51 protein-coding genes and 2 pseudogenes (2 of these 53 only partly in view) are annotated in these 57671 nt (G+C 46.1%); 32 read left to right on the forward strand and 21 right to left on the reverse strand.

Annotated features, from left to right (window positions below; translation table 11 throughout):
- The 6 genes from JMN17_RS15030 to JMN17_RS15055 all read left to right on the forward strand — a co-directional run.
- Window positions 1–1744, forward strand: the 3' portion of a protein-coding gene (locus tag JMN17_RS15030; protein WP_087993608.1) for a bifunctional homocysteine S-methyltransferase/methylenetetrahydrofolate reductase. 95 nt of this gene lie to the left of the window's left edge; 1744 of the gene's 1839 nt are visible here — the last part of the coding sequence; its start codon lies beyond the left edge, outside the window; it ends in the stop codon at window positions 1742–1744.
- 84 nt (window positions 1745–1828) lie between these two features.
- The gene (locus JMN17_RS15035; protein WP_087993609.1) at window positions 1829–2278 is read left to right on the forward strand and encodes a GNAT family N-acetyltransferase; all 450 of its coding nucleotides are present in this window, start codon (window positions 1829–1831) and stop codon (window positions 2276–2278) included.
- A 5-nt stretch (window positions 2279–2283) separates the two neighbouring features.
- Window positions 2284–3141 carry a GNAT family N-acetyltransferase gene (locus JMN17_RS15040; protein WP_202328460.1) on the forward strand — a complete coding sequence of 286 codons (858 nt, stop codon included), beginning with the start codon at window positions 2284–2286 and terminating at the stop codon, window positions 3139–3141.
- Window positions 3142–3251: 110 nt separating this feature from the next.
- Window positions 3252–4520 (forward strand): MFS transporter, encoded by a 1269-nt coding sequence (locus JMN17_RS15045; RefSeq protein ID WP_087993611.1) that lies wholly within the window; start codon window positions 3252–3254, stop codon window positions 4518–4520.
- A gap of 8 nt (window positions 4521–4528) precedes the next feature.
- Complete coding sequence (locus tag JMN17_RS15050) at window positions 4529–5644, forward strand: mandelate racemase/muconate lactonizing enzyme family protein (RefSeq protein ID WP_087993612.1); 1116 nt, start codon at window positions 4529–4531, stop codon at window positions 5642–5644.
- A 95-nt stretch (window positions 5645–5739) separates the two neighbouring features.
- Window positions 5740–6369, forward strand: a complete 630-nt coding sequence (locus JMN17_RS15055) for a YitT family protein (protein ID WP_087993613.1) — start codon at window positions 5740–5742, stop codon at window positions 6367–6369.
- A 43-nt stretch (window positions 6370–6412) separates the two neighbouring features.
- Here the strand turns inward: JMN17_RS15055 and JMN17_RS15060 are convergent, their stop codons facing one another.
- Both JMN17_RS15060 and JMN17_RS15065 read right to left on the reverse strand, forming a co-directional pair.
- On the reverse strand, window positions 6413–7171 hold the full coding sequence (locus JMN17_RS15060; protein WP_087993614.1) for a phosphosulfolactate synthase: 759 nt from the start codon (window positions 7169–7171) through the stop codon (window positions 6413–6415).
- Window positions 7168–7854, reverse strand: a complete 687-nt coding sequence (locus JMN17_RS15065) for a 2-phosphosulfolactate phosphatase (protein ID WP_087993615.1) — start codon at window positions 7852–7854, stop codon at window positions 7168–7170. The genes JMN17_RS15060 and JMN17_RS15065 overlap by 4 nt, the downstream gene beginning before the upstream one ends.
- Before the next feature lie 187 nt (window positions 7855–8041).
- On the opposite strand from JMN17_RS15065, the gene JMN17_RS15070 reads away from it, so the two are divergent.
- From JMN17_RS15070 to cysC, 3 genes are all read left to right on the forward strand, one after another.
- Window positions 8042–8755 (forward strand): phosphoadenylyl-sulfate reductase, encoded by a 714-nt coding sequence (locus tag JMN17_RS15070; RefSeq protein WP_202328461.1) that lies wholly within the window; start codon window positions 8042–8044, stop codon window positions 8753–8755.
- 103 nt (window positions 8756–8858) lie between these two features.
- A complete protein-coding gene (gene sat / locus JMN17_RS15075; protein WP_202328462.1) occupies window positions 8859–10028 on the forward strand; it encodes a sulfate adenylyltransferase in 1170 nt (389 codons plus the stop codon).
- Window positions 10025–10624, forward strand: coding sequence for an adenylyl-sulfate kinase (gene cysC, locus JMN17_RS15080; protein WP_087993618.1), 600 nt, complete (start codon window positions 10025–10027; stop codon window positions 10622–10624). The genes sat and cysC overlap by 4 nt, the downstream gene beginning before the upstream one ends.
- Window positions 10625–10651: 27 nt before the next feature.
- Here the strand turns inward: cysC and JMN17_RS15085 are convergent, their stop codons facing one another.
- Window positions 10652–11458 carry an alpha/beta fold hydrolase gene (locus JMN17_RS15085; protein WP_202328463.1) on the reverse strand — a complete coding sequence of 269 codons (807 nt, stop codon included), beginning with the start codon at window positions 11456–11458 and terminating at the stop codon, window positions 10652–10654.
- A gap of 204 nt (window positions 11459–11662) precedes the next feature.
- On the opposite strand from JMN17_RS15085, the gene JMN17_RS15090 reads away from it, so the two are divergent.
- The gene (locus JMN17_RS15090) at window positions 11663–12301 is read left to right on the forward strand and encodes a pentapeptide repeat-containing protein (RefSeq protein WP_202328464.1); all 639 of its coding nucleotides are present in this window, start codon (window positions 11663–11665) and stop codon (window positions 12299–12301) included.
- Between the two features lie 6 nt (window positions 12302–12307).
- On the opposite strand, the gene JMN17_RS15095 is transcribed toward JMN17_RS15090, so the two are convergent.
- Entirely contained in the window at window positions 12308–13759 is a 1452-nt protein-coding gene (locus tag JMN17_RS15095) for an aminotransferase-like domain-containing protein (protein WP_202328465.1), read from the reverse strand.
- 82 nt (window positions 13760–13841) lie between these two features.
- On the opposite strand from JMN17_RS15095, the pseudogene JMN17_RS15100 reads away from it, so the two are divergent.
- Together JMN17_RS15100 and JMN17_RS15105 are read left to right on the forward strand one after the other, a co-directional pair.
- A pseudogene (locus tag JMN17_RS15100) lies at window positions 13842–14491 on the forward strand (LysE/ArgO family amino acid transporter).
- A gap of 49 nt (window positions 14492–14540) precedes the next feature.
- Window positions 14541–15050, forward strand: a complete 510-nt coding sequence (locus JMN17_RS15105; RefSeq protein WP_087993623.1) for a DinB family protein — start codon at window positions 14541–14543, stop codon at window positions 15048–15050.
- A gap of 47 nt (window positions 15051–15097) precedes the next feature.
- On the opposite strand, the gene JMN17_RS15110 is transcribed toward JMN17_RS15105, so the two are convergent.
- The 3 genes from JMN17_RS15110 to JMN17_RS15120 all read right to left on the reverse strand — a co-directional run bounded on the left by JMN17_RS15110 (window position 15098) and on the right by JMN17_RS15120 (window position 18227).
- Entirely contained in the window at window positions 15098–16126 is a 1029-nt protein-coding gene (locus JMN17_RS15110) for a Gfo/Idh/MocA family oxidoreductase (protein ID WP_202328467.1), read from the reverse strand.
- A 206-nt stretch (window positions 16127–16332) separates the two neighbouring features.
- Window positions 16333–17346 (reverse strand): LacI family DNA-binding transcriptional regulator, encoded by a 1014-nt coding sequence (locus JMN17_RS15115; protein WP_202328468.1) that lies wholly within the window; start codon window positions 17344–17346, stop codon window positions 16333–16335.
- 17 nt (window positions 17347–17363) lie between these two features.
- Window positions 17364–18227: an AraC family transcriptional regulator gene (locus tag JMN17_RS15120; RefSeq protein ID WP_202328469.1), complete on the reverse strand. Its 864-nt coding sequence runs from the start codon at window positions 18225–18227 to the stop codon at window positions 17364–17366.
- A 123-nt stretch (window positions 18228–18350) separates the two neighbouring features.
- Here JMN17_RS15120 and JMN17_RS15125 point away from each other — a divergent pair, with 123 nt between their 5' ends.
- Window positions 18351–19718 (forward strand): MATE family efflux transporter, encoded by a 1368-nt coding sequence (locus JMN17_RS15125; protein WP_087993628.1) that lies wholly within the window; start codon window positions 18351–18353, stop codon window positions 19716–19718.
- A gap of 32 nt (window positions 19719–19750) precedes the next feature.
- Here the strand turns inward: JMN17_RS15125 and JMN17_RS15130 are convergent.
- Window positions 19751–20562, reverse strand: a pseudogene (locus JMN17_RS15130) (phytoene/squalene synthase family protein).
- 207 nt (window positions 20563–20769) lie between these two features.
- Here JMN17_RS15130 and JMN17_RS15135 point away from each other — a divergent pair.
- Entirely contained in the window at window positions 20770–21237 is a 468-nt protein-coding gene (locus JMN17_RS15135) for a DinB family protein (RefSeq protein ID WP_087993630.1), read from the forward strand.
- Between the two features lie 137 nt (window positions 21238–21374).
- Here the strand turns inward: JMN17_RS15135 and asnB are convergent, their stop codons facing one another.
- Complete coding sequence (gene asnB / locus JMN17_RS15140; protein ID WP_087993631.1) at window positions 21375–23219, reverse strand: asparagine synthase (glutamine-hydrolyzing); 1845 nt, start codon at window positions 23217–23219, stop codon at window positions 21375–21377.
- A gap of 169 nt (window positions 23220–23388) precedes the next feature.
- Here asnB and JMN17_RS15145 point away from each other — a divergent pair, with 169 nt between their 5' ends.
- The gene (locus JMN17_RS15145) at window positions 23389–23946 is read left to right on the forward strand and encodes a DUF2777 domain-containing protein (protein WP_202328471.1); all 558 of its coding nucleotides are present in this window, start codon (window positions 23389–23391) and stop codon (window positions 23944–23946) included.
- A gap of 31 nt (window positions 23947–23977) precedes the next feature.
- Here the strand turns inward: JMN17_RS15145 and JMN17_RS15150 are convergent, their stop codons facing one another.
- The 3 genes from JMN17_RS15150 to JMN17_RS15160 form a co-directional block, all read right to left on the reverse strand.
- Window positions 23978–26659, reverse strand: coding sequence for a S8 family peptidase (locus JMN17_RS15150; RefSeq protein WP_202328472.1), 2682 nt, complete (start codon window positions 26657–26659; stop codon window positions 23978–23980).
- Between the two features lie 169 nt (window positions 26660–26828).
- On the reverse strand, window positions 26829–27185 hold the full coding sequence (locus JMN17_RS15155) for a YisL family protein (protein ID WP_087993634.1): 357 nt from the start codon (window positions 27183–27185) through the stop codon (window positions 26829–26831).
- A 115-nt stretch (window positions 27186–27300) separates the two neighbouring features.
- Window positions 27301–28206 (reverse strand): fumarylacetoacetate hydrolase family protein, encoded by a 906-nt coding sequence (locus JMN17_RS15160; protein ID WP_087993635.1) that lies wholly within the window; start codon window positions 28204–28206, stop codon window positions 27301–27303.
- A gap of 154 nt (window positions 28207–28360) precedes the next feature.
- Here JMN17_RS15160 and JMN17_RS15165 point away from each other — a divergent pair, with 154 nt between their 5' ends.
- The 8 genes from JMN17_RS15165 (at window position 28361) to JMN17_RS15200 (ending at window position 31950) form a co-directional block, all read left to right on the forward strand.
- Window positions 28361–29284 (forward strand): CotH kinase family protein, encoded by a 924-nt coding sequence (locus JMN17_RS15165; protein WP_202328473.1) that lies wholly within the window; start codon window positions 28361–28363, stop codon window positions 29282–29284.
- A 143-nt stretch (window positions 29285–29427) separates the two neighbouring features.
- Entirely contained in the window at window positions 29428–29598 is a 171-nt protein-coding gene (locus JMN17_RS15170; RefSeq protein WP_087993637.1) for an aspartyl-phosphate phosphatase Spo0E family protein, read from the forward strand.
- A gap of 418 nt (window positions 29599–30016) precedes the next feature.
- Entirely contained in the window at window positions 30017–30238 is a 222-nt protein-coding gene (locus JMN17_RS15175; RefSeq protein WP_087993638.1) for a spore germination protein, read from the forward strand.
- 13 nt (window positions 30239–30251) lie between these two features.
- Window positions 30252–30485 carry a spore germination protein GerPB gene (locus JMN17_RS15180; RefSeq protein WP_141113432.1) on the forward strand — a complete coding sequence of 78 codons (234 nt, stop codon included), beginning with the start codon at window positions 30252–30254 and terminating at the stop codon, window positions 30483–30485.
- A gap of 23 nt (window positions 30486–30508) precedes the next feature.
- Complete coding sequence (locus tag JMN17_RS15185) at window positions 30509–31126, forward strand: spore germination protein GerPC (RefSeq protein ID WP_087993640.1); 618 nt, start codon at window positions 30509–30511, stop codon at window positions 31124–31126.
- Window positions 31123–31299, forward strand: a complete 177-nt coding sequence (locus tag JMN17_RS15190; protein ID WP_087993641.1) for a spore gernimation protein GerPD — start codon at window positions 31123–31125, stop codon at window positions 31297–31299. The genes JMN17_RS15185 and JMN17_RS15190 overlap by 4 nt, the downstream gene beginning before the upstream one ends.
- Complete coding sequence (locus tag JMN17_RS15195) at window positions 31299–31682, forward strand: spore germination protein GerPE (protein WP_202328474.1); 384 nt, start codon at window positions 31299–31301, stop codon at window positions 31680–31682. Before JMN17_RS15190 ends, JMN17_RS15195 begins: the two co-directional genes overlap by 1 nt.
- A 49-nt stretch (window positions 31683–31731) precedes the next feature.
- Window positions 31732–31950 (forward strand): spore germination protein, encoded by a 219-nt coding sequence (locus tag JMN17_RS15200; RefSeq protein WP_010333667.1) that lies wholly within the window; start codon window positions 31732–31734, stop codon window positions 31948–31950.
- Between the two features lie 36 nt (window positions 31951–31986).
- Here JMN17_RS15200 and hlpB read toward each other — a convergent pair whose 3' ends face one another.
- The 5 genes from hlpB to addB form a co-directional block, all read right to left on the reverse strand.
- Window positions 31987–32283, reverse strand: a complete 297-nt coding sequence (gene hlpB, locus JMN17_RS15205) for an HNH nuclease-like protein HlpB (RefSeq protein WP_148964229.1) — start codon at window positions 32281–32283, stop codon at window positions 31987–31989.
- 16 nt (window positions 32284–32299) lie between these two features.
- Window positions 32300–35692, reverse strand: a complete 3393-nt coding sequence (gene sbcC / locus JMN17_RS15210; RefSeq protein WP_202328475.1) for an exonuclease subunit SbcC — start codon at window positions 35690–35692, stop codon at window positions 32300–32302.
- Complete coding sequence (sbcD, locus tag JMN17_RS15215; RefSeq protein WP_087993645.1) at window positions 35689–36864, reverse strand: exonuclease subunit SbcD; 1176 nt, start codon at window positions 36862–36864, stop codon at window positions 35689–35691. Before sbcD ends, sbcC begins: the two co-directional genes overlap by 4 nt.
- Window positions 36865–36937: 73 nt before the next feature.
- Window positions 36938–40642, reverse strand: a complete 3705-nt coding sequence (gene addA / locus JMN17_RS15220) for a helicase-exonuclease AddAB subunit AddA (protein WP_087993646.1) — start codon at window positions 40640–40642, stop codon at window positions 36938–36940.
- Complete coding sequence (addB, locus tag JMN17_RS15225) at window positions 40629–44129, reverse strand: helicase-exonuclease AddAB subunit AddB (protein ID WP_202328476.1); 3501 nt, start codon at window positions 44127–44129, stop codon at window positions 40629–40631. The genes addA and addB overlap by 14 nt, the downstream gene beginning before the upstream one ends.
- A 184-nt stretch (window positions 44130–44313) precedes the next feature.
- Between addB and JMN17_RS15230 the strand changes: the two genes are divergently transcribed.
- The gene (locus JMN17_RS15230) at window positions 44314–44778 is read left to right on the forward strand and encodes a ferritin family protein (RefSeq protein WP_202328477.1); all 465 of its coding nucleotides are present in this window, start codon (window positions 44314–44316) and stop codon (window positions 44776–44778) included.
- Window positions 44779–44966: 188 nt separating this feature from the next.
- Here JMN17_RS15230 and JMN17_RS15235 read toward each other — a convergent pair whose 3' ends face one another.
- Window positions 44967–46694, reverse strand: a complete 1728-nt coding sequence (locus JMN17_RS15235) for an SgrR family transcriptional regulator (RefSeq protein ID WP_202328478.1) — start codon at window positions 46692–46694, stop codon at window positions 44967–44969.
- A gap of 113 nt (window positions 46695–46807) precedes the next feature.
- On the opposite strand from JMN17_RS15235, the gene JMN17_RS15240 reads away from it, so the two are divergent.
- Both JMN17_RS15240 and JMN17_RS15245 read left to right on the forward strand, forming a co-directional pair.
- A complete protein-coding gene (locus JMN17_RS15240; RefSeq protein WP_087993649.1) occupies window positions 46808–48010 on the forward strand; it encodes an MDR family MFS transporter in 1203 nt (400 codons plus the stop codon).
- Between the two features lie 107 nt (window positions 48011–48117).
- On the forward strand, window positions 48118–49272 hold the full coding sequence (locus JMN17_RS15245) for an AbrB family transcriptional regulator (RefSeq protein WP_087993650.1): 1155 nt from the start codon (window positions 48118–48120) through the stop codon (window positions 49270–49272).
- Window positions 49273–49852: 580 nt separating this feature from the next.
- Here JMN17_RS15245 and ntdR read toward each other — a convergent pair.
- Window positions 49853–50842 carry an NTD biosynthesis operon transcriptional regulator NtdR gene (gene ntdR, locus JMN17_RS15250; protein ID WP_202328479.1) on the reverse strand — a complete coding sequence of 330 codons (990 nt, stop codon included), beginning with the start codon at window positions 50840–50842 and terminating at the stop codon, window positions 49853–49855.
- A gap of 105 nt (window positions 50843–50947) precedes the next feature.
- Here ntdR and JMN17_RS15255 point away from each other — a divergent pair, with 105 nt between their 5' ends.
- The 6 genes from JMN17_RS15255 to JMN17_RS15280 all read left to right on the forward strand — a co-directional run bounded on the left by JMN17_RS15255 (window position 50948) and on the right by JMN17_RS15280 (window position 56294).
- Complete coding sequence (locus JMN17_RS15255) at window positions 50948–52273, forward strand: DegT/DnrJ/EryC1/StrS family aminotransferase (RefSeq protein ID WP_202328480.1); 1326 nt, start codon at window positions 50948–50950, stop codon at window positions 52271–52273.
- Window positions 52245–53093, forward strand: coding sequence for an HAD-IIB family hydrolase (locus JMN17_RS15260; protein ID WP_087991294.1), 849 nt, complete (start codon window positions 52245–52247; stop codon window positions 53091–53093). The genes JMN17_RS15255 and JMN17_RS15260 overlap by 29 nt, the downstream gene beginning before the upstream one ends.
- Window positions 53094–53106: 13 nt before the next feature.
- Entirely contained in the window at window positions 53107–54150 is a 1044-nt protein-coding gene (ntdC, locus tag JMN17_RS15265) for a glucose-6-phosphate 3-dehydrogenase NdtC (RefSeq protein WP_087991293.1), read from the forward strand.
- A gap of 82 nt (window positions 54151–54232) precedes the next feature.
- Window positions 54233–55438, forward strand: a complete 1206-nt coding sequence (glcP, locus tag JMN17_RS15270) for a glucose/mannose transporter GlcP (RefSeq protein ID WP_087991292.1) — start codon at window positions 54233–54235, stop codon at window positions 55436–55438.
- A 445-nt stretch (window positions 55439–55883) separates the two neighbouring features.
- Window positions 55884–56081, forward strand: coding sequence for a hypothetical protein (locus tag JMN17_RS15275; RefSeq protein ID WP_087991291.1), 198 nt, complete (start codon window positions 55884–55886; stop codon window positions 56079–56081).
- Window positions 56082–56096: 15 nt separating this feature from the next.
- Window positions 56097–56294, forward strand: coding sequence for a hypothetical protein (locus tag JMN17_RS15280; protein WP_087991290.1), 198 nt, complete (start codon window positions 56097–56099; stop codon window positions 56292–56294).
- A 220-nt stretch (window positions 56295–56514) separates the two neighbouring features.
- Here the strand turns inward: JMN17_RS15280 and JMN17_RS15285 are convergent, their stop codons facing one another.
- Both JMN17_RS15285 and JMN17_RS15290 read right to left on the reverse strand, forming a co-directional pair.
- Complete coding sequence (locus JMN17_RS15285) at window positions 56515–57042, reverse strand: MarR family transcriptional regulator (RefSeq protein WP_087991289.1); 528 nt, start codon at window positions 57040–57042, stop codon at window positions 56515–56517.
- Between the two features lie 76 nt (window positions 57043–57118).
- Window positions 57119–57671, reverse strand: partial view of a monooxygenase gene (locus tag JMN17_RS15290; protein ID WP_202328536.1) — the 3' portion only. 947 nt of this gene lie beyond the right edge of the window; 553 of the gene's 1500 nt are visible here — the last part of the coding sequence; the start codon falls outside the window, past its right edge; the stop codon is at window positions 57119–57121.

Consider the following 57671-nt stretch of genomic DNA (forward strand, 5'->3'; position numbering starts at 1 on the left):
GGAGCTCAACATTTCGAAGCCGGAGGAAATTCAGCGCATACATAAAGCGTACGTTGAGGCGGGAGCCGACATCATTCAAACGAATACGTACGGGGCCAATTATATTAAATTATCGAGACACGGGCTTGAGGATGACATTAAAAAGATGAATCAAGAGGCAGTAAGAATCGCGCGGGCTTCAGCAGGAGATGCGTACGTCCTCGGGACGATGGGCGGCATCCGCACATTTAATAAAAACGCGTACAGCCTTGACGAAATCAAACGCAGTTTTCGCGAGCAGCTGTACCTGCTGCTGCATGAAGAGCCGGATGGCTTGCTGTTAGAAACGTATTATGATTTGGAAGAAGCCCGTGAAGTGCTGAAAATCGCGCGCAAAGAGACTGGGCTTCCGATTATGCTCAATGTCTCTATGCATGAGCAAGGCGTACTGCAGGACGGAACTCCTCTTTCTGAAGCATTGCGATCGATTGCGGATCTCGGGGCTGATATCGTCGGCATTAACTGCCGGCTCGGCCCTTATCATATGATTGAAGCGCTCAGCGAAGTGCCGATTTTTGATGACGTGTTCTTATCAGTTTATCCGAACAGCAGTCTTCCTTCGCTTGAAGAGGGACGGCTCGTCTATGAAACTGACGACACGTATTTTCAAAACAGCGCGTCAGAATTCCGCAAGCAAGGCGCGCGGATTATCGGCGGCTGCTGCGGCACCACGCCGAATCATATCCGCGCGATGGCGGAAGCGGTTGGCGGGCTTGCTCCGATTACGGAAAAAGAAGTCAAAACCCGGGCGAAAGAATTTATCTCTGTTCAGCATGAGCGGACAGAGCCCGGCCTGAATGAGATCGCGGCGGAAAAACGCTCCATCATCGTAGAGCTGGATCCGCCGAAAAAATTGAGTTTTGACAAGTTTTTGTCCGCCGCTGCTGAATTAAAAGAAGCGGGAATCGACGCCCTGACGCTCGCTGATAATTCCTTGGCGACTCCGCGGATCAGCAATGTTGCCTGCGGCGCCCTTGTGAAGCAGCAGCTCGATATGCGCTCCCTTGTCCATATTACGTGCCGTGACCGAAACATTATTGGCTTGCAGTCACATTTAATGGGCCTTGATACGTTAGGGCTGAATGACGTGCTGGCCATTACAGGCGACCCTTCTAAAATCGGGGATTTCCCGGGGGCGACGTCTGTTTATGATTTAACATCCTTTGATTTAATCAGGCTGATCAAACAGTTCAATGAAGGGCTGTCCCTGTCTGGAAAACCACTTGGCAAGAAAACGAATTTCTCAGTCGCCGCCGCATTTAATCCTAATGTCCGCCATCTGGATAAAGCGGTAAAACGGCTGGAGAAAAAAATAGATTGCGGCGCCGATTATTTTGTTTCACAGCCTGTCTATTCCGAGCAGCAGCTTGTCGATATCCATAACGAAACAAAGCATCTGAAGACGCCCATCTATATCGGCATTATGCCGCTCACAAGCAGCCGGAATGCTGAATTCATCCACAATGAAATTCCCGGGATTAAGCTGTCAGACTCCATTCGCGAAAAAATGGCTCTTGCAGGTGAGGATAAAGAGAAGCAAAAAGCGGAAGGTCTCGCAATTGCACGCTCCCTGCTGGATGCGGCATGCGAGCTGTTTAACGGCATCTACTTGATTACGCCTTTTCTCAGATCTGACTTAACCGCTGAGCTCACCTCGTATATACAGCAAAAAGACGAACAACGCCAAAATATTTATTTGCGTTAAATATGGCTGCCTGAGTCAATCAGGCAGTCTTTTCTAATCGGATTCATGTTACGATATAGAAAACTTTTTAAGAGGAGGAACATCATGCTTGAAGTTAAAACCATTTCCGCGGAAGATACATACGACATCCGGCAGCGCATCCTGCGTCCCCATCAATCCATCGAACAATGCAAATATGAACAGGACCGTGCGGAAGGCGCTTTTCATCTCGGTGTATTTTTTGAAGGAACGCTCATCAGCATCGCTTCTTTTTCCCCTCAACATCAGCCATTATTAACAGCCACCTCCGCATACCAGCTGAGAGGCATGGCGACGCTTGAAGGATATCGCGAACAAAAAGCCGGCAGCGCGCTGATCAAACACGCGGAGGAGAAACTGGCCGAGAGAGGCGTACAGGCGGTCTGGTGCAATGCAAGATACCATGTCAAAGGCTACTACGCAAAGCTTGGCTGGAAGGAACTTGGCGAACCATTTGAAGTTCCCGGCATTGGCACACATATCGTCATGTACAAAAAACTCGGAACAAGCAGGTGAACTGTGTGAAGGTAATGGAAGAGCTGATTGAGCTTCATGAAGAACATATTCCCGGCCTATTGCGGCTTTGCAGGCAAGCCGGGTGGCCGGATTATGGCGAACAAGAGCTGAAAATGCTTTTCCAACAAGGACGCTTTTTCGGTTATCAAAATGTCCGCGGAGACATCATCTCCTGTATCGGCTTGTTTTTGTTTGGCCGTCTTGCTTCTATCGGACTCGTCATCGTGGATAAGGAATACAAACGGCTCGGTCTCGGGCGCCGGATGGTAAACGCGTGTATCAGCCAAACGGATGAAAGCACCACCATCAGGCTTTGCGCCACAAAAGAAGGTTTGCCGCTTTATGAAAAGGCAGGTTTTCATACGGCGGGTTCAGTCCGAAAGTACAGCTGTCACAGTTTTCAACCGATTGAAAAGCAAGATCACCTTGATGCAGAACTGGCATCCTTTAGAGAACAAGATTTTCAAGAATTAGCCGCTGCCGACCTGGCAGCCTTTGGCGGAGATCGATCAAACCTTATGCAGCAGCTTATTTCCATTTCAAAGGAATGTATTATCGCCAGAAACAACAAGGGTCAGCTGATTGGCTACGGCCTTTCTGTACAGACACCTGCCAATCTGAAATTCGGCCCCCTCATCGCCCCATCGTCAGACGTTGCTGCAAGATTAATCAACAGGCTGGCCGACGGCAAACAAGGGCCAATGCGCATCGATATACCGGCTGAACACACGACTCTGCATGACAGACTGGAAGCGATGGGCTTTCACTTAGACGATGAGCCCCCGCTCATGCTTTACCCAAATAAGACACTGCCCGCTAGAAACGGACAATTATTCGCCTTGATCTCACAAGGGTTCGGCTAACCCTCTTTTTCCCGAACAGGTATTTTCTGTTCGGTTTTTTGCTGTCTGAACGTTGAATAAATGAAGCTATCAGGGACATTCTAAGCAGAAGAAAAGGAGTGTGCTCTGAGATGGAATCATCAAAACAAAATAACGGAATGACGATTGTTGCAATCGGTTCAATCCCTTTAATATTAACACTTGGAAACTCAATGCTTATTCCGATTTTGCCAAAAATGCAATCTGAACTTCATTTATCTCAATTTCAGGTCAGTCTCGTAATCACAGTATTTTCCTTGATTGCGGCGTTTGCCATTCCGATTGTCGGTTATCTCGCCGACCGATTCTCAAGGAAAATCATTATTATCCCTTGCTTATTTCTGTATGGTGCCGGCGGCCTGTTAGCCGGTTTTGCCGCAGGTTTTTTTGACAATGCATACCCTTGGGTCATGGCAGGACGGGCGCTGCAGGGAATCGGAGCAGCCGGAACGGGCCCGATTGCCATGGCGCTGACGGGTGATCTGTTTAAAGGCGCCCAAGAAAGCAAGGTGCTCGGCCTCGTTGAAGCCTCAAACGGCATGGGAAAAGTGCTTTCGCCAATCATTGGATCGCTTATCGCTTTGCTTGTTTGGTATGGCGCGTTTTTTGCCTTCCCGGTGTTTTGTATCATTTCGATCGTGCTGACTTGGATTTTTATTAAAGAAAAGAAAAAGGAAAAAGAACCGCCCCCGATCGGAAAATATGCGAAAGGCCTGTTAAGTGTTTTTAAACATGAAGGCAGATGGCTGTTTACCGCTTATTTAGCGGGTGCGACTTGTTTGTTTACCTTATTCGGGATTCTCTTCTACCTATCTGATGTCCTCGAAAAAACATACGATACCGATGGCGTCAAAAAAGGCTTGATTTTGGCGATTCCGCTTTTGGTCATGTGTGTGACGTCCTATACAACCGGAAGCAAGATCGGGAAAAAGCAATCGTTAATGAAAAAGCTGATCGTTCTCGGATTGGCCTTTATGACTGTTTCTTATGCGTCATTGTCTTTCATTGAGAATCTTGTGTTTTTTATCAGCGTCCTTGTGCTGAGCAGTATAGGCTCAGGCCTTGTCCTTCCTTGCGTGAACAGCTTTATTACCGGGGCTGTCGGTAAAGAAAGAAGGGGATTTGTGACCTCGCTGTACGGATCGGTTCGTTTCTTAGGGGTTGCCATCGGGCCTCCGATTTTCGGCCGCCTGATGCAATGGTCCAGACCCGGCATGTTTTTAAGCATTGCCGGATTGACGCTTGTTGTCGGCATTCTCGTGATTTTGCTCATCCATGTGAATCAAGACAAAGAAGAAACAAAAGAAAAAGAAGATCCTAAAATGTCTGGCAATCGGCTTCAGCCAGCTGAGGAAAGGTAGTATCCAGTTTGAAAATCGAACGGATTGAGACCTTTCCGCTTTTGCATCGATTAGAAGAGCCATACGGAGACGCAAACGGATTGAAGCGCTATCGAACTTGCTATCTCATCAGAATTGTCACCGAAAGCGGGATTGACGGCTGGGGAGAGTGTGTTGATTGGCTCCCGGCTCTCCATATCGGTTTTACCAAACGGATCATTCCCTATCTTTTAGGGAAACAGGCCGGCAGCCGCCTGCCATTAGTGCGCACGATTCAAAAATGGCATCAGCGGGCGGCCTCCGCCGTAAGCATGGCGCTGACAGAAATTGCGGCCAAAGCTGCGGATTGTTCGGTTTGCGAACTATGGGGCGGGCGGTACAGAGAAGAGATCCCTGTATATGCCTCTTTTCAATCGTATTCAGAACACTCGCAATGGATCAGCCGATCCGTTGCCCGAGTAGAAATCCAGTTAAAAAAGGGCTTTAAGCAAATCAAAGTCAAAATTGGCGGGACTGCGTTCGAGGAAGATGTACGGCACATTAACGCACTGCAGCATACGGCCGGCAGCTCCATTACGATGATCCTGGACGCAAACCAAAGCTACGACGCCGCGACCGCTTTCAAATGGGAACGCTATTTTCATGAGTGGATGAACATCGGCTGGTTCGAGGAGCCTTTGCCCTTTGATCACCCGCAGGATTACGCGTTGCTGCGCAGCCGTTTATCTGTTCCTGTTGCCGGAGGAGAAAATATGAAAGGCGCGGCCCAATTTGCGCCCCTTCTTTCCCAGCGGTGCTTGGATATCATTCAGCCCGATGTCATGCATGTTAACGGAATTGATGAATTCCGGGACTCCCTCCAGCTCGCGCGTTATTTCGGCGTCAGAGCATCCGCACATGCATATGATGGATCGCTCTCACGCCTATATGCTTTATTTGCACAAGCGTGTCTGGCTCCATGGTCTAAAATGGAAAACGATCAAATTGAACCGATTGAGTGGGACGTCATGGAGAATCCTTTTACAGATCTCATCGGCCTTCAGCCTTCAAAAGGACTGGTCCACATCCCGAAAGGCAAAGGCATTGGCTCAGAAATCAATATGGACATCGTCAATCGCTACAAGTGGGACGGCTCAGTCTATTAAGCTGGGCCATTTCTTTATTTGCAGACATAAATCATGGACAGCCTCATAAAATGGAAACAGCGGACAAGTCTTTTCATAAAGGAGCAAACGACTTAATGGCTGAACTGCTGATGAAAGCAAAACTCACGTTTATGATTGTCGCAGGCGGCGTATTACAGGGACTCGGCATGTCCTTGTTTTTATTTCCGCATGATATTCCGACAGGCGGGGCAGCAGGTATCGCGGTGCTATTGCATTATCTGTTTCAAATTCCTCATGGCTTTTCAGTATGGGCCGTGAATGTGTCGATGCTTTTTACCGCTTTAAAATGGCTGGAGATGAGAACATTCACCGGCACCCTCGCCTCGATTACCGTCACCTCTGTCTCGGTATTGATCTTTGATGTGGTTTTACCGGATATCACATCAAACCTGTGGCTTGATCTGGCAAGCGGCGCTGTGTTATTGGGACTCGGCATCGGACTTTTATACAAATATAAAATTTCAAACGGAGGATTCGGAGCCCTTGCCCTGATGATTTCCATCTACCGCGGCGGGAATCCCGGAACGATCCTGCTCTTCATGAATTGCATCATTTTTATGGTTACTGCGTCTATTATTGACTGGGGCATCGTCATTCAAGCTTTGATATGCCAAGTCATATCGACAAGAGTCATCGACTTCATCTATAACATCCGTCTGACTTCACTCCCCTATCTCACGCCTATGTACCGCCATAAAAAATAATAGGCAGAGGCTCTCTCACGACGAGAGCCCCGCAGCCGCCGTTTTACAAATAAAAGGTATCGGATCTTAACCCTAAACGCAGCGTCTCCAACGCGATTGCATCTTGAAATGGGATATTGGCCAGATTCACATTCGACCCGATCCTATGGATAAACCCATGCTGGAGCGTTTTGTTCGGCGCTTCAAAAATCAGCCGGGTCATATCAATATCTGAGGAAATGATGTCATCGACAATTTGAAACCTAACATCGCCGCTTCTCGAGCAGATTCCTCCTGTCCCGCTTTCCCTGGCCTCCGTCATCACTTTTTCCGCGCCCGCTTCCATATCCTCAACGATATACTCAAGCCATTCCTCAGAGCTTTGCCGGCTTGATAATTCCGCATCCTTACTGCCCACTTCGCTGAACACATGAAATTCATCGGAAAAATCGGCAATATAAGCCGCTTTCTCTTTATTTGTCATGGGGAGCGTACCGTTTGAAATCTCAATATATTCACAGCCGAAATAGGTGCAGTACCGATGAAATTCATTCACTTTTTTCTGGCTTACATACTTCTCAAACAGTGTGCCGCCAAAGAAAAATTTAATGTCATGCTCTTTCAGCGTGCTGATTTTCCCTTCAAGATCTTTCGTAAGTAATGATGTGCCCCAGCCGAATTTCACAAAATCAATATAGTCGGACGCCGCGGCTATTACATCTTTGAAAAAATGCAAAGGATAGCCGTTATCGATTAAAATGGTCTGCCCGGTTTCTCTCGGCTTGCTTGTTCTCACTGGCAATTCTAGTGAAAAATCATTCATATTATGACCCTCTCTATCGTTGGAACTTCGCTTTCTTGTTTCACTTTCATGACGAAATCGCCTGTCAATTCTTTTGTACAGTATACGATGTCTTCCGAATCAAACAATGGCTGGCGGCAGTCAAAAAATTTCTCCGCAACAGATGAGCGTTTTATTCTTTCAATCGCCTCCGCAGCCGTTGCCTCATTTGTCTCTTCAATGATGCCCTTTATATACTGCGCACACGCCATGTCGTCATCACCTGACGGATGGGAAGCGACAATGTTCATGACACAATCCTTTGCCGCGAGCGTTTTCACATGCTCTGCAGTTGTTCTGGCGTTTGAAAATCCGGTCACGAACAGATGCTTGGCGTTCAGCGCCCCTAACGCCGCTGTGACGCCGTTTGTTGTCTTCTGGATCAGGCGCTTATCCGCCATATCCTGCTCCGCCATGCGTTTTGGTGAATTATCCAAATCAAACCCGCTGATACCGACCCCCTTTTCTTCTCCCGTCAATACGTAATCCGGATAGGTGTCTTTCAGCGCAAAGGCTTCGTCAGCTGTCCGGACCAATAAAATTTCTTTCGCCCCGCCGATAAACGCATAATGGGCGACTGTAAAGGCTCTGATGACATCAATGACGATATTAATATCCGCCGGGGCAAGCGAATGATGATGCCCCTGATAAATGGTAATCGGCATAACACCTCTCCTTGGGCATAAAACCATTTTGCTTAAAAGCATATTCAGCTGGTCTCTTAATGGTTCCGCCCCTCATTTTAGGCGGACGCCGCACCTAAAAACCTGAACCTTTATGCAAAAAATGAATAGTCTGCCTATAACTCGATCAATAGATTAAAAACAGACAGATGCAAACGGGGGGAAAACGTTGAACGAACAAATCATCACATATGATACATGGAACGACACGCAGGCCAAACAGATAACGGGTCAATTGATCGATGAGCTCGATGTGCTGAAATGGGCTTACCGAACATACGGGGATAAGATTGTGTACGCGTGCAGCTTTGGCGCAGAAGGGATGGTGCTTCTCGATTTATTATCAAAAATCAACAAAAACGCGCACATCATCTTTTTGGATACAGGGCTGCATTTTCAAGAAACATATGAGCTGATCGAGACCGTCAAAGAGCGATATCCGAGCTTGAGAATCCAGCTACTCCAACCCGAGCTGAGCTTAAAAGAACAGGAGACGCAATACGGCGAAGAACTGTGGCAGCATAACCCTAACCTATGCTGCCAATTGAGAAAAATCGAGCCGCTGAAAAAGCACCTGTCCGGCATGACAGCTTGGATTTCAGGGCTGCGCCGGGAGCAGTCGCCTTCAAGAAAGCATATTCAATACGTGAATCTGGATCAGAAGTTTGAGCTCATTAAAATTTGCCCGCTCATCCACTGGACATGGGGTGACGTTTGGACGTACATCCGCCTGCACAATTTACCTTATAACAAACTGCACGATCAACATTACCCGAGCATAGGCTGTGAAATGTGTACATTGCCTTCCTCGGACCCGAACGATGAGAGGGCCGGAAGATGGGCCGGACGGGAGAAAACAGAATGCGGCCTGCATCAAGAATAATGGCCGGCATGTCCTTGTTGAAAGAATGTTGAACGCTGCTTTAAAGCTTTGAGCAAGCGCAGAAAAGAGAACAAAGGAAACGTAAAAATGGAGGTTGAACACGTTGAATGGAAACGAGCCCCATGGAGGGGTGTTAATCAACCGCTGCGATCCCGCATGCCATTTTGAAGGGTGCACGTGCGAAGCGGAGCTGGATCAGCTTGCACTGAGCGACCTGGAGCTTATCGCGATCGGCGGCTACAGCCCGTTAACTGGTTTTTTGGGAGAAAAAGATTATCATTCTGTTGTGAAAGAGATGAGGCTGGCAAACGGCTTACCGTGGAGCCTGCCGATTACGCTCCCTGTCGGAGAAGAAACAGCAAAACAGTTGTCTGCCGGAGATCGCGTCAAGCTTGTGAAAGACGGCGTTGCCTACGGCATGATCACAGTCATTGATATATACCAGCCTGATAAAACACAAGAAGCACTGTCTGTTTTTAAAACAAGCGATCCTGCCCACCCAGGCGTAAAAAAACTGCTGGAGCGTCCGGATTACTATATCGGAGGGCCTATCACGGTGAGCCGCCTACCCGACAAAACCTTCGAACAGTTTTACGCAGCGCCTGCAGAAACAAGAGCGGCCTTTAAAAACCTCGGCTGGCACACAATAGTCGGTTTTCAAACCAGAAATCCTGTTCACAGAGCGCATGAATACATTCAAAAAACAGCGTTAGAAACGGTCGACGGTCTGCTGCTTCATCCGCTCGTCGGAGAAACGAAGTCAGACGATATCCCAAGCGATATCAGAATGGAAAGTTATCAGGTATTGCTTGATCACTATTATCCAAAGGATCGCGTCATGTTATCGGTCTTCCCTGCCGCCATGCGGTATGCAGGTCCGCGGGAAGCGGTTTTCCACGCGCTCGTCCGCAAAAATTACGGCTGCACCCATTTTATTGTAGGCCGTGATCACGCGGGTGTCGGCAGCTATTACGGAACGTACGACGCACAAACTATTTTTCAATCATTCACAGAGGAGGAACTGGGCATCAAGCCCCTGTTTTTCGAGCACAGCTTTTACTGCCGGAAATGCGGAAACATGGCCACCTCGAAAACATGTCCGCATAGCCAAAGAGACCACATCCACTTATCAGGCACAAAAGTAAGAGAGCTTCTCCGCCAAGGAAAAAAACCGCCTAAAGAATTCAGCCGGCCTGAGGTCGCAAACGTGCTGATCAAGGGTCTACACCAACAGCCCGTTGCCATCCAGCAAAACAGCGGGGGATTGCAATGACGCATAATCCGAACATCATTTGGCACCCCGCTGCAATCTCAAAGTTTGACAGACAGTCCTTAAACGGACACAAAAGCTGCGCCCTCTGGTTTACCGGGCTGTCCGGCTCAGGAAAATCAGTGCTGGCCAATGCCGTTGATGAAAAGCTGTACCGTATGGGCATTCAGAGCTATGTGCTTGACGGCGATAATATCCGCCACGGCTTAAACAAAGATCTTGGTTTTCAGACTGAAGACAGGATTGAAAACATCCGCCGGATCGGAGAAGTGGCGAAGCTGTTTGTCGACAGCGGGCAAATGATTTTAACGGCTTTTATTTCTCCATTCAGAGAGGACCGGGACATGGTCAGAGCGCTATTCCCTGAAGGAGAGTTCTTCGAAATTTATGTGAAGTGCCCGCTGCATGTTTGTGAACAGCGCGATCCGAAGGGACTTTATCAAAAAGCGCGAAACGGAGAGATCAAACATTTTACCGGAATCGATTCTCCGTATGAAGAGCCGCTTTCACCGGATTTGATCATTGAGTCAGACCAGACATCTATTTCCGATGGAGCTGATCTGATCATTACAGAACTGCAAAATAAAGGCATCATATGAAAAACCCGATCAATATCGGGTTTTTTCTCATGATTTGGCAAACTGCGCAATCAAACTGTTGATCTTCTCTTTTTCCTCATAAAAAGCTCCGTGCCCGCTTTTTGCAAATGGAACCCATTCAGACTGCTTGATGCCGCGCTTCAATTCTTTTGCAAAATCAAACGGCGCAATTTGATCCTTTCTCCCGTGCAGGATCAGCGCAGGCACCTTGATTGACGCAAGATCCTTTCTGAGATCCTCGTCTCTTAATGCAATGCCTGAGTAGATCGTCCCATAGGAGGAAGCCTCCAGCATCAAATTGAGAAACCACTGTCTGAGCTCTGGCGACACTTTTTTCTCAAAAAACCGTGTCCCTAAATCAGCAAGTGTTTTGGGCCGATCCATTTTGAATTGTTCGATCATATCGTCAATATCCTGCTTCCTCATTCCGTACGGATAACCCGGGCGTTTTGTAAATGCGGGGGCCGCTGCCGACAATAAAATCAGCTTACCAATATCGGCTCCGTCATGCCTTGCCATATAACGGATTGCAATTGCGCCGCCCATCGAAAAACCGGCAAGAATCGCGTTCTCAAGCTGCAGTGTATAAATGACAGCTTTGACATCATCGGCCATCGTGTCATAATCGTAGCCTTCCCATGGGCGGTCAGATTGCCCATATCCCCGTAAATCAACGCCGATAAAACGGAATCCTCTTTTCGGAAGCTCATTCATTTGATATTCAAACATCTTATGATTCAACGGCCACCCGTGCAAAAAGATGATCGGCCTTCCATGCCCGATATCCTCTACAAACAGTGTCACATGCTCCTCGGTTTTGATGTAATGCCCCATTCCGCACTCCTCCTGTTCCCTTTTCTTTCCCGGTCTGTAAACGCCTTGACGTACAGGAAGCTTTCCATTTATGCTTACAAAACAAGCGGGCTGCCATACCAAGAAAAGGCTCTTCATGATTCACTATATGTAGCAATTCCCGTAACGATCTATTAAATTGATCCCGGAGGCTTCTGGTTTTCGGGCAGCAAAGGATGTCATCGCATGAATAAAATAGTGATTCAAAAACCTCACATACCGGAAAACCTGCAAACCGCAGATTTCCATAAAACCGCGGTGCAGGATGATGTAATCAGCATGCGCTTGTTTGAAGATTGTACAATCTGCGGCGAAGATATTGAAAAACTTTGTGTGGAAAAAACGGTATTCAGAAATGTCGTATTTATTGATGTGTCTTTCCGGCAGATTGAACTGACCGATGTGATCTTTGAAAAATGTGATTTGTCAAACACCGATTTCAGCGGAGCTGTCATTCACAGAACTTCCATTAAGCAATCAAAAATGGTTGGAATGAATGTGGTGGACTCAACGCTGCGGAATGTTTCATTCGAGGAATGCCACGGACATTTCAGTTCATTTTCTTACTCAAATATGAAACAAGTTCGATTTGATCACTGTGCCCTTATGCAAAGTGAGTGCAGCAATATGACGCTCCAGCAGACACACTTTGACGGGTGCGAACTGGAAGGCGCCAGCTTTACCGGCACGTCCCTTCAAAATATGGACATCAGCACCTGCCGTTTTGAACAGCTTCATGTCTCCCTCGACAAATTGAAAGGCTGCAAAATCGCGCCGGAGCACGCGATGGCTTTCGCCAGGGCGCTGGGAGCTGTCATTGTATAACAAATGTTAGATCATCAGGCGGCGGGCTGTATCGGCTGCCGCTTTAATGCCTGTTTCCAAATCCGCAAGAGATGCATAGGAATATGACAGCCTGATGCTGTTGCGATCTTCGCCGTTATAAATAGAACCGGGATTCACCAGCACCTGCTGTTTCAGCAGTTCATGAAAGAAACGGCTGACAGGCAAGGGTTTGTGAAATGTCACCCACATATAAAAGCCGCCGGCGGGAATCCGCCACGTCGCGATGTCCCCGGCATACCGCTCGAGAAACTGAACTGCCGCATCTCTCCTTTGTTTTAAAACCCCGCGTATCCATGTCAGATGCTCTTCATAATACCCCTGTGACAGCCATTCGGCTGCCGCCCACTGGGACAGGCCGCTCGATCCGTAGTCTGTCTGCATTTTAATGTCCGCCAGCCGTTCAATGACCGGCTCCGGTCCGGCCAGCCAGCCGATTCGCAGGCCGGGGCTCACTGTTTTTGAAAACGTGCCCACATATAAAATATTGCCTTCATGATCCATTGCTTTTAACGGTTGAGGCGGTTTTTCTTCAAACCATAATTCACCGTACGCATCATCCTCAATGATTGGCAGCTGCTCTTTTTTTGACAGGCCAATGATCTCTTCCCTTCGCTGCTCTGACATAACAGTGCCCGTCGGATTATGAAACGACGGAATGGTGTAAAGCAGCTGCCCTCCGTACTGTTTTCGATAAGAAGAAATAAGCCCCGCCTTGATTCCCGCTTCATCCATCGGCATGCCGCGAAGCCGCATCCCCGCTGATTGAAACACATGCAAAGATTGAAGGTAGGACGGCTTTTCCGTCAAAATGACTGAACCTCGTTTTAAAAGCCCGATCGAGATAAGCTGAAGCGCCTGAAGCGCGCCGGACACAATTAAAATCGCTGACGGTGATACATGGATCTGCTTGCCTTTCAAATGATCCGCCACCGCCTCCCGCAGCTTACGATTTCCTTTCGGCTGCTCGTATCCTAAAGACAGGGCGTGCGGATTGATCTGCTGAAACATCCGGCGCATTGTGCCAGCAGGCAGCAGGTCCGGTGAAAGCTCCCCTGTGCCTAATCTGATGATATCCGCTCTTGGTTCGTTTTGATTAATCTCCTGGATGATGGAAGAATTAGGGTGATGAATACCTGAACGGACGTAATTGCTCCAATCGAGAGGAGGCTCAGCCGCCAGCACGCTCCACGTACTGTTTACAACCTTCGTGCCGCCACCTCTTCTCCCCTCAAACAGGCCTTGAGACGTGAGTTCGTCAATGGCTGCTGTCACTGTGCTGCGGTTCACTTGAAACATGTCGGCCAGCGTTCTCTGTGAAGGGATTTTCGTCCCTACAGCCCACTCTCCGTGAAGAATTTTGTCTTTCATGTACTGTTCGATCTGCCGATGCAGCGGAACATCCGAATATCGGCTTGGCCGCCATTGCGACAAGTTCATCCCCCCTCTTTTCTTCACATTATACATTTGGCTGGTCTTAAACCCAACCAAATGGCCGGAGACTTGGGAAAAAATCTCCCTTATGATTGAAAAAACAGATGTGAAGGGAGTTTTTTCAGCATGAATGCAATCATTCACGGAGTTGTGCTTGCCTTTGGCTTAATTTTGCCGCTGGGAGCGCAAAATGTATTTATTTTTCAGCAAGGGACATGGCAAAGGCATATTTGGCGGGCACTTCCCGCCGTCATCAGCGCTGCTGTCTGCGATACCCTATTAATCGCATTAGCCGTTGCGGGTGTATCTGTCATTGTTCAGCAGCTGCCTGTGTTTGAAACAGTGATGATGGCCGGGGGATTTTTGTTTCTCCTCTATATGGGTTGGGTGACTTGGAACAGCCATCCGAAAGCAAACCAAAATGAGAAAAATACGTTCACAGCTAAAAAACAAGCTGCGTTTGCGGCCGCCGTTTCTCTTTTAAATCCACACGCCATTCTGGACACGATCGGCGTCATTGGCACAAGCTCGCTCCAATACTCGGGGCTTGAAAAATGGCTCTTTATGGCCGCCTGCATCGCTGTGTCTTGGTTTTGGTTTATCAGTCTTGCGATAGCGGGCCGGCTGTTTCAGACAATGGATACGAGCGGCAGGCTTATGCTGATCGTAAACAAATGCTCGGCAGTGGTGATGTGGGCAGCAGCAGGGTATTTCGGAGTATCACTGTTAAGAAATTGAAGGGAAAACAAAAGACACAGCGAATGTCATAGAAAAGGAGGCAATGCTGATGACTGATGCTAAACAGTTTTATGACTACCATTCCTGGGCGAATAAGCGAATCTTGAATCATATCGAAAGCCTGCCGGAGGAAACAGCTTATCAAGAAGTACAGAGCGTATTCCCTTCTATCAGCGACGTGCTGCTTCATATGTGCAGGGCTGACTACATTTGGCTGAAAACTCTTTCAGGAGCAACCTACCAAGAGGTGATAGACAGCGTCGGAAAATTCGAGGCCGCGCATCGTGATATGGCAGTGATTAATGGGCATTTTTCTGAACTGGAGGCACAGTATCACGATTTCTTCAGCCGCCAGACGGACTTTGAACAGCAGGTCTTATTTCAGCATCCGACACACGGAACACTCGTAACAACTTATACAGGCGTCATCCTGCATGTCATCAATCATGGCACGTATCACAGAGGGAACGTGACCGCCATGCTGAGGCAGCTTGGCCATCCAGGCGTACCTACTGATTATGTATACTATTTATATGAGAAGAAAGAAAGCAAGGGCTAAACTGTCCTTGCTTTTTTGATCGGAAAGATGTGCGGGTGTGCCGACGCCTATAACCGAATGTGAGCACTTTTCACATCCAGCTGTACAGGCCTGCCGCTTCGATACGATTGGGTCGCGGCAATGCCGACTTCTAAATTGATCGTTGCATCGACATCTGTCACGATCGGTGTTTTTCCATCCCGGACACACTCGGCAAAATGCTGCAGCTCTAAGCAGTAGGCTTCATGAAAACGAGTTTGAAAGTCTGGTATAATATCATAGCTGCTCCCTTTCGCCGACAGGATGGTCACGTGTTGATTTCTCAATGTCCCTATGAAAATACTGCCCTCAGTCCCGATAACTTCCGCCCGGATGTCATGTCCGTATGGAGAAGTTCTGCTTGCCTCGACGTCCCCCGCTGCGCCGGAGTCAAATTCTATATATGTCAATGCCTGATCGACATCGCCATACTCCTCCATAAACGGATTGTTCAAGATCCTGCCGTGTCCGGAAACAGAAGTGATCTCTGCTCCGAGCAAATAACGGGCAATATCATAGTCATGGATGGAGCAGTCTATAAAGATCCCGCCGCTGTGTTTGATAAACGCTGCCGGAGGCGTTCCTTTATCGCGCGTAAAGCCTTTATAATAGATGGGTTTGCCGATTTCTCCAGCGTCGATCCGCCGTTTGGCGTCTGCGTATGCGGGATCGAATCGCCTCATAAAGCCGACTTGGCAAATGACACCTGTCTCTTTCACTTTTTCAGAAACCGCTTTTGATTCCTCAAGGCTTAATGTCAGCGGTTTTTCAACGAATATCTGCTTGCCGTTCTCCGCTGCTTTGATGATCATATCGCTATGTGTGCTTGTCGGCGTTACGATAATGACAGCATCAATGCCGGGATCTTCCAATATCTCATACGGGTCCTCTGACCACTTTTCAATACCAAATTCTTTGGCAACTTGCTCCGATCTCCCTTTCAACGGATCACCGACACTGACCAGCTTTGCCCCCGGAACACTTGTGACGAGATTTTTCGCATGGTTATAACCGAGCCTTCCTAACCCTAATACCGCGCATCTTACTTGATGTTCCACGTCCCATCCTCTCCTTTATCGCATTTTGGAACCGCCTTAAGAAAGCGCTTTCTATCAACAGCTAAAAAACAGCGCTCCAATCCGCTTTAACACGTTGCGCAAGCGCTTTCTCAAAAGATGGTTTCATTTTACAATGTCTTTTCCCTGCACGCAATATGTTTTTTGGCTTCAACTGTCAACATGAAAAAACCCGCTCATTAGCGGGCTCAAGTTTTGAGCGGTGATGTGGAATGTCTGACCACAAGCTCAGGCGGCAGCACGATTTTTTGTTTCGTCTTTCGTTTTCCTTCGATGGCTTCGGCCAGCAGTTCGGTGACGCTCCGCCCCATATCTTTAATCGGCTGGGCCACGGTCGTCAGGGGCGGGGCCGCCATTTCTGCAAGTATCGTGTTATCAAAACCGATAATCGAAAGGTCGTCCGGCACTTTTATGCCTCTTATCCTCGCAGCTTGTATGGCGGCACAGGCCAGTACGTCGTTGAAGGCAAAAATAGCCGTCGGGGCGTTCCTGTCCAGCAATTTTCCCGCTTCTTCCTTGCCGCTTTCCAAAGAAAATCGCGTCGGGACGATAAGCGATTCATCGACAGGCGCGTTCGCCTCCTCCATCGCCTGGCGAAAGCCTTTGATTCTGTTTTTTTCACCCGTCGTTGACCCGTCTCCAACAATGCAGGCGATGTTCGTATGGCCGAGTGACAGAAGATGCTTGGCAGCCTCGTACCCGCCGCGAATGTCATCCACCACGACAATATCCATCGGGAGCAGCGGCTTATCCTGAGAAATCATGGCAAGCGGGATTTGTTCGCTGGCGATTTCCTCCAAAGCAGACATGCTGTCATGATTCTCAATCCCTGTCGCAAAAATAATGCCGTCCACCTTTTTCTGCTTCAGGACAGAAAAATATTTTGTTTCTTTTTTCGAATCGTAATCGGTGCTGCAAATCATCATTTGAAAACCGAGCTCACCCGCCCTTTCCTCAATGCTTTTGGCAAGTTCGCCGTAAAAAGGATTTGAAATATCAGGCGTCACAAGAGCGATCATATTCGTTCGTTTTCCCGTTAACGCCGAGGCGTGGACATTGGGCGTGTACGCCATTTCTTTCATGATAGTTATCACCTTCTGCCGCGTTTTGTCACTGATTCTGCCGGTATTGTTAATCACACGCGACACAGTTGTGATCGAGACACCCGCCGCCCTTGCCACATCGTAGATTGTTGTTTTCATATTCATCCCTCGTCTGGTTATTGAACTTTCCTGCTGACAATTTTCCGGTATTCAATTGGTGAAATGCCTTCTATCTGCTTAAAGAGTTTTGAAAAGTATGTCGGGTCTTCCATTCCGATCGTTTCCGCAATAACGCCCATTTTATCGTTTGTAGAGGATAAAAGTCGCTTCGCTTCCGTCATTCTCACCCGGTTCGTGTATTGTGCAGGCGTAACGCCAAGCACCTGCTGCATGCAGCGGCTCACATAATCCTGATGATAGTGAAGGGCGAGCGATAGATCCTTGATTGTTGTCTTTTCTTTATAATGCTCCTGTAAGTACCGGGCCGCCTCCCAGGCAACCCGCTCTTTCGCAGACGGAATTTGAAACGCCTCTTTTTGAAGATGCAGCATCAGCTCTTCAAATAAGATTTGTTTTCTAAGCGGCAAATCGGAGTTTTCCGCGGAGTAATCGATCAGCCTTTCAAACTGCTGCGCCATAAACTGCGGGCGCTGCACCTTGCCTTTTCTCGGCAAAGCCAGTCCGTAGCGGGCCGGCTCCTCGAAGCTCCCTTTTTCCTGCTGAAGCTCAGACCAATTGCTGCCTCCCTTTGCCGTAAATTTATACCGATGTTCATCAAAGTGAAGCCAATAATAGGAGGCTGCTTCATCACTGCCCTTCGTCCCATAGTGTTCAAGACCGGGAGAAAGCAAGATGTACTCGCCCCCTTCAACTGAGAACGATTTTTCATTTTCCGTAATATATAACGTTCCCTGCTTGACGTATATCAGGTCAAACACAGAGAATACTCGTTTCACATGGGTTTCTCCCTTTTTAAAAACCCCTTCTCCGGCTGCGATAAATACCGGAAATGGCGGGACTGTAAACTGGATGCGGGGCATTTTGATCATCCTCCTTTTTAAGTCGGATTTTTGCAAGAAGTATCGTTTCTCTCCCTTTTTATTATAGGAAAATGGAGGTACACTTTAAAACGTTGATTTTATTTACGAAAGGGGTTAGACACAATGAAACAAGCTGTCTTCAAATCAACTGCTTTGAAAAAACCCGCTGACAAATCGTTCTCATTATTTTCGCTTACTTGGCCGATCTTTATCGAGGTCTCATTATATATGTTTATGGGTAATGCCGATACACTGATGCTCAGCCAATACTCAGATAACAGCGTGGCAGCAGTCGGCGTCAGCAACCAGATTTTGAATTTAATTATCGTGATGTTCAGCTTTATCGCAACAGGAACGACCGTTATCATTTCACAATTTTTAGGGTCACGGCAAAAGAAAGAAGCCATGGAAGTCGCTTATGTGTCAATCGGCGCCAACTTCTTCATCAGCCTTGCCATCAGCGCCCTCGTCTTTTTCGCGGCGGTCCCTCTCCTTCATATGATGGGATTATCAAACGAACTGATGCCTGATGCGAAAGTTTTTTTACAAGTTGTCGGAGGTCTGTCCTTTATTCAGGCTTTAATTATGACGTTCAGCGCGATCTTAAAAAGCTACGGCTACACAAAAGATACAATGTTTGTCACAATCGGCATGAACCTTTTAAACATTGCTGGAAACTTTATTGTGATTTTCGGCCTGTTCGGCTTTCCTGTTCTCGGCGTTGCCGGTGTGGCGATATCTACATCTATCGCCCGCGTCATCGGATTAATCGCGATGATTGTCATTGTCAACAAACGCATTCAGCTGAAATTGTCGTTGAAAAAAGTCTTTCATATGCATAAAGAGCATCTGCGCAAGCTGCTGAAAATCGGCATCCCTTCTGCGGGAGAACAGCTTTCATATAACCTGTCGCAAATGATTGTCACTTATTTTATCGCCATCATGGGCGCGCAGGCTTTGACAACTAAAGTGTACACGCAAAATATTACGATGTTTATTTTGCTGTTCGGCACCGCGATCAGCCAAGGCACACAAATTTTAATCGGCCGCTATATCGGCGGCAAACAGTTTGACGCCGCTTATGAACGCTGTATGAAGAGCCTATACTGGGCCCTCGGAATTGCGGCGGCAACGTCTGTTTTAATGACGATCTTTTCCAAGGATCTCATCGGCATCTTTACACAAAGCCCTGATATTATCGCGACTGCAAGCTTATTGATTGCGATGACGATTATTCTTGAACCGGGCCGTTCATTTAACGTCGTCATTATCAACTCCCTGCGGGCGGCTGGCGATGCGAAGTTCCCTGTCTACATGGCAATGATTTCGATGTGGGGCATCGGGCTCCCGCTTGCCTATCTATTCGGCATCCACCTCGGTTTCGGTCTTGCCGGCATTTGGATTTCCTTTATCGCGGACGAATGGGTCCGGGGAATCTTAATGTACAGAAGATGGCGCTCACGTATCTGGATTCAAAAAGGCATGGCGTAACACCCGGTTCAAGGCCGGGTGTTTTTTAGATATCAGAACGCTTCGTTCTCTGTGACAGTGTATTGATGTTGAAAGACATCGTATTGCTCCGACCGGATTTTTTCTAAAACAGCACGGTACAAATGAAGAGCGGCTTTCACCGTTTTTTGCGAATACATTGGGAATAGCGACAAGGCATCCTGGCACTCTTCAAGGTAGGCTTCCGCTTCAAAAGCGATATACTCCCATGTCATGGTGAACGGCTTATTGACGACGCCCTTCTGAAGATCGTCCTCTGTATATCCAAATTGCTGCATCACCTGCCGAGGGATGCGGCTTTTTTGCTGTTGATCCGTGCCGATATCTCTTAAGATTTGAATCAGCTGTATAGCCAAGCCGAGAGAGACGGCTGCTTGTTTGAGCTGATCTTGGTTTCGGCGTGTCAGTATCGGCAGCAGCATCAATCCGGCCGCACCACCCGTCTGATATGCGTGCATGAGCAGTTCATCAAGGCTTTCGAACGGTTTATCTTCCGCTTTCTGTCCGGCAATGAACTCACGGAACAGCCCGCTGTCCAATGTAAAGGTCTGATACGTATGGCCGAAAGCCTTCCATAAATAATCATTTCCGTTATATGTCCCGGAAAAAACCTGTTCCGCCTCAGCTTCCATGGCAAATAACGCCTTCTCATCCGCACTGGCCGCCGTATGGCAAAACGCCATGACCGCCCAAGCGGCCTGTCTTTGCTTCAGCGGCAGAAACGAGAATGCTTTGTAGCAGGCTGGTTCGCGGGCGCTGACGATCTGCCCGCACTGCTGATAGGCTTCTTTTATCTCTTTCATTTCTTTTCACTCCTATGTATCACTGCTTCTTCAAGTCTATTATGTTTTCTCCCAATTGTATATGAAGAAAAAGCCGATTCCCACTTTGTAAAAGATAAGTGAGTGTATGTTTTTATGATGACAGCTAAACTTGCCTTTCATGTCACAGGCAGGTTACTTCAATAAAAGGAGGAATGTAAGGGAAAAAGGATAATTGTTATTTGATGTATCCTATTATTGGAGTGATTTAAGTGATAAAATTTTTTGAGTATAACTGGCAGGTAAGAGATGAATGGTTTACTTGGTGTCATCAACTATCCACTGAAGAGTTACTGAAAAACCATCTTGGTGGGGTAGGAAGTATTTTATATACCCTTTTTCATATTATTGACGTGGAATATAGTTGGGTTCGTGCTATCCAAGGGAAAGAAGATATCGTTGTTCAGTTCGCTGATTATCATACACTAGAGAAGGTTCAATCCCTTTCAATTAGTTTCCGAACTGACATTATTGACTTTTTAGAAACAAATTCAGATGAAATAAAAGATGAACTTGTAAGCGTTCCTTGGGATAAAGAGGTTTTATATACGAGAGATGATATATTACACCATATCATTGCTCACGAAATTCACCATATTGGCCAACTTTCTGTATGGGCTAGGGAATTAAAATTAAGCCCTATATCAGCTAATTTCATTGGGAGAAAATTGAACTATTGAAGTAACGGGGGCTTTCGTGCAACAACAAGTCGAAATTGGTTCTGCAGTACAAAAAAAGGATAAGTAGAGCATATTTTCTGCTCACCTATCCTTTTTTGTTTATATATATACCTTCTAGATCATAATGTTAAATATCTTTATCCCTCATCAATATCAATGCGATACGCTTCAAACCACGTATGAATTTGGGCAAGGTGGGCGATCAGCTGAGGCCCCTTCATGAGCTGTCCGAACCACGGAACCTTGAAGGAGGAGCCTTCCGTTTCTAAGAGCTGATCCAATTGTTTTCTGTCCAGCAGGGTATGGAGCACGGAGTCCTTTTGGCTTCTGATCGTTTTCAGCCATTCGCTGACGCCTTTTGTATATTCAGGGTGGTGTGTTTTCGGATACGGGCTTTTTTTGCGATACAGAATGTCATCAGGCAAAATGCCCTCTAGCGCTTTGCGCAAAATGCCTTTTTCCCGGTTGTCATGCATTTTCGTTTCCCATGGGATATTCCAAACATATTCCACGAGCCGGTGATCGGCGAACGGCACCCGCACTTCAAGGCTCGCTCCCATGCTCATGCGGTCCTTCCGATCCAAAAGGTTCGTCATAAACCAAAGCATATTTAAATAGAATAACTGTCTTCTTGCTTTGTCCACACCCGTTTCTCCGTCTAATAATGGTGTTTCCGCCAAGGTTTCTTCGTATTTGGCATTTACGTATTCTTTTAGATTCAATTTTTTCTGCCATGATTCAGATAGCAGCTTGATCCGCTCCTCTGTCGATCTCATCCACGGAAATCCCGACTCAACGTCTGCTGTATGGAACCACGGATACCCTCCGAAAATCTCATCCGCGCACTCTCCCGACAGGCTGACGACAAAGTCCTTTTTGATTTCCCGGCAAAACCACAACAGGGATGAGTCGACATCAGCCATTCCCGGCAAGTCTTTAACCAATACGGCTTCCTCTAAATGATCGACGAGATCCTTTTGGCTGATGACGCATTTGTGGTGCGTTGTGCTGAAGGCATCTGTCATTTTTTCAATCCAAGGCCCATCGTCATTCGGCTGAAAAGCGCTTGCTTGAAAAAATTTATCATTCTCTTCGTAATCAATCGAATAAGTATGAAGCGGGGCTTTTCCTTCCTTTTCAAAATGGCCTGCCGCAACCGCTGTAATGGCGCTTGAATCCAGTCCGCCTGATAGGAACGTACAAACCGGCACATCCGATACAAGCTGCCGCGTCACCGCATCCTGAAACAACGACCTGACATTGGCAACCGTGTCATCAAAACTGTCCGTATGTTTTTCGCTTTCAACATTCCAATAACGCCAAATGTTCAGCCCGTCTTTGGAAAACGTCAGCGCGTGAGCCGGCCGGACTTCTTTCACGCCTTTAAATACGCCAGTACCCGGGGTTCTGGACGGTCCAAGTCCGAAAATTTCAGAAAGTCCTGTTCTGTCCACTCGGGCTTTTATATGAGGGTGTGCGAGAATCGCTTTGATTTCTGACCCGAAGAGAAAAGAAGACCCCTGCTCCGTATAAAAAAACGGCTTCACGCCGAGACGGTCTCTCGCGGCAAACAGCAGTTCACGCTTTTCATCCCACACAGCAAAAGCGAATATGCCATTGAGATGGTCTACACAGTCTTCCTGCCATTCAATGTAGCTGTGCAGCAGCACCTCGGTATCTGACGTTCGCTCGAACTGATGGCCCCGCGCCCGCAATTCTTTGCGCAGATCTTCCGTGTTATACAGCTCGCCATTGTAAATAATGGTGTACGTATCTCCTTTATAGGTGCATGCCATCGGCTGGCGCCCGCCTTCGATATCAACGACCGCAAGCCTTTTATGTCCGAATAAAACATGGTGCTCCCCCCAAACGTTAGAATCATCAGGCCCCCGTTTGGAAAGAGTGTCTGTCATTCTGTTGATCGTTTGTTTTTCCTGGACGAGCTGCTTTTTAAAATCGACCCAACCCGTAATTCCACACATGTGATATCAGCTCCAATCCCGTTTCTTTCGTCACAATTTCGTTTCTTTCAGCACCTTAGTAAGTTTATGCATCTATAGGCAGATAGTTGATTTGTCCACAAAAGAGTTGTATGGGACAGGCTTGAATTGGAAAGAAAGGAGAGGAAAGAAGAAAAAGGAGACAGCATGCATGAAACGGAAGCAATTATTATATAAAGAGGAACGAAAATGGGAATACGGCACCATCCTCATCGAAGATGGAATCTGTTTAATCGAAAACGGAGAAGGCGATATACTGCTGGCAGACAGTCTGCATCACAGCCCAATCTGGCTCCATCATAAAGGAAAGTGGGAACCGGCCGGCTTTCAGGATAAATCAATTCTGGCATGCGGTGAAGAAAACATCTCCCTTTCAGGCGGAGAACGCATCCGCTATGAGAAATCAGTCAAGCGCCCGCTCATAACGCTTTTGGATTCGCTTGATGACGAAACCTTTCTCGCATTTTTACAGCATTTGCACAGCTTTGGCTTATCGGTATTCGATTGCGTGTTTTCTTATAATAAAGGAGTCTTTACGAATACATCGGAGGAGCAGGGTGTTTCTTTTTATCACTTTTCAAACGACACCGCCCAATGCGCGATGCAGCATCACTATAGCAGCGAAGGGACAGGAGACCGGTTCGAATGGACGGCATCAAACGGAAAGCGATCCATTATGTATTCAGCGGTCCAGCGGGGGCGCAAATAAAAAAAGCGGTGCAGCGAGCACCGCTTTTTGGTTATTTTTCAACGACGACTTTTACATTCTTGCTTTCTTTTTTGTCTGTATCAGCAGCCGTGACGTACAGCACCGTTCCGGCTTTTTGTTTTTTGATTTTCACCGTGAACGTTCCTTTCGCGTCAGCTTTGGCAGAAGCGATGACTTTCTTTGATTTGTTTTTCACTCTGATCATTGCTTTGCTGTTCGCCTTTCCTTTCACTGCCGTATCTTTCGTTTTCACTGCGTTTACTTTCGGTGTGCCTGAAGGTTTTCCTTTGACAACGACAATTTTATACGACGTTTTCGCATCGCCTTTTGCTGCTTTTACATACAGTATTTGATCTTGTTTTTGAGTTGGGATAGTGACCTTAAATGCACCATTTTTTCCGGCTTTGGCGCTGCCGAGTTTTTTCTTGCCGCTCATCACTTCGATAAGCGTGCCTTCCTTCGCGCTTCCTCTGACGGCTGTTTGTGTGCTTTCAAGCTTGTTGACTTTGAGCTGTACATCAACTGCGCTGACAGCCTTCATGACATTCAGCCGCCCGTAGCCTGAGTGCCAGTCAACTCCGGGGATCTTCGGAATGTCAATCGGATCACCATAATCGTCATACAATTCTTCTTCTTCGCCATCGACACTTTCAAACGAAATATCATCCGCCGTCTTTTTCAAAATATCCTCTGCTTCTGTTCTTTTCAGCTTAGGGTTTTGTGCAAACAGCAAGCCTGCAGCAGCGGCAGCATACGGTGTCGCCATAGACGTTCCGCTCATGTACGTGACATTTCCGTTCGGCACTAAGCTCGGGATATCAGACCCTGGCGCGGAGATATCAAGACCTTTTCCATAGTTAGAGAAATCTGCGGTCACATCCATGCGGTTCGTTGCTCCGACTGACATCACATATTTAGAAGAAGCGGGATAAGATAAGGAATTGGCTCCGTCATTTCCGCTGGCTGCGGCAATCAGGACATTTTTGTCAGCCGCGTATTTCAAAGCAAATTCAAGTACGCGGCTGTAGCCTCCGCCTAAACTTAAATTAATCACCTTTGCCCCTTTGTCAGCAGCATATTTGATGCCAAGGGCAATTTGTTCAGTATCTCCGGCTCCTGTGGAATCAAGCACTTTTACCGGGATGATTTTCGCTTTGGCGTTTAAACCAGTCATTGAATAGCCATTATCGCTTTGAGCGGCGATAATGCCGGCGACGTGCGTCCCATGCCCCTGATCGTCCATTGCGTTGTTATTCCGTCCGACAAAATTGCGTCCGAGATCTGTTCTTACTTTTCCTTTTAAATCGGCAAGTGTGCTGTCCACACCTGTGTCTACGACCGCAATGAATGTATCGTTCAGCTTGCGTTTGGACAGCAGGGAGCTGGCAGGCTCGTATTTCACATCCGCGTTTTTAACACCGCCGTTTTCACCGTTGTTTTTAAGCGGCCATTGGTAAGGATATTGAATATCGTTTGACAGGCTTTTGTATTCCTGCACAGGTTCCGCAAACTCTACGTTAGACATCTTGGATAATGTCGCAGCAGCGCTTTTGACCCGTTTTGCGCTTGCCGTATATGTGCCGTTCTGTTTTTCGTCTTTCGGAAGCTCAAATGAATAAAGATTGTCAAACAGTTTCTTTGCCTTTTTCACATTGGAAATGTCTTTTTTCGATTGCGCGCTTGCAGAAAAGCCCTTCATTTCATTATGTACGGATGAGAGGCTTTTATTGTTCTTCACCTTGAAAATGACCTTTGTTTTCTGAACTTCACTTTTTGCCGCAAGTTTATTTTCAGTTAAAATCGCTCCAGCTGTTTTGCCTTGCAGCTGCTCGATATTGAATCGTTCCGCCTGTTTCTTTATCTCCTTTTTAAGGAAAGACGGGACGGATTGTAAAGCATTCTCGTATAGCCGATTGATCGCTTTTTGATCCTTTTCAGTTATCTGATATGAAGATGATGCACCGTTTTCTGACACATCATCAAACAACGGCTTTAATGTCACAAGATCCTGATAGATTTCATTTCTCGCTGTTTTATTGAATGCGAGCTTTGCCACAATAAACGGTGCCGCTTTGTAATAAAGGCTTGTCAGTTCTTTGCCTTCTGCTGTTTGGTTTAACTGGTCATCGCGAATCGCTCTCAGCTTGTCCAGGATGCTTTTTCCCGATTTTTTCTGATCGACACTCATTTCTACCGGACAAGCTTCTTCCTGTTCTAAATCTGACGGTTGCTTTTTCGTGCCTTTATACCCAATCGTATACTTGGCTTCCGCGGCTGCTTCCGCCGTTCCGCCGTCCTCTGGTTCTTCTTCCCCGAGGTATTCAACTTTTACATAGTAGGGGCCGCTCCACGCGTACGGAAAAATCACTTCGCTTTTTCCATCCTCCGCCGTGTAAGAACGATACATTTCAAACGTTTCATCTTTAAGCGCTTTTTCCATACTTGGATATACAGATACATTCAATACTGAATCACTCTTTACGGTCAGTGCCATATGTGAGTTTTTCTGAATATCCGCTTTTCCCGGAGTCACTTTGTACCATTTCACCTGTTCCGGTTCCTTCATGGTGCCTGTCTGTTCTTTGCCGTTTTCCAGAGCAGCCGCCTGATCGATCGCGCTGGCCGCCGCTTTGGTTCCCGGAGAAAAAAGGCTGAAGATCAGTGCAAAAATGAGCACTGCCGCCACCAACGAGCTGAATTTTCTGCGTTTCATGATATCCCTCCTGTAAAATAATGAATCTTCTTGAAGGTATCATAATTTCATAGGACGAGATACCGCTTATAGGGAATTTTAAGGTTATTTTAAATGATTTGGAATATAAGGGATAAATCACAAAAAAAAAACCGACTCCATCCATAGAGCCGGGTTCGCACTGTTTCTATTAAAATAAGTGAAAGCCGATTGGCAAATGCAGACCGAGCAGCACTGTCAGCACAAGGACAATGACGAAGCCGATCCATAGGCCTCCGGTTGATTTTTCTTTTTTCTTGCGGATGAGGAGCATTTCCATCAGGCCGATAGTGATAATGCCAAGAATCATTTTGCCGGCGTATTCTCCGTTCCAGTTGGCGAAATCGACAAACAGCCAAGCTCCGGTCAAAATAATTAAGATATAGAATAACCGCAGAATCATATGAGTGATTTTTGCGCCCTTCGCACTTCTTGACGCATACAGCGAGTAGCTGACGAAAAGCAGAATCAGCGCTACCACCCATGTCGTAATATGTAAGTGTGTCATACAGGTTCCCCCCTATCAGATAAATTACCCCACTTATAGTACCATGAACTTGTCCTCTGCCACAAAGATGAATCTCAGAAAAAAAGGCGGGTCCGCGTCCGCCCTTCTGTTTGGTTCAGCCGATTGGGTTTGACAGCGTTCCGATCGGATCAATCGTAATGTCGATTTTGTCACCTGACCGCAAGAATTTCGGCGGCGCAAATCCCTTTCCGACGCCAGACGGCGTACCGGTGGCAATGATGTCTCCCGCTTCAAGCGTCATCCCCTTCGAGAGGGTTTCAATTAACTCCGGAATGGAAAAGATCATATCGCTTGCCGAACCGGATTGGCGCAGCTCACCGTTGACTCTCGTTTCAACCTTGAGGCGCTCAGGCTCCTGAATCGATGATTTATGTACAAGCACAGGCCCCATTGGACATGTTGTATCCAGACTTTTTCCGATAAAAAACTGCTTATGCCTTTTTTGCAGATCACGCGCCGTGATATCATTCACAATCGTATATCCGAAAATATGGTCATATGCGTCTTCTTTTGATATACGGTTGCCGCTTTTTCCGATGACGACAGCAAGCTCTCCTTCATAATCAAGCTGAGAGGTGACCCCTTCATGGCTGTTTACGATATCACCATGCCCTATAACTGTAACCGGCGATTTTGTAAATACCATCGGATGTTCCGGAATGTCGGCCTCGCTTCCCATTTCAATCGCGTGATCCCTATAGTTTTTGCCGATGCAGATGATATTTTTTGATGGCCTAGGAATCGGTGCATGGAGCTTCACCTCAGATAATGAATACATAAATGATCCCAGCTCATCATTCGGTTTCTTTGCCCACTCGGCCAGCTGCCTCGCATGCGTAACGAATTTATCCCCTTCTGCGATACATTCAATCAGCGATCCCGGAATCGTCTCAAGTTCAAACAGTTTCTTCTCAGCCTTTTGCAAATCCATGATTTTCTCATCATCAATGATCAGGCCGACAAACTTTCGGTTGTAAAGTTCCCCTGTCGCAAATTTCATGTTATTCCTCCATCATCTTTTAAATCAGACTGCTTCTTCATGTATTCTCTGTCGAATGCTGAAATCCCTTTTTATCACGACCGTTTTCATTTCGTTTCAGGACGGGCTTGCAGTACATATCATACAAATGTCGTTTTGAGGAGGAGGAAAAAAGATGGAGAGCGTACATTTATTTTTTCATCGGCATCAGCTTAAGAAAAAAGGAACTGCCAAGGGGCTTCTGGTGACAGACTTATCAGTTTCTCCCATTCTTCTCACACAGCGTGACAGAGCGGAAAAGACATCCTATGAAATCAGCTGGGAAAAGGCTCCGCTAGGTGAAAGCACACTTTTTTTGAATGCGGAACAGGGTGATCCGTCCCTGATGCGGCGCAGGCTCGCTTATTGTCTTTTTGGCGAGATCGGTGTTCCTGCTCCCGCTGCCTCATACAGCTTTCTGACCATCAATGGCCAGCCCGAAGGCATTTATTTGAACATCAAGAACCATCAGCTAGCCGATAAGAAAGCTTATCGAGTAAAGACTGCCGATCCGCGGGTTCCGTTGTCCGTTTTTAAAGATGAACCTTCCGCGTTTTCACACGAATTTTTCACGCTGATTCGTACAGCGGAAGATGCCGAATTAGCTGAACGCATTAAAATGTATCTGGATATCAAATTGTTTTTTTTGTGGCTGATCGGCAGCGCCTGCACCCGTCAATGTTTTTATTACACATTTTGTTTAAACGAATCCGGCCGGCTTCACGTTTCCCCGATAGAGACACGATCGCTTGCCGCACACGGAATAGCTGACGAAGATCCTCTGCTGACTAAAGGACGGACGCTTGCGTCAAGGCTGCTTTCCATTCCCGCTTTCCGGTCGCAATATCACACATTAATGAAAAACGTGCTGGACCGGTCGTTTACCATTGAACGATTGTCTCCTTTCATCAGCGAATGGCAACTTGACATTTGTCAAAAAGCTGATGATGATCCGTTTATAAAAAAAAGCCCCTTTCAATTCGAAAAGGAGCAGACAAACATACTTAGAGAAATTGAGGAACGGCAGGACCTTTTGCAAGCACACTTAGCAAGACTATAGTCCTTCCTTGCATGAAAAAAGGCCGCAAAAAAATTGTCGCTTTTTTAGTCAAATTGACGAAAGGCAACCTTTTTAGCAAAAATGGGTTATACTAACGATATCCTGTTTTGATCAAAATAAATTCTAGAATTGGAGATAAGGTAATGAATAGTAAAATTGAAGAAATGAGAATCACACTAATTGAAACAGCACAAAAATACGGCATGAACTCAAAGGAAACGATTCAATGCAGCCAAGAGCTGGACAGTCTTTTGAACACCCGAATTAAAAAAGAAATGGTTTTTGGGGGATATCCTGAAAACTCCCGTATGTGAATCATTTTCTATAACATTGAATTCACCATATGTAACTCCGCTTTTTGCTCAGCACTTCTGAGAGATACCTCAGGGCGAGAATGTGTCCGCCCAAAAAATCGGTTACCGCAGCACGACATACTCCAAAAAGCATTTCCTACACGCAAAAACACCAAAGAAACTGAAAAATCACGCAGGCGGATAGCGGCATCCATCGCCGCAATTCCGCTCGGTTTATACATTACCCGGCTTATCAAACAATTAAACATATCGGCTGAAAAAATTTAATCGTTTGCATGAAAAGCTGATATGTCCCCTTTAAATTTCCCTCACACATATGCGCGTTTGTCATAAGCTATCGTGAATAGCCCAATTGAAATCAAATTGTATTTTTACTTTACCCGCCTTTTTTCAATTTTTCAACAAAGGATGTGCTCGTATGCCGGCCATTGTCGGAGCGTTTAAAATTAATGCGATTGGTACGAGCGGAGTCGTTCACATCGGGGACTGTATTACGATTTCTCCTCAGGCACAGGTCAGAACGTTTGCCGGTGCTGGCAGTTTTAATACCGGTGACAGCCTCAAAGTGACGAATTACAAAAACGCGACGAATGTGTATGACAACGATGCAGTTGATCAGCCGATCGCAGGGAATGCGTAAAGGAGTGAGGCCCATGAATTTCTATGTGAATCAAACCATTCAAATTAACTATCTTCGGCTGGAATCCATCAGCAACTCCTCTATTCTGCAAATCGGAAGCGCCGGATCAATCAAATCTTTGTCAAACTTGTATAACACGGGAAGCTACGCAGAACCCGCGCCAGAGGTAACCGCCTTGGGGCAGCCAGTCGAGTCGCAGGGACCCGATACAGGTGCATTGGTCCCGCTCCAGCCTCCTGGCCGTTAATCATATGAAAGAGGTGAAAGACCATGTATGATCAATCTGTTTCCTCTTATTTGCAAAACTTGAACTCCTTCGTTCAGCAGCAGGCGCTTCATATTCAGCAGCTCGAACGTCAGCTGAAAGAGATTCAAACTGAAATGAATTCGATGAAACAGCGGCCGGCCACAACCATTGAGCGTGTGGAGTATAAATTTGACCAGCTGAAAATTGAACGGCTCGACGGGACACTGAATATCGGCTTAAATCCGACAGACCCGAACAGTGTCCAAAATTTTGAAGTCAGCCAAACAACACCTGAAATCGGGATGATGCAGCAGGAAGAGAGCGCCCAGCTCATGCAGCAGATCCGACAAAATGTCGACATGTTCTTAACCGAAGAAATTCCAGATGTTTTGGAGCAGCTTGAAAACCAATATGACAGCAGGCTTGACGATACAAACAGGCATCATGTCATTGAAGACATCAGAAAACAAATGGACAGCCGGATTCACTATTATATGTCCCATATCAAAAAAGAAGAACAGACACCGCCTAAACAATATGCGGAACATATCGCTGAGCATGTGAAGCGAGACGTGATCCGTGCTGTAGAACATTTTCTGGAACATATTCCATCCGAAATGAAAGGAGATGAGCAAGCATGATTTTCACAGTTGTCAACCGTAATCTGGAGGTCGGGGATATCCGAATGAACGGTGTGTCCAGCTCCTCTATTTTTCACATCGGAGACACTGAAGCAATCTATCTCTCTTCAATTTTCGACACTCCGCCTGAATCTCTTATTATCGGACCGTTTGCTCCGCTGTCGCCGGCATAATGCTTAAGCGTATATCCCGCATCAGAACGATTAAATTTAACTCTCTCGCAATAGCAAGTGTGTTTCAAGTTGGCGACACAAACGAAATCGATATGAGCATAAAAGTATTTGCTGTACAACGCTCGCTGTCTACGTTTTACAATAATGAAGGCTCATTTCACAGCAAGGATTACCCGATCTTTCAGCAGCAGGCTGTGACACCGATTCCGGAAACAGGGGTGCAAAGCGCATTTTGCCACGAGGTTCCGGTCATTTATGTTCGCAACGTCAAAATTCAAGGGGTCTCATCCTCTTCTGTCTTTCATGCAGGGGCGGCTTCGGTTGTCCGCGGCGATGCGAGAATCAAACATATCAGGCAGATTCAGTCTCCGCGCTCACAATAGTCCGCCAAGAGCATATACTAAACAGAGACTTCGATAAAGGGTGTCGTTTATGCCAGCAATTGTCGGGCCTATAGCTATCAATTCGATATCGGGCGGAGTCGTAAACTTTGGTGATTCCTTTTACCTTTCTCCGAAAAGCTCTTCAAAATCTGCGCTCGGTTCGGGAGCAGGAAACACGGGAGACTTCCTTCTATTAAACAATGCAGTCAACGCGACAAATTATATAGACCCCGATGTCAGCGATCAAGATATGGTTGGAAATGGATAAAAGCAGCCGCTCTGCAAAGAGAGGGCTGCTTTTTAGTCATTTTTTTCGTTCATTTGATTTCTTTGTTTTGATCAGCTTCTCAGGCGGCTGTTTTCTGATCCATTTGACAAACCGTGCAAGCTTCAGATCACTTCTAAGTTCATCTATTCCGTTTAAGCGAACCGCAAGCTCTTGATTGGTATATAAGGCATGAATCTGTTTATGGCAAGGAATACAGAGCATGGCTGTCGGCAGGAATGTTCCGCCTTCCTCTTTCGGTGTGAGATGGTGCTCTGTCAGCTGGACATCACTCCGGCCGCACAGCTCACATATTCCGGCAGTCTGCTTTGCCATATCCGTTTCCCCCTTCTTACATCAACTCAAGAGATATCCGTGTTCCGCGGCCGCTCGGTTCAGCCGGATGGACGATCAGCTTTTTCGGAAGCCGTGCCCGCAGTTCCTGCACATGGCTGATGACACCGACAGACAGATTGTCGGACTGCAGTTTTTCCAAGGCTGTCACAACCGTATCCAGCAGATCTTGATCAAGGGTGCCGAACCCTTCATCTAAGAAAAAGAACTGCAGCGGGTATTCCCCGCGAAGCTGGATCTGCGCGGACAGCGCAAGAGCGAGAGAAAGCGAAGTGAGGAAGGTCTCTCCTCCAGATAAGCTGGATACCGGGCGTTTGACGCCACCATTCGCGTCATCCCGCATCACGAATCCGCCTTCTGAATCCACTTCTATGGCATAGCGCTGTCTCGTCAGCATGCCAAGTCTTGCTGATGCGTCCCGCGCAACGCTTTCAAGCTGCTCCTCAGCTAAAAATTCAACGAAGGTATTGCCTTTAAACACAGCTTGCAGCTTGTCCAGCCTGTCAATATGTGTCTGCCGTTTTTTCAGTTCAGCTTCAATTTCGTTAAACCGTTTATGATGGTCGCGAATGACGGCCAGCGCTTTCGCTGCTGCGCCTTTTTCCTCTATAGCAGCGCCTAATGCGTCCTCAGCTTCTTGTAATGCCGTAACGGTTGCGCTCCATTCGCTCTCTGATAAGGCTCGGCCGGCAAGTATCTCTGCTACCCGTTTTAAGTTTGCAGCATTCTGCTTCAGCTTATCCATAAACTGGTCGATGCCGGCTTTCATCTTGTCAAGCTCTTCGGCTGGGATAAGACTTCGCTCCACCTCCTCAGCCCGGGTAAAGCGGGTGCTTTTCGCATGCTCGAGCCAAGCGGCTTCCGCTTTTTCCAATCTGTCTTTCGCCTCTTGAAGCGTCAGCTCGCTTGCTGAAGCGCGGCTTTTCGCCTGATTGAGCTTCATCTGGGCGCTTTGCAATTCTTCATATAGAGATTGCTCTTTTTCCTTTAACTGCTTTAGATCCTGTTGGACAGAGCGAAGTTTGATCTCGATCGAGTCTCGTTTTGCGTAATCTCCGAGTTCGTGCTCATAATCCGCGATCACACTCTTGATGCGTTCAGCCGCATAATGAAGCTCCAGCTTTTCACGTTCAAGCTGATGCCCCGACTCCCGCAGCTTTTCCTTTTGTGCTTCATGCTCAGCAAGAAACGCGATGCTCTTCTCAATGCGTTTTTCGCATTCTTCTGCAGCCCGGTCCTTTTCTTCAATGGCTTGCTGCCATTTTTCCGCTTCATTCACAGACTGATCCTGAAACGCTTCATTAAACATTTTCAGGCGGCTGTCCATCGAGGACTGAAGCTCGGTAATGATGCTTTCGATACGGTCAGCCTCTCTTTTTTCAAAACCGATTTTTTCATTAAGCTGATCGGCCTTTTTTAAAGACTCCTGATAAGCGCTAATCATTTGCGCCATTCGTGTTTTAACAGAAAGAATATCCTGTTTGACTCGTTTCCATTCAATTTTGGCAGTATCGAATGCCTCATGCACCGGCTGATTCTCGTAAGAAGCTGCCGCTTCAAGGTTCGGCGCTTGAATCGTTTGCAAAAACGGACACTGTTCGATAAACCGTGCGGACTGTTCTTCAAGTGTGATTTTGGCTGAAAGAATCTCCTGGCTGAGAGCTGCCGCTTCCGTCAATAACACATCTGTCTGTTTGATGTTCTCTTCAAGACTGCTGTCGAGCTCATATGTTTCATGTACTGAGGCAGACGGATCATGATTCGTTGAACCGCAGACCGGGCAAGGCTTTCCGGCGGTCAGTTTTTCGGCTAATTCTTTTGTGAGCAACGCCATTCTTGCTTTTTCACGCTGTGCGTGAAGCGTTTGTTGTCTCTTTTTAGCCTGCTCAGTCATACCCGCTAATGACCGTTCCGTCTCACACACCAAATGGTACACGGTTTGTACAGCCTCATATGCCTGTACGATATTGTTTTCTTCCGCCCCTGTCTTTTGATCGAGTGTACTCTTCTCTTCATTCATCTTCTGCAGCACGAGGTTCAATGCATCACTTCGTTTTTTCTCTGTCGTGATTTGCTCCTCAGTCTGTCTGATGCGCAATGCCATCTCTGCGGCCTGCTGGCAGCTTTTTCGCTCATCTAATGTCACCTGCAGAGATTTGAGCTGCTGCTTCAGTTCCGTCTGTCTGTTTTGCCCTCGTAAAAGACGGTCTGTTACAGTCTCCAATTCATTCATGACAGATTGAAGAGCCTCTTCTTTCTGCTGGAGTTCAGTCTTTTTGCGTTCTTCCTCTTGCTTGGCCTCACTTCGTTTGATTTCAATCTCCTGCAAGCGGGAAAGCTGCTCCTGCTCGGTTAAAAGCTTAGGTTCTTTCTCGCTTTTATACCGGCGCCACGCTTCATACTCTTCATGTTTTTGATGATAGTATGCTGTCCGGTCTGCTAAATCCTTTTGGGCAAGCATTTGTTCCTTTGCAGCCTTCTCCTCTTGCTGGATCGCTTCTGCATACCTGTCCGCATAGGGCTTCAGAGCAGAGGCTGTTTCTGCTTCCAGCAGGCGTTTTTGCATGCTATCTACGTGCGGCTGTTCCTCTTCGAGACGTTTTTTCTCTTCTTCATAAGCCGATTGTTCCTTTTGAACATTCCAAATCTCCTGGTGCTCCGTAAACCGCTCTTTTGCCTGATCACGATTCTTCCTCATTGCTTCCAGATGAGCTTCGGCTTGTTCGAGAGCCTTTTCCGCCTGCTCAACCGCTTCTGAGCTCGCCTCACCTAGACCGGACTGTTCAGCAAGCATTTCATTTTTTCTCGCATTGGCTTCCTGCGCTTGCCGTCTCAGCTTTTTCACGAGCCGGTCTCCATACTGCTCCAAATGAAATAAACGCTGAAGCATATGTCTGCGCTCCGCCCCTTTTAAAGACAGAAATTCGGCAAATTTCCCTTGCGGCAGCACCACCGCTCTTGTAAAGTCGTCGATCGTCAGCCCCAAGAGCTCCTCGACTCTTTTATTCACTTCGCTGGCTTTATCAGCCAGCACCGTGTGCTCGTCTTTGATTTCGATGAAGCGGCAAAGTGCCGTTTTCACCTTCATTTCATCCGTTCTCTTAAACACACGCTCGACTTTGTAAGAGATTTGATGATTCGTCTGAAGCGCAAAGGTAAAGGAAACAGACAGCGTATCTTCCGCATGGTTTAAAATTCCGTGCGTATTGTTTGCGGCCCGCTCCACCTTTCCGTATAAAGCAAGCGTCATTGCATCGAGGATAGAGGATTTACCGCTTCCTGTCGGGCCGAAAATGCCGAAAACACCGGCGCCTGAAAGGCCTTCAAAATCTATCGTCTGCTCTTCTCTAAAGCTGTGGAGCCCCTTTATAGTTAAGACGATCGGCTTCATTTCGCATCCTCCTCTTCAACGCCTGATGCAAGCTCTAAAAACAGCTTCACCATTTCTTCATCCGGCACCGCGCCGCCAGTTTGTTTTTCATAAAATTTCTTAAAACGGTCTTCGATCGACACATGCTTAACCTCGATCTGTTCCCGGTCTTTGTTCTGTTCTTCAAAAACCGGCCTGATATGGATAAAGCCCGGGTGCGCCTTCCGCAGTCTGTGGATTTCTTCAAGTGATAACTGGTCCGCCACACGGATTTCAAGGTCAATCCAGGCATTCTGATCCCTGCCTTCATCCAGCCAGCTGTACACCTCGCTTAAGCCATTTGCCGCTTTCCACTTCACAAGGGGCTTGCCGCTTGATAATAAAACCTCATGCCAAGAGGCCTCTTCCCCCGGCTTCGCGTCCACGATTGTCACTGATTTGGCGTAGCCCGCTTCAGAAAAGCTGTAGGCGAGCGGAGATCCTGAATAACGCGCAAGCGTACGCGCCCGTTTGATCGTTTGCGGCCGATGCAAATGGCCGAGCGCAACGTAAGCGGCATCAGCCGGCAGGCTTTCAGCGGCCACCGTATAAGCCCCGCCGACTTCAATCGGCCGCTCTGAATCCGTTTGGTTTCCGCCTGCGACATAAATATGGCTGGCGGCAATCTTCACTGCGTCTTTGCGGAACCGGCTTGTCATATGCTCAAACGCCTGCCTGATTTTCACATCATAATGATCACGGAGCAGCTTTTCATCAAATGTATCAGAAAGCACTTCATTTAACCGCGCTTCAGATGGGTACGCTAGTGCTCCGACAGCCAAAAGCTCCCCGGCTGAAGGCACTTCAATATGAAGCGGTTCTGTTGTCGGATAACCGATTAAATAAATGCCGTTTTCATGTGTCAGCGGTGAAGCGGCGGACAAACGGTCAGGATTATCGTGGTTTCCGGCAATGACAGCGATCGGGCGCTTTCCCCTGTCGCTGAGCGCAGACAGGCTTTCATAAAACAGCCGCTCGGCTAAAGCCGGCGGGTTTACGGTGTCAAACGCGTCCCCCGCCATGACAATGGCATCGACCTGCTCTTCTTTTACAATCGTATTCAATTCATCAAGCACATCGGCCTGTTCACTCAGCCTGCTTCTTCCTTCAAGCGTTTTTCCAAGATGCCAGTCCGCCGTATGTAAAATCCGCAAATGCTTTCACCTCTCTTTTTTGTATAGAAAACGAGATCCGCTCCGTCTGAAATCGCGGAGCTTACGGATCTCGCTATAATGTCAGTATGTGCCCTCCGTCAAAGAAATAAAGCGCACATCCTTTTACCTTTGTTTTCGCAATTTGCTCAACCGCCTTCGTGTACAGCTGAATTTGCGTTTCATATCGTTTCTTCAAGATCGGGGCCGCTCCTTCAAAGCCGTGCTGGAATTTGCCCTCAATCCGGTCTGATTTATAGTCCAAGAGATATAAGCCGTTTTCAGTTTCATAGAGACAGTCGATGATTCCCTGCACCAAAAGCGGCTCATCCGCCTCCTGTGCATCAGGATAGATTTCCTTTGCCGGAAGCGCTAAACTAAATGGCACTTCCCGGTCCTTCCATTTAGCGCCGATCAGCTGTCCGCCGATTTCCGTATGGAAAAATCGCACGATTTCTTCTATATCAATAGCGGCTTTTTGTTCTTCAGTGAGCAGCTCCTTTTCATAAAGCCTGTGAACCGTCTGCTCCGCTTCTTCTATCGTCAGCACATGTGTCAGCGGGATATGCTGCATCACCGTATGCATGGCTGTCCCTTTCTCCGCCGCTGTCAGGCCCTGTTTCATCATAAAAGCGGGGCGCCTGTACAGAATGCTTCCGTCAGCCGGTTTAACGGGAGCCCTGCCGCTGTATTCATCCTCGTACTCTCTTTTTCTCTTGATCTCAGAAACCGACTGCTTTGTTCGAATTTGTGTGACCTCTTGATGCGGGTATGTCCAACTCAGCTGCTCGCGGGCTTTTTTATCAAATGCAAACGAGCCGGGAACTGGTTCACCTTTGCGGATCGCTTCTAGGCGCTCGCTTTTTTCTTCCATTCTTTCTTCCAAATCATCATCAAGCAAATCATAGGAATGAATCATTCGAACGGCAAAACGAGCCGGGTGTCCTGATATATCAGCATGCGCTGCCGCACCGTTTTCAGCTGAATTCTCCAAATCTCTGTGTCTGGCAAGAGCCGGCCCGATGAAATCTAAATACGTTTTCGCCTGGTAGCGGTCAAATTCGGGCAGAAGCCAGTCAGGTTGGGACGCGGATGCCTGCCATTTTGCGAGCTGTTTCTGATGATCCTTGCACGAGCCAATCAGAAACAGTTTTTCTTTCGCCCTCGTTAATGCGACATAGAGAACACGCAATTCCTCTGACAGCAGCTCTCTGCGCATTTTTTTCTTCATCGCGATGAGCGGAAGCGTCGGGTAGCTGATGCGCATTTGCGGATGGATAAACTTCGTGCCAAATCCAAGCTCCTTGTCCAGCAGGTACGATTTGTTCAAGTCCATCATGTTGAAGTTCCGGCCGAGACCCGCCGCGAACACGACTGGAAATTCGAGCCCTTTGCTGCTGTGGATCGTCATTAAACGGACAACATCCTCCTGCTCGCTGAGCGCTCGCGCCGTTCCAAGATCATCGCCCCGCTCCTGCATGCGTTCGATAAACCGCAGGAAACGGAACAGGCCGCGAAATGCCGTCGATTCATATTGGCGCGCCCGGTCATAGAGAACACGCAAATTGGCCTGGCGCTGTTTTCCGCCCGGCATCCCGCCGACATAATCCATGTATTTCGTGTCGCGGTACACTTCCCAAATCAGCTCAGATACTGAGTGGTTTTTCGAAAACGAACGCCATTTTTGCAGATGTCCGTAGAATGTTTGCAGCTTTTGATAAAGCTCGTCGTTACGGTCACCCGCCGCCAAATAGTCTTTCATCGCTTCATAGTACGGCGCTTTTGTATTTTCAAGCCGGATCAAAGACAGCTCGTTTTCATCCGCCCCGACAATCGGGGAACGCAGCACAGAGGCAAGCGGTATATCCTGATACGGGTTATCGATCACCTTCAGCACAGAAAGCGCGACGGCAACTTCGACCGCTTCAAAATAACCTGACGTTAAATTGGCATAAACCGGTATGCCCTGTGCTCTCAGCTCCTCCATGATTTGCGGCGCCCACGGCATGGAACGGAGCAAAATCACGATATCGCGGTATTGAATATTGCGGTGTGTTTTCGTTTTTCCGTCATACACCTTAAATGGCGATGAAATCAGCTTGCGAATTTCCTTGGCGATCGCTTTAGCTTCGAACTGCACGGTTTCCAGCTCTTCTGCTTCCTCACCTGCATCCGTCTCTTCTGTGTTGTCGATCAGCAGCAGCTCCGTTTTCGTCTCATCATTGTCCGGATACGCCGCACCAAGCTTCAGCTCAGCCTGCTCGTCATAATCAACCTCACCGATTTTGCCGCCCATCAGCTGTTTAAATAAAAAGTTCGTGCTGTCTAAAATATCAGTCCGGCTTCGGAAATTTTTATTCAAGTCAATTTTCCGTCCCGTACCTTCTCCGCTCTCTGTAAATCGTTTGTATTTGGAGAGGAAAAGAAGCGGCTCAGCAAGCCTGAATCGATAAATCGACTGTTTGACATCTCCTACCATAAACAGGTTGCCTGTCTCTTCCGGCCCGCTTGTGACGAGCTGCAGGATCGATTCCTGCACGAGGTTGGTATCCTGGTATTCGTCAACGAGCACCTCGCGAAACTGCTCCTGATAAAATCTTGCTGCCTCGCTCGGCTCGCGTTCACCTGTTTCATTCTCTGCTGTCAAAATGGATAAACAGTAATGCTCCAAATCAGAGAAATCAATGATTGATTTTTCCTGCTTCGCGGCTTCGAATCGTTTTCCGTAGCTGATGACAAGCTGTACAAGCGTTTCAATGACAGGCTTCATGTCGGCCAAGCTTTTCAAATGCTGTTCAGGACTTCTCGTGAAGTAATCGGTTTTAAGCTTTTCAAGCAGTTTTTTTGCGCTATTTCTCAAATCCGTCGCTTCTTCAAGGAGCGCAGGATCAAACTCGTCCCCTTTTACTGCTTTCGCGCGCTTAAAAGAGACTGCGGGCACCCGTTTATAAAGTTCAGTGAAATCACCCTGATGCTGAATCAGTTCATCAATCTGCGCAAGATCATCAAGAAAATTGTCAGCGCGCGGCGCGGGGCCGCCCGGCGCTTTTGTCAGCTCAAGCGCGCGCAAGAGCTTTTCCTTCGCTCCGTGAAGCACCATCGCAATATCCTCTTTGACATATTGATAAAACGGAAGCTCTTCGATGGCGCTCTTTTCCGATACATCATACAAATGAACAAAGCTCTCCAGCCATGCCTCCGGGTTCGGGTGGGAACGGGAATACTCGTACACCTGTTTGACGAGAAATTGCAGATCCAGATCATGCCGGTCTGTCGTGTAGCGGTCAACAAGCTCAAAAAACGCCTTCTCGCCCTTTGCGTATTCGTCTTCAAACAGCTCGTCCAGCACCTCATCCCCAAGCAGCTCGCCTTCTGCCTGATCAGCCATCCGAAAGCCCGGATCAAGATCGATTAAGTAGTAATATTTCTTCAGCACTTGCAGGCAAAAGGAATGAAGCGTCGAAATGCTGGCCCGGTTTAAAAGAGACAGCTGGCGCCTGATATGCAGTGATCCGGGGCGTTTTACAAGCTCTTTTTCCAAGGCATCCGCGATCCGGTGTTTCATCTCTGCCGCTGAGGCGTTTGTAAATGTCACAACGAGAAGCCGGTCTACATCAATCGGGTTTTCTTCCGCGGTGATTTTCCGGATCATTCGTTCAACGAGCACAGCGGTTTTTCCGGAGCCCGCCGCCGCTGCCACGAGAATATCCTGGCCGGTTGAAACAATGGCATTCCATTGGTCATCTGTCCATGTGCTGTCTGCCGGTTTAGGAATGTTCATTGCCATCCGCCTCCTTTTTTATCCACTCAAGTATCGTCTTGTCCTTTTCAGCCTTTAATGGTCGATACTCGTTTTCTTCTAATGATTCATCAAATTGGCATACTGATTTGAACGAACAGTATGTGCACGGCGTCTTGTTCTTCATTTTATACGGCTCAATCGATACACGTCCGTCGGTGATTTGTTCGCCTGCTTCTTGGAAGGTGCGGCGCACATGCTTCGTCAACAGCTCAAATTCCTTTTCGCCGACTGCCGCTGAATCCGACCTGAGAGAGCCGTCTTTCTTCAAGCCGGCGTTAATGATATTTGACCGTCCCTCTTGAAGGGTCGTATCCATGAGGCGAACCGCTTCCTGATCGCCGAGGAGCAGGCCCTTCATTTTAAATTTCTTAAAGATCTCCTGTTCAATCTCGTCAAGCCCAAGCGGGAGATTAGATTGAATCATCGGGTCATGAATATGGAAATACAGCACTCCGGCCGGCGTCGCTCTCATTCCGAGCCAGTCGGCTGAATGTGTAATTGATAAGTCAAGGTACGTCAGCATTTGCAGCGCCAGTCCGTAATATACTTCCGCTAAGTCAAGGCCTTTGTCGCTTGATTTATAATCGACAATCCTGAGGAGCAGGCCTTTTGAGCTTTCCGCTTTATCGACACGGTCTATTCGCCCGACGAGCTCCATCGTGCAGCCGTTTTTCAGTGTAAAGGTCAGCGGCGGAAGGGGCCCTTTTCCCCCAAAGCCCAGTTCAAGCCCGATCGGCACGAATCCGCTCGCTTTCGCATGCTCGCTTAAAATGCCTGACACACGGGTCACAATTTTTTGCAGCTTTTCCTTTACATAATAATGCCGGTTTGAGCTGAGCAAAATTTCCTTTTGCAGTTTCGGTGCCAGCCGTTCTACCGCATCAAAGGAAAACAGCTCGCACTGCTCCTTCGTTAAATCGCGCCAATCAAGCTTTTGCTCACGCAGCCGGTCTGAAATCAGCTTTAAGCTGGAATGAAACAGCTGGCCGATATCCGGTGCTTCGAGTTTGAAAAATTGCCGTTCCTTCAGATGAAGCCCGTGTGACGCAAAATGGGAGAATGGGCACGCGTTAAAGCTTTCCATTCTCGATACACTGCCCTGAATGCGTTCGCCATAGAGCTGTCTCGACACGCCGCGATCAAGCTGCTTCACTTCATTCCGGAAAAACAGGCTTGAGAACAGCTTTTTCGATTGCAGCCTGTCCGGCTCACTCATTAGCACATTGTACGTGCTCCACCAAACGTCGCTGATGTCGTATTCCCGAGTCCATAATCTGAGCTGGCTTGCGGTAAAGGACTGTGCCACGCTTTTATTGACGACATACTTAAGCTGTTCCTCATCGCTGACCTGCTCAGGTTCATTTGTCAATAGGCGCTCCTTATGCTGCGGAAACAGCTCTTCCAGCCGCTTAATGACAATCGACGGCAAAAGCGTTTTTCCTTCCGCATCAGCAATCGGATACGACACATAAAGCCGGTCAGACGGACTGGAAAACGCCATATAGATGAGGAAATGCTCATCAAGCAGACGCTCCCGCCCGCCTGAGGAAAGTTCAATTCCTATGGTTTTCAGCCATTCCCGGTCATCGTCCGACAGCACCCCGTTTTCATCAGGGCGCGCCGGCAGAACGCCGTCGTTTGCCCCCAGCACAAAGGTGCAAGCGGTGCCATACATTCTGGATAAATCCATATTGCCGACAAACACCTGGTCAAGCGCAGGCGGAATAAGAGAAAATGTGAGCGACTCCGCGCCGGCTTCCATCATTTGCTGAAACAAATCTAGAGAAATCTCATCATCCCCCATCATTTCAACAAACTCCTCAAGCAGCTGGATGACTGCATCCCACGCCTGCTGATGCTGCTGCGCTTCAATGATTCTGCCGTCTTCCTCAGCGCGCTGTCTCTCCTGATCCAGCTTCAGCGGCACATCTGTCTCCTCTAAATAACGGTAGAGCGCCTCCGCCCTCTCCTGAACTGTCTTAGCTTTTTTCATTCGTTTCTGGAGCTGAAAAAGCGGCGGAACAATCCAGTCGCGTGTGTCATTCAGCATGTTTTCCATTTCGATTTCCTGATCGGTCTGCGCAAAATCATCATCCAATGATACAAAACGTCTGTAGTGGAAACGGTCGCCCTTTGTCCAGCGGTCGCCTTTAATACCGTAGGCGATACAGTAATTTTCAAGCTGATCGACCTGTTCTCTCACCTTCGCCTTCGGTTCGTTAAGCGGGAATAGCAGTTCGGTTTTCACGCAGCGAAACACCGCTTCATAACGCCAATTCCCTTTCAGAACATCAATGCTCGACCGGATAAATTCGATTAACGGATGGTTCAGCATAGATGCTTTTCCGTCAATGAAATAAGGAATCTCGTAATCAGCGAAAACTTCCTTCACCATATCCTTATAGTCTTCCGTCTGGCGCGCAAGAATCGCTACATCTTTATAGCGATAGCCCTTCTCTCTGACAAGCGCGTGAATTTCCCGGACGATGCCTTCCAGCTCAGCTCGTCTATTTGCGGCCTGCATCACAGTTAAGGCCTCTTGTTTTTCTCCGTACGGGACAGACGGACGCGCTTCATACTGCGCCTCTAGATGCGCCAGTTCCGGCGCCTGCGTATGCCGCTCAGTTCCGTTTAGCTCTTTATAGGTGATGTCCAGATTCAGTTCCTTCGCCTTCTGATGAAGGCGGTAATAGGCTTTTCCCGTCATTCTGAACAATTCCAGTTCATGCGGCTCCCGCTCATATGACGGCTTGTCCGCTGTCAGCGAAAACGTGATATGCTCTGCATGAACCATAAGCTGCTCCAACACCCTGAATTCCTGCGGTGTAAACTGATAAAAGCCGTCCACATAGATATGCGCGCCTTTTATATCTTCCGCAAGCGGGATATGCTCTGACAGCAATGTCAAATAATCCTCAGAGTGAAGATATTGGTCTGAAAGGCTTTTTTCCATCTGCTGATACAGAATCGATAAGTCATGAAGCTTTTCAGATAAAACACGTTCCCCGCGATACTCGGAAGCCGTTCCGCTTTCCGCCATCCGGCGGATATCTTCCGGTTCCAGACAGTAACGCTTAAACTCTGTCAGCATGCGCTCTACCTGTGCGGTAAACCCGCTTTTGTCACTCGCTTTTTGATAGACTTTAAACTCCTGTTTATGCTCCTCAATGAGCTTCCGCAGGAGCATCTGTACGCCTGTGCTCGTAAGAAACGGCCTGCTCATTCCTCCCGTATGCTGGAGAACGCGCCAGGCCAATCGTGAAAAACTGAACACTTGAGCACGTATCATTCCGCCCATATCAGGCGTTTTAGCAAGCTCGTATTCCATTAAAAACGTCATTTGATCCGGGACTAGAAAAATGATCGGTTTCCCGAATGGAGCCCGGCGCAGTTCATCCTGAATGCTGTCGATGATCAGCTTCGTTTTTCCACTCCCGGACCTGCCTACTAAAAACTCTGCTCCCAAAATAGAAGACCCCTCTCTTTTTATCTCTATATATTTTATCGAATGTTGACGAAAATGACCAATCTGATTTATTGGTAAAAACGGCCTTTTCGCATATAAAAAGCTGAATTTCTCCGCACATGTCTCCCCGCCCTGCATATATTTTTTACAGAAGCCCAATTCCTAAGAATGGAGTTGAACCCCCTTGCACTACAGCTACTATCCCTATCCGGCGCCGTGCCGGGAAGACCCTGTTTTGATTCGGAATCTGGAAAAGGCCATTAACGGCGAATTCAGCGCAGTTCAATGCTGCCGCAAGCTTGCCGAACTTGCCCGCCGCGACGAAATCAGAAAGCAGATAGAAGACATCAGGCGTGCCGAAATGCGCCACCTCCGTGAATTTTCCACATTGTACGAAGCCATTACCGGCCAACACATTATGCCGAAACAAACGGGGGAATGCCCGGACAATTTCACGAGAGGGCTGAACGCCGCTTTTAAAGATGAACAAGAAACAGTCCGCTTTTACTTGCGTGCGGCCGAGGAAACCTCAAACGTAAAAGCGAAAAGCCTCTTTACGTGCGCCGCACGGGATGAACAACATCACGCTGTCTGGTTTCTATACTATTTGACGGAACGTTACATATACCCCGCCTGTTTTTTCAAATAAAGCCAGAAAACATAAAACGATACGCAGAGGGGATCGGCCACGGAGAAAAATTCTGAAGCTTGTACCCGAGGCTCTTCAAGCATGATGCGCGCGGCACAGAATATGAAAAGCATGGTCACGATCATCGCCAAGACCGCAGCATGGCAGCGTCATAATAGACAGCGAGGGTTCAAGAAAGAACCCTCTTTTCATTTAGACAGCCACACGGAGTACAAATCAATCCATCCCTCTTCATCAAGCATCAGGCCTTTCACATTCTCGCTTGATGTCACCCGCAGCACATTTTGATACAGCGGAATCACATTGAATTCCTGTATAAGCTGGCGGTCAATGTCCTGCAGCATATTGATTCTCAAACAGCGGTCAGGCATCGAAAAAAAGCGTTCTGTCATTTCTGAGCATATCTGTTTCATCTTTTCAGATAGATGCTGGCACAAAAAACTGTTCTCAGACAGCAGCAAATGCAGAAAACCAAACTCACTGTCTTGATAAAACGTCGCACTGTCATGGATGATATCCGCCATCTGCACGATTTCGGGCCGGCGCAGATCAGCAGAATCACAGAATTGAAGTGTAAGCCTGATGCCATGTTGGGCGCAAACATTTTGAATCCACTCGGCGTCCTCGCGATGATCCGTTTCCGAAAAGGTATACAGCACCAGCGTTTCTCCTTTGTAGCCGCTCTGCTTCAGCAATTCAGAAGGTGAAACGCCTCCCCAATCAAAAGGACTCGAATGTAAAAAAGACGTAACCGGGGTTTTGCGGTGCCCTCCCGCTTCACGAACGAGCCGTTCAGAGGAAATCAGCAGGCGGAGCGCTTTTCTAAAGCTTCGATGCCAAAGAGGCCCCTTCTTTTTCAGATTGAGCGACAAATACTGAACATGCCGCTCGTCAAAAACCGTTTGCTTCTCAGAACATGTTTGTTTTTCTTGAATGGTAAAACCATTCATCTCTCCGGCTTGTTCAGAAAACACAAACTCAACGCGATCCAAAAAAGGCCGTCCCTTAAAGTAGCGCTCATTGGCTTCAAGCACAAGCATCCGGCCGTGATGCTGCATCACCCGAAAAGGCCCTGTTCCATTGATTCCGCCGCCCTGTTCTGCCGGCAGAATGGACAGCCGTTCATCACAAAGAACATACGGCAAAAGCTCATTCGGCTTATCAAGTATAAGCTCCACGCAATAAGAGCCGTTTTCTAAGACTTGTTTCACTCCGTATAACAGCCATTTATATGGGTTGTCAGCCTGTGCCAAAAAGCGCCGAAGCGTAAACGCAAAATCCCGCGCCGTCAGCGGCTGTCCGTTATGAAAAGACACACCCTTTCGAAGAAAAAACCTCCACCGTTTTTTCCCGTCCTCTTCCCATCCATGAACCAAATGAGGCTTCGGCTCCTGCACATCCGGATCAAACGTGAGCAATGTATCAAATATTTGTTTGACGAAATGCCCCTCAGACCGCAAAAAGATGCGGCACGGGTCCAGACTGCTGACAGCTTCAGGGGTGATGAACAGCCGAAGCACATCCTTCGCTCCATCCCCGCCAGTCTCTGTCACAAAGCCGAACACCTCAGAAAACCACATATCATATTCGTTTTGAAGCCCCGGAAACGCGGACTGATACTGTTGAATCAGTTCCTTTGCCTTCTTTAGCTTTCCAGCCATTGTATATTCCTTGGCGGTTTGAAAAAGCAGTTCCTCAGGCTGGCGAAGAAACGCGATTTTGGATTTGCGGCCGCGTCCCGCCCCGCTTTCCCGGACAATCCAATTCTTATTCTCCAGCTTGTGTAAAATGAGCTTTGCATTTCTTTCTGTACAAAATAAACAGTCAGCAATCTCAGTGAGCGTCATTTCATTCATTTGTCCATACGCAGCATGTCCTGTTTTTACAAGTGCCACATAGTGCTCAATCAGCTTCAATCCCCGCACCTCCCGATAAAAGGGGAATCTTTTTCTCTTCTTTTCTTCACTTTTTGGGCCGCCGTCCCTTCTATACACTACTACTATATCAAAACGCGAAAGGCGGCGATCACATGTTATCCAGCTTTCAATCTATCAAATCGAGATACACCGCTCCCGTTTGGCTCCGCTTTTTCGGCGAGATGCTGACAAGCCTGACAGGTGCAATGATGGGCCCTTTTATGGTGCTGTATTTGCATGAACAATTAAACGGGAGTGTCATGATTCCCATGTTGATCATCAGCCTTCAGCCATTTGCCGATATTTGCCTGACGCTCGTTGCAGGACGGGTGACGGACCGGCTTGGGCGTCGCACCGCGATTCTGATCGCATTGCTTCTGCAATCAGCCGCCATGACGGGTTTTGTGTTTGCTGAGCATGCGTATGTTTTCGCCATTCTCTATGTCATGAATGGTATGGGGAGATCATTGTACATTCCCGCCTCCCGCGCCCAAATTGCCGAAAGCACGCCGGAAAGCAGACGTTCAGAAGTGTTTGCGGTCATCAATGTGATCTATTCAGCTGGCCTGACGGCAGGGCCTGTGCTGGGAGTGCTGCTGTACAAGCATGACCCCGTGTGGATATTCGCTTTAGATGCCGCGGCATTGTTCCTTTACTTTCTGATCGCCGCACTGAAACTGCCGGAAACAAAGCCGATGATAACAACTGGTGCATCGGCGTTTTCCCCGAGCTTTACGATATATAGGCCTGTACTGCTTCTTTTGCTGCTTTCTCTCCCCATCAGCATGTTATATGCGCAAACAGAAACAACTTACAGGCTGTTTAGCAAAAACATGTTTTCCGACTATCTATCCATGCTGACCATTTATTCGGCGGCCAAAGCTTTATTCAGCTTTGTTCTCCAGATTCCCCTTGTCAAAGGAACCGAAAAGCTTTCAATGAAAACGATCCTTTTGATTACTTATATTTGTTATTCCCTTGCAGCTGTCGGCTTCGCATGCTCAACCTCTGTGACAATGCTTTTGGTAACGGCAGCGGTGATGACGGTTGGCGAAAGCATCGGATTAACCCACATCCAGACCTTTATTTCGAAATTGGCACCGCCTCATTTACTCGGCCGGTTTTATGCGGTATACGGCCTGCATTGGGATATCTCCCGCTCAATCGGCCCCCTTGCAGGAGGGCTGATCCTGACATCGTTTGGCGGAGAAGTGATTTTTTACACTCTGGCCGTGTGTTTGCTGGCAACGGGTCTATGCCTGACTTACACAATAGAGAGGCTCGAGCAGAAGGTCATAAGAAAAGTGAATGGATAATAGAAAATAATTCATCATTTCTTTATCAACGAAAATATACTATAGTAATCATACATTCACTACGTGAACAATTGGAGTGTTACGTGAAAAGGAAGAAGGGTTTTACATTGAAGAAAGACGAACATCTCCTCAAAGATCTATGGTTTATCGCAATCAGTGCAGCCGGGGGATTTATTCTTTCATTAACCGGAATATCAATTGGATGGATGATCGGAACGCTGATTATCGCCTGCTGCCTCGCCATGATACGGCCGGCATGGCTGATGATGGCGCCGGACCAAAAAGGAATTAACCGCCGATGGCTCGCCCTCGGTCAGGTGATTCTCGGCATCGAATTGGGCCAAAAGCTGAATTTATCCGTTCTCTCTGTCCTCAAAGACCATTGGTTTTCAGTCGGCGTTATGCTGGTATTGTCTATACTTATGGCCATGCTGTCAGGATATGTGCTTTGGCGTTTCAGCAAAACGGATATGATGACCAGCTTTGTCGGTACGGCTCCCGGCGGGCTGTCCGCCATGCCTAGCATCGCACAGGAGGTCGGCGCCAATACCGCCATTGTCAGCCTCGTACAAATGATGCGTGTGCTGCTCGTTGTGCTGTCCATCCCGTTTTTGGTCATCCTCATCTATACAAAACAAGATGGTTCCGCAAGTGCCGCAGCAGAAACGCTTTCCTCGGCAACGACGGATTTTAGGCTCGCTCCCGTTTTGTGGACCGCCGTTCTGATTCTCGCTGCCTGGGGCGCCTGCAAAGCCGCGAAATGTTTAAAATTTCCGGCGCCATGGCTGCTCGGCAGCATGCTCGGTGTGGCACTTGTACATGTTGGCGGCGCTGCGGTGACAGGGCACGATTTGACGTCGTGGTGGCCGTCACAAGCTAATCATGTGTCGCAAGTATTTCTCGGAGCGACGATCGGCTCTAAGATGTATAAAAGCATGTTTGCCGGCGTCACCCGCATTATCATCGTCGGGTTCGTCTCGTCCGTCGGTTTAATTGCAGCTATGTTTTTGAGCGCCGTGATCGTTTCCAAGCTGACAGGCATCTCGCTCATCACTTCTGTTCTGGCATTTGCCCCCGGCGGCATTGCAGAAATGGCGACGACATCTGTTACCTTGCATGCCGATTCCACCTTTGTCGTTGCGGTTCAGGTCATACGCGTCATCCTTGTCATTGCCCTCTTGCCGCCGTTTTATCGCCTGCTTCACCATCTTCACGGTGAGAAAAAAGGCACAGAGCATTCGATAAGCGGCAGCAATCCCTAGTTGAAAAAAATTCACAAGTAGTATATTTATACAGAAAAGGGGAATGTTCGCTCTATTCTGTAGAGTATGGAAGACTTCGGGCAGGTAAGTGTAAATAGCTTCAATCAAGATATTTCGTTGTTAATCGAGACAGCTCGAACAACAAAAGATGATTCGAAAGATGAGAATGCGTTTGAAATTGCTGACACAAATGAATTACAAGTAATAGCGGATACAGCATAGAGAGCCATGAGTAATGAAAAATTTTAAAGACTCCTGATGGATCTGTTGAAATGGAGTTTATGAAGGAAGTCACTCTAGATTACCACTCTTGCTTAATAGCATAGGGTGGTTTTTTTATTGTGTATGTCCGCTCATCCGCATTGCTGAACAAAAATTTGTTTGATCAGAATATGCATCAGATTTGAAGGAATGCTACCAGAGGGCGAAATGAAAGGCGAAGAAATCATTGACGACTTTGGTATAGAAGCATTTATGAGAATTTCAAAAAACAGGCTTCCTGATTGAAAAAGAGGTTAAATATGAATAACCTCTTTTTCTATATAAAGATATAAAATGATACGGAAGTGAAAACCTAGAGTTAAGTTGATTCTCTTATAATAAGATTTGTTGGCAGTTTAATAATTTTTCTGTTTAAAGAAGTGTTACCCGAAATATACTCGATTATTTTCAACACAGCCTGTTGACCTAATTCTATTATGGGAATATCAATTGTTGTTATCGTCGGAGTAACGACTTGGCAAATCAATTGGTTGTCAAACCCAATTACAGCTAAATCTTCTGGAACATGAAAGCCATTTTTTATCGCCTGTTTAATAATCCCTGCAGCGACTTGATCATTTCCTGTAAATATTGCTGAGGGTCTGTCCTTTAAATCCTTTATCTTATTAAAAACACGAAAGCCATCCTCGATATTAAACAATTCCCCGAATATCCATTCGTTTCTATGATGTAAATTGTAATCTTGTAAAGCTTTCAAGTAACCCTCTTTCCTCTGACATTGAGCTTCGCTATTTGGAGTATCAAAACAAAATCCAATTTTTTTATGTCCTCTTTCAATTAAATGTTCAACCCCCATGTATGCGGCTTCAAATTCATCATACCCAATGATCGTGATGTCCGCTGAGTGATGATATTCATTACATAATAAGATAGGACCATACTTTAAGAAAGGGGATATCTTATCCCATTCATTTTCTAAAGTTCCAAGAATAATACCATCAACTTCTTTGTGTTTCAATAACTCTAATAGTTCTATCTCTGTCTGTTGGTCATAAAAGGTTTGAAATACAATGACCTTGTAATTCTTAAACAGCGCTTCATGAGAGACCCCTTTTATTAATTGAGCAAAAAATGGATGGTCGATACTCGGAACCGATAAAGCTATCGTTTGTGTCTTATTTCTCCTAAAATTCCGAGCTAAATAATTGGGCGTGTAGTCAAGTTCGTTAATAGCGTTTAAGATCATATCTCTTTTTTCTTTCGACACATAAGGGTGATTATTCAATACTCTTGATACTGTGGTTTTAGACACGTTGCATAATTTTGCTATCTCATCAATTGTAGGCATATTTTCCCTTCCTTAAAAAAGTTATTGACATGTTATCGGTTTCAGAAATTAGGATAAATTTGTAACAAATTTTTAAGATTAAAAAAATCATTGGAGGTACTGTTCATGCAAAAACAGGTTAAAGTTTTAGGTAAAAGTAAAGAAAACATGTTACTACTAAAACACTTAAAAGGTGACGTACAAAGAAAAGAACTTGTTATTGAAGACAGTATTGTAAACGAGCGGTGGAGACAAGTATTAAAAGAAAATACAGATATTGAAAATGACCTTTTCAACTACCAAAAAAATCGCGAAATAAGTAAAGTCCCTTTTATGCCTGTCGATAGATTAATAACCAATGATGAAGTGGATGATATCTTAAATGCTTTAACTAAAGTTTTGCCAACTGGAAAATTTACGAGCGGTTCCTATTTAGATCAATTCGAAAATGTTTTATCTACATATTTACATAAAAGGTATGTAATTGCAACCAGCAGTGGAACGGATGCTATTATGATAGGATTACTGGCTTTAGGGTTAAACCGAGGGGATGAAGTAATCATGCCGGCTAATAGCTTTTCAGCTACTGAAAATGCTGTGTTAGCTGTGGGTGGCGTTCCTATCTATGTCGATATTAACCCACAAACATTCTGCATCGATCCTGACAAAATTGAGGAAGCAATAACTCCTTATACAAAGTTTATTCTACCTGTGCATTTATACGGAAAACATTCAGAAATGAAGCATATCCGTCAAATAGCAAATCGTTATCAATTAAAAGTCATTGAGGATGCTTGCCAAGGAATTGGACTGACAGACTTAGGAAAGTATGCAGACATCACTACATTAAGCTTTAATCCATATAAGAATTTTGGTGTATGTGGTAAGGCTGGGGCAATAGCAACTGATGATGAAGAACTCGCTAAAAAATGCATTCAATTTAGTTATCATGGTTTTGAAGTAAATGTGAAAAATAAGAAAGTCATCAATTTTGGATTTAATTCAAAAATGGACAATATACAGGCAGCAATTGGTTTAGAGAGAATGAAGTATCTTTCATTAAACAACTTCAAAAGATTATTCTTGGCGGATAGATACATTACTCAACTAGCAGAATTACAGAATAAAGGCCTTATTGAATTACCAGAATTAAGTGAAGATCATGTGTGGCATCTGTTTCCTATTAAGGTAAGAACAGAAGATAGAACAGATATCATGACTAAGTTAAATGAAGAGTTTGGTGTTCAAACAGATGTATATTATCCAGTACTGTCTCATATGCAAAAAACTCCTTTAGTACAGGAAAAGTATGCAAAACTCCAATTGGTTCATACGGAAAAAGCTCATAGTCAGGTGCTGCATTTGCCTTTATATCCGTCATTTACGTTAGAAGAGCAAGACAGAGTAATGGAGGGACTGTTTCATGTTATTAAGCAAGATGTCGGAGTATAAAACGTTATCCAAGGTTGAACATCCTAAGTATATTGTTTTTTGTGATTTTGATGAAACGTATTTTCCGCATACAATCGATGAACAGAAACAACAAGATATATATGAACTCGAAGACTATCTAGAACAAAAAAGTAAAGCTGGGGAACTACTAATCGGATGGGTTACTGGGAGTAGTATAGAATCTATTCTCGATAAAATGGAACGAGGAAAATTTAGATATTTCCCGCATTTTATAGCTAGTGATCTTGGAACTGAAATTACGTACTTTTCAGATCATAACTTCGGACAGCAAGATAAGGAGTGGAACAGTCGTATAAATGAAGAGTTTAGTAAAGAAAAGATTGAAATACTTGTAAAACAGTTACATGAAAATGAAAACATTCTTTTGAATCCTCAAACTCAATTAGGAAAGTCACGGTATAAGCATAACTTTTATTATCAGGAACAAGATGAAATAAACGACAAGAAAAACCTGTTAGCAATTGAAAAAATCTGCGAGGAATACGGAGTTTCAGTTAATATAAATCGCTGTAATCCCTTAGCAGGTGATCCAGAAGACAGCTATGATGTAGATTTTATACCCATGGGTACAGGGAAGAATGAAATTGTGAAGTTTATGTTAGAGAAATACAACCTAAATACCGAAAAAGGGATCGCATTTGGAGATAGCGGAAATGATGTTCGTATGTTACAGGCAGTCGGGAATGGATATCTGTTAAAAAATGCAACACAAGAAGCCAAAAACCTGCACCAACTTATATCTGATCGTGAGTACTCAAAAGGAATTACGACTACCTTAAAAAAAATCATTGGATCATGAGGAGGAATTAGATATGAAGAAGATTGGTATCATAGGTGCAGGTGGTATTGCAAGAGCTCATGCAACTGCTTTATCTACAATAAAAAATGCAGAGTTAGTAGGGGTTTATGACATCAATCAACAAAATGCGGAAAGCTTTGTAAAAACTTTCGGCGGGAAAGCATATGAAAATGCAGATGAACTCATTGATGTCTCAGAAGGTTTAATTGTAGCATCTCCAAACTTTTGCCATAAAGAACATGCTTTGCAAGCATTAGCAAAACATAAGCATGTATTGTGTGAAAAGCCTATGGCCATTTCTCTTGAGGAAGCAAGCATAATGAAAGATACCGCTGAAAGGTTAGACGTAAGAGCTAGTATGGGATTTAATTATAGATATCTGTCTTATGTAAATATCTTAAAAAGCTTAATTATCAATCATGAACTAGGTAACATACTGTCCATAAAAGTACACTTCAAGAAAAACAGTGCAATTAGACGTAAGAAGTTTACTTGGAGAGATGACGCTAATAGTAAGAAGACTAGTGGATCATTGGGGGATCTGGGTATTCACCTTATCGACATGGTATGGTATTTGTTTGAGAGTGACTTCATCCCAGAATCAGTAAGGGCAAAGATGAACACAAATGTAAAAACAAAAGAGGATAAACAGGTACTTGTAGATGACTATGCAGAAATTTATGGTCAGCTGAAGAACAAGGTATTTGTAAATATCATCACATCAAAATGTTCTGTACCTGAAGACTGTGGTTTTAGCATTGAGGTAGTTGGACACAAAAAAGAGTTTAAATACCACACAGGTAATCCTCACGTTTACAAGCTCATAGATGGCTTGAACGTGGCAGACTGCCCGGTACCCCAAAGTCTATTAAATGATCCGCCAAACGAATTTTATGGTTGGGCTGATTCTTTTAGAAACGAGTTAATCAATTGGATTGCATCAACTCAGAAAGATTGGATTGAGATCCCTTCTTTTAACGATGGTTTTAGATCGCAGGAAGTATTAGAAATGTTCTTTGAGAAAGATAGCAACCCTCAAACAATGTCTGTTCTTTAGCAGTCAATTCGTATTTCGAAGAGGTAAGTTACTAAAGAAGCAGGAATTTATTTTCCTGCTTTTTAATATAGGGGTGTAATGAATGTTAAGAGGGACATATTTATTTGGATATGCTTTCTTTTTTACAGTAGGTATTATCCATATATCAACAGGGAGTTTGACACCATTTCTATTAGAATCTTTTAACAAGACAACAGATGATATTTCGGTCATCATTTTCTTTCAATTTACCGGATTCCTAAGCGGCGTATTAATCGCACCGTTAATGATTAAGAAATACAGTCACTTTAGGACACTTACGTTAGCTTTGACAATAATGCTTGGAGCGTTAAGTATCTTTTTTCTAACGAAGGATTGGTATTATATTGTTGTAATGGCTTTTCTCTTAGGATATGGAGCAGGTACATTAGAAACGACAGTTGGTTCCTTTGTTATTGCTAATTTCGAAAGTAATGCAGAAAAAATGAGTAAGTTGGAAGTTCTCTTTGGATTAGGCGCTTTATCTTTTCCATTATTAATTAATGCCTTCATCGATATTAATAACTGGTATTTACCGTATTACTGTATATTCACCTTTTTGTTCGTCCTATTAGCAGGGTGGTTCATTTTCTTATCCAAGAACCGAAAGTACGCTAAGAGTGCTAATCAGCAAGTGGCCTTGCCAAATGTAGGAGCATTTCAATACTTTATAGGAGATAGAAAAAAATCAAAGCAATTAGGCTTTTTTGTATTTTTCGCTTTCCTATATGCTGGAATTGAAACAAATTTCGCCAACTTTTTACCTTCAATCATGATAAACCAAGACAATAAACAAATTAGTCTCATAAGTGTCTCCTTTTTCTGGGTAGGGATCATCATAGGAAGAATACTGATCGGTTTAGTAAGTAGGAGGCTTGATTTTTCTAAGTACCTCCTCTTTAGTTGTAGTTGTTTAATTGTTCTGTTGATTGCCTTCTCTTATATAAGTAACCCAATACTTCAATTGGGTGGTACATTTTTGATTGGTTTAAGTATAGCGGGCATATTTCCCATTGCTTTAACACTAGCATCAATCATTATTCAGAAGTACGTTGACGAAGTTACAAGTTTATTTATTGCTTCGGCAAGTTTCGGAGGAGCGATAATCTCTTTCTTAATTGGATGGAGTTTAAATCAGGATACGATCTTATTAACCATGGGAATATTTACAACTATGGCAGTGATTCTAGTAGGGATTTCTGTAAAGATTAGGAGAACTAAAACAGAAGACCCTATTTCACTTGAAAGCAAAGCTTCAAAAACACAGTAAAAACGTGTGAATGAAAGATACTCATAGACATATTGTAAGTAAGAAGAGGACTTCATGTCCTCTAGTTCCTTCCTTGTTTATATGGAGAAAACAGTGTTTTAGCACGGGAGATAGAAGTGATTGTAATTGTGATTCTTGACCTGTCCGAGATACGCACAGGTGTCGTAGCAAAGGTATTTACAGAATTGTTTTATGATGCATCCATAAATTAACCTGTTGCTGCCATCAACAATAGCTGCTGAATTGGAAACGCTCATTAGCGCATGGTTAAAGAAGATTAAAAATTTAACTATCAAATGTGGAGATTTCAAGAAAAGTGTCAAACTAGACATTCAGTATAAGGACAAACCTATACTTTAGGATATGCTGAAAATGTCAACGAAGATGTATGCAAAGCAAAGTTGAATATTATATATTTTTGTATCACAATAGGAATTTAGAAGCAATGGATGCAAAAATGCCCATTCTTAAAGAAAAGAAATTGTGGTCAGACGTGGCAGAGTTATCAGAAAACGCAACTGTGTACTTTAAAAAGAAAAATAATTCTAACATTTCCTCGACATATTTTAAGGATGCATCAAAAGCCAAAGATCAAATTTTGAGATTAACCGAAGATGCATGTAAACTAAAGGAGAAACCTTAAAGTTAATGGGGCGTTATGATGAAAAAGATTTTTAAAGGGGTTTTGCTGCGCGACAATCCCGAGAAGGCCATGCACTTATATTACGGATTATGTTTAGGTATCTGGCTGATTTACAATTTAGTGACATCCGGTTCCCCCGGACTGCCGCTTATCATTTTAGCCGGAGGAAATTTGATTTACGTTACAATCTTGAAAAAGAAAGAGGAAACGTAAAAAAAACACACCCGGTGCGTGTTGATTGTTGACAACATCCTAAAACGATGAATCGTTTTAGGATGTTGCCATCTTTTCAACGTGATTGAAAACCCTTGCCGCTTAAGAAAGTGAGTATGGAAGCAAAGAAAATGTTCTCATTCGTATGCACCAACGCGCAGACCAGACAACAAACCAGAGTTTGCCGTCACGCTGAACCACGCATCCTGTGCATGGTTTTTTATTCAAAAACGCTGTGGATCCCTTCTTCAATCTCTTCTGAGGATGGATACCACTTTGTCACCAAATCCCGTAACAGCCGTTCCGCAAAAAGAATTTCTTCCTCAGTGTACCGGTCAAAAAATGACAGAAAACGCTGTTCGACCTTCTGATGATAATATTTATGCAACCCATGCAGTTTTTTTCCAGCCGGCGTCAAACGGAAGTAGACCTCCTTCTTATTATCGCTAAGCTGTGTTCTGTGAAGGAAGCCGGTGCCAAGCAATTTTGTGCTGATGCGTGACACCGTCGCTTTTGTTGTATTCATTTTTTCTGCAATAGACGTGACATTAATCGGCTCATTGTCTCCGACACAGGATAGAACATGAATTTCTGTCATCGTCAATTGTGATTTACTCCCGTGCTCATCATCCAGCTTCTTCAACTCGTCAGCCAAAAAGGCTTTCATGAGTCCCTCCCATTTCTCCTGTTGATGAATGAGCTCCGCATATAATTCAAAAAGATTGTGTTTCGTATGATCTGTGTTCATAGGGTTTTCCATCCTTTTTCATTCGATTGTTTCTTCTATCATACCTTTTTGTTACAGATGAAACAATCGAATTGCGTTACACCGGACTGGTGACGGAAAACCACCGGCTGATTCCTGTTTGAATCACCCCGGTACAATCGGGTGCTGATGCATCCACCGCCCAGGCAACATGTCCATCAGGGCGAATCAATACCGTATGCACGTCCCGCCACTTTTCATTCGGTTCTGCAAGCGAGGCGTTTACCGTACGCAGGCCTTTCACTCGGCTATGATCATCAGCTTCTTGGATCAATGACAGTAAAACGAATGTCCCGTTTTGAAGACAGCTGTACAGCCGTTCCGAACTGCCATCGGGAACATTCAGCTTCATATCCGGGAGTCTTAACCCGTTCAAACGATGCGGCGGCATATCCGGATCAGCTTCATACCTGACATCAAGCGCGGAAATTTGCCCCGCTACATATCGATTCACTTCAGGGAAGGCGAGCAGCTCCGATATCATACTGCGCAAATGGAGGCCTGCTTGAGTGAAATCAATCAGTTTTGTCTGTGCCTCTGTGTTCCTCAGGAGCCCTTCAGCAGCCGGGTGCCGCTCCCTATGGTAGCTGTCCAAAAGCCACGAAGGCGCA

This window comes from Bacillus sp. RHFS10, from assembly GCF_016757475.1.
In the GTDB taxonomy this organism is placed as follows: Bacteria; Bacillota; Bacilli; order Bacillales; family Bacillaceae; genus Bacillus; species Bacillus subtilis_G.

Bases quoted from the DNA above. Each gene is read 5' to 3' on its own strand.
- JMN17_RS15255 (WP_202328480.1), top strand. From the start codon at position 50,948: ATGCAAAAACAGGTTAAAGTTTTAGGTAAAAGTAAAGAAAACATGTTA.
- hlpB (WP_148964229.1), bottom strand. From the start codon at position 32,283: ATGGCAAAGCAGACTGCCGGAATATGTGAGCTGTGCGGCCGGAGTGAT.
- JMN17_RS15035 (WP_087993609.1), top strand. From the start codon at position 1,829: ATGCTTGAAGTTAAAACCATTTCCGCGGAAGATACATACGACATCCGG.
- JMN17_RS15145 (WP_202328471.1), top strand. From the start codon at position 23,389: ATGAAACGGAAGCAATTATTATATAAAGAGGAACGAAAATGGGAATAC.
- JMN17_RS15105 (WP_087993623.1), top strand. From the start codon at position 14,541: ATGACTGATGCTAAACAGTTTTATGACTACCATTCCTGGGCGAATAAG.
- JMN17_RS15190 (WP_087993641.1), top strand. From the start codon at position 31,123: ATGATTTTCACAGTTGTCAACCGTAATCTGGAGGTCGGGGATATCCGA.
- JMN17_RS15185 (WP_087993640.1), top strand. From the start codon at position 30,509: ATGTATGATCAATCTGTTTCCTCTTATTTGCAAAACTTGAACTCCTTC.
- JMN17_RS15125 (WP_087993628.1), top strand. From the start codon at position 18,351: ATGAAACAAGCTGTCTTCAAATCAACTGCTTTGAAAAAACCCGCTGAC.
- JMN17_RS15280 (WP_087991290.1), top strand. From the start codon at position 56,097: ATGATGAAAAAGATTTTTAAAGGGGTTTTGCTGCGCGACAATCCCGAG.
- JMN17_RS15150 (WP_202328472.1), bottom strand. From the start codon at position 26,659: ATGAAACGCAGAAAATTCAGCTCGTTGGTGGCGGCAGTGCTCATTTTT.
- JMN17_RS15085 (WP_202328463.1), bottom strand. From the start codon at position 11,458: ATGGGGCATTACATCAAAACCGAGGAGCATGTGACACTGTTTGTAGAG.
- JMN17_RS15115 (WP_202328468.1), bottom strand. From the start codon at position 17,346: ATGAAAACAACAATCTACGATGTGGCAAGGGCGGCGGGTGTCTCGATC.
- JMN17_RS15200 (WP_010333667.1), top strand. From the start codon at position 31,732: ATGCCAGCAATTGTCGGGCCTATAGCTATCAATTCGATATCGGGCGGA.
- glcP (WP_087991292.1), top strand. From the start codon at position 54,233: ATGTTAAGAGGGACATATTTATTTGGATATGCTTTCTTTTTTACAGTA.
- JMN17_RS15095 (WP_202328465.1), bottom strand. From the start codon at position 13,759: ATGAACTTGTCGCAATGGCGGCCAAGCCGATATTCGGATGTTCCGCTG.
- ntdR (WP_202328479.1), bottom strand. From the start codon at position 50,842: ATGCCTACAATTGATGAGATAGCAAAATTATGCAACGTGTCTAAAACC.
- JMN17_RS15065 (WP_087993615.1), bottom strand. From the start codon at position 7,854: ATGCCGATTACCATTTATCAGGGGCATCATCATTCGCTTGCCCCGGCG.
- JMN17_RS15260 (WP_087991294.1), top strand. From the start codon at position 52,245: ATGTTATTAAGCAAGATGTCGGAGTATAAAACGTTATCCAAGGTTGAA.
- JMN17_RS15285 (WP_087991289.1), bottom strand. From the start codon at position 57,042: ATGAACACAGATCATACGAAACACAATCTTTTTGAATTATATGCGGAG.
- JMN17_RS15275 (WP_087991291.1), top strand. From the start codon at position 55,884: ATGGATGCAAAAATGCCCATTCTTAAAGAAAAGAAATTGTGGTCAGAC.
- JMN17_RS15120 (WP_202328469.1), bottom strand. From the start codon at position 18,227: ATGCCCCGCATCCAGTTTACAGTCCCGCCATTTCCGGTATTTATCGCA.
- JMN17_RS15090 (WP_202328464.1), top strand. From the start codon at position 11,663: ATGAATAAAATAGTGATTCAAAAACCTCACATACCGGAAAACCTGCAA.
- JMN17_RS15055 (WP_087993613.1), top strand. From the start codon at position 5,740: ATGGCTGAACTGCTGATGAAAGCAAAACTCACGTTTATGATTGTCGCA.
- asnB (WP_087993631.1), bottom strand. From the start codon at position 23,219: ATGTGTGGAATTACGGGTTGGGTCGATTTTAAAAAGCAGCTCGTCCAG.
- JMN17_RS15240 (WP_087993649.1), top strand. From the start codon at position 46,808: ATGTTATCCAGCTTTCAATCTATCAAATCGAGATACACCGCTCCCGTT.
- sbcC (WP_202328475.1), bottom strand. From the start codon at position 35,692: ATGAAGCCGATCGTCTTAACTATAAAGGGGCTCCACAGCTTTAGAGAA.
- JMN17_RS15170 (WP_087993637.1), top strand. From the start codon at position 29,428: ATGAATAGTAAAATTGAAGAAATGAGAATCACACTAATTGAAACAGCA.
- JMN17_RS15175 (WP_087993638.1), top strand. From the start codon at position 30,017: ATGCCGGCCATTGTCGGAGCGTTTAAAATTAATGCGATTGGTACGAGC.
- addA (WP_087993646.1), bottom strand. From the start codon at position 40,642: ATGAACATTCCTAAACCGGCAGACAGCACATGGACAGATGACCAATGG.
- JMN17_RS15160 (WP_087993635.1), bottom strand. From the start codon at position 28,206: ATGAAATTTGCGACAGGGGAACTTTACAACCGAAAGTTTGTCGGCCTG.
- JMN17_RS15155 (WP_087993634.1), bottom strand. From the start codon at position 27,185: ATGACACACTTACATATTACGACATGGGTGGTAGCGCTGATTCTGCTT.
- ntdC (WP_087991293.1), top strand. From the start codon at position 53,107: ATGAAGAAGATTGGTATCATAGGTGCAGGTGGTATTGCAAGAGCTCAT.
- cysC (WP_087993618.1), top strand. From the start codon at position 10,025: ATGACGCATAATCCGAACATCATTTGGCACCCCGCTGCAATCTCAAAG.
- JMN17_RS15180 (WP_141113432.1), top strand. From the start codon at position 30,252: ATGAATTTCTATGTGAATCAAACCATTCAAATTAACTATCTTCGGCTG.
- JMN17_RS15195 (WP_202328474.1), top strand. From the start codon at position 31,299: ATGCTTAAGCGTATATCCCGCATCAGAACGATTAAATTTAACTCTCTC.
- JMN17_RS15165 (WP_202328473.1), top strand. From the start codon at position 28,361: ATGGAGAGCGTACATTTATTTTTTCATCGGCATCAGCTTAAGAAAAAA.
- JMN17_RS15060 (WP_087993614.1), bottom strand. From the start codon at position 7,171: ATGAATGATTTTTCACTAGAATTGCCAGTGAGAACAAGCAAGCCGAGA.
- JMN17_RS15045 (WP_087993611.1), top strand. From the start codon at position 3,252: ATGGAATCATCAAAACAAAATAACGGAATGACGATTGTTGCAATCGGT.